The sequence below is a fragment of the Candidatus Zixiibacteriota bacterium genome (assembly GCA_040752595.1).
GTDB lineage: Bacteria > Zixibacteria > MSB-5A5 > WJJR01 > WJJR01 > JACQFV01.
Window position 1 is genome coordinate 115,343 of the sequence record JBFMGX010000005.1, and the last position, 57,238, is coordinate 172,580.

Annotated in this window: 40 protein-coding genes and 1 riboswitch (1 of these 41 only partly in view); of the genes, 7 read left to right on the forward strand and 33 right to left on the reverse strand. The window is 62.3% G+C overall.

What is annotated here, in order from left to right:
• A protein-coding gene (locus AB1792_02870; protein ID MEW5701154.1) for a S8 family serine peptidase crosses the window boundary here: on the reverse strand, nucleotides 1-2,660 show its 5' portion. Its footprint begins 292 nt before the window's first position; 2,660 of the gene's 2,952 nt are visible here — the first part of the coding sequence; it begins with the start codon at nucleotides 2,658-2,660; its stop codon lies off the left edge, out of view.
• A 688-nt stretch (nucleotides 2,661-3,348) separates the two neighbouring features.
• Here AB1792_02870 and AB1792_02875 point away from each other — a divergent pair.
• On the forward strand, nucleotides 3,349-5,634 hold the full coding sequence (locus AB1792_02875; protein ID MEW5701155.1) for a tetratricopeptide repeat protein: 2,286 nt from the start codon (nucleotides 3,349-3,351) through the stop codon (nucleotides 5,632-5,634).
• A 77-nt stretch (nucleotides 5,635-5,711) separates the two neighbouring features.
• Here AB1792_02875 and AB1792_02880 read toward each other — a convergent pair whose 3' ends face one another.
• The 7 genes from AB1792_02880 to AB1792_02910 form a co-directional block, all read right to left on the reverse strand.
• Nucleotides 5,712-7,832 carry a hypothetical protein gene (locus tag AB1792_02880; GenBank protein ID MEW5701156.1) on the reverse strand — a complete coding sequence of 707 codons (2,121 nt, stop codon included), beginning with the start codon at nucleotides 7,830-7,832 and terminating at the stop codon, nucleotides 5,712-5,714.
• Nucleotides 7,833-7,861: 29 nt separating this feature from the next.
• Nucleotides 7,862-8,815 carry a PorV/PorQ family protein gene (locus tag AB1792_02885; GenBank protein ID MEW5701157.1) on the reverse strand — a complete coding sequence of 318 codons (954 nt, stop codon included), beginning with the start codon at nucleotides 8,813-8,815 and terminating at the stop codon, nucleotides 7,862-7,864.
• Nucleotides 8,816-8,869: 54 nt separating this feature from the next.
• Entirely contained in the window at nucleotides 8,870-11,524 is a 2,655-nt protein-coding gene (locus AB1792_02890) for a hypothetical protein (GenBank protein MEW5701158.1), read from the reverse strand.
• Nucleotides 11,525-11,561: 37 nt separating this feature from the next.
• Nucleotides 11,562-14,966 (reverse strand): carboxypeptidase-like regulatory domain-containing protein, encoded by a 3,405-nt coding sequence (locus AB1792_02895; protein ID MEW5701159.1) that lies wholly within the window; start codon nucleotides 14,964-14,966, stop codon nucleotides 11,562-11,564.
• Nucleotides 14,967-15,275: 309 nt separating this feature from the next.
• Complete coding sequence (locus tag AB1792_02900) at nucleotides 15,276-16,109, reverse strand: hypothetical protein (protein ID MEW5701160.1); 834 nt, start codon at nucleotides 16,107-16,109, stop codon at nucleotides 15,276-15,278.
• 141 nt (nucleotides 16,110-16,250) lie between these two features.
• Nucleotides 16,251-19,205, reverse strand: a complete 2,955-nt coding sequence (locus AB1792_02905) for a sigma 54-interacting transcriptional regulator (protein ID MEW5701161.1) — start codon at nucleotides 19,203-19,205, stop codon at nucleotides 16,251-16,253.
• A 15-nt stretch (nucleotides 19,206-19,220) separates the two neighbouring features.
• A complete protein-coding gene (locus AB1792_02910) occupies nucleotides 19,221-19,562 on the reverse strand; it encodes a hypothetical protein (GenBank protein MEW5701162.1) in 342 nt (113 codons plus the stop codon).
• Nucleotides 19,563-20,245: 683 nt separating this feature from the next.
• Between AB1792_02910 and AB1792_02915 the strand changes: the two genes are divergently transcribed.
• The 3 genes from AB1792_02915 (at nucleotide 20,246) to AB1792_02925 (ending at nucleotide 24,152) form a co-directional block, all read left to right on the forward strand.
• Complete coding sequence (locus tag AB1792_02915) at nucleotides 20,246-21,955, forward strand: M6 family metalloprotease domain-containing protein (protein ID MEW5701163.1); 1,710 nt, start codon at nucleotides 20,246-20,248, stop codon at nucleotides 21,953-21,955.
• A 42-nt stretch (nucleotides 21,956-21,997) separates the two neighbouring features.
• On the forward strand, nucleotides 21,998-22,735 hold the full coding sequence (locus tag AB1792_02920; protein ID MEW5701164.1) for a hypothetical protein: 738 nt from the start codon (nucleotides 21,998-22,000) through the stop codon (nucleotides 22,733-22,735).
• A gap of 376 nt (nucleotides 22,736-23,111) precedes the next feature.
• Nucleotides 23,112-24,152 carry a proline dehydrogenase family protein gene (locus AB1792_02925; GenBank protein MEW5701165.1) on the forward strand — a complete coding sequence of 347 codons (1,041 nt, stop codon included), beginning with the start codon at nucleotides 23,112-23,114 and terminating at the stop codon, nucleotides 24,150-24,152.
• A gap of 175 nt (nucleotides 24,153-24,327) precedes the next feature.
• Here the strand turns inward: AB1792_02925 and AB1792_02930 are convergent, their stop codons facing one another.
• From AB1792_02930 to AB1792_02960, 7 genes are all read right to left on the reverse strand, one after another.
• Nucleotides 24,328-25,332 carry a TerC family protein gene (locus AB1792_02930; protein MEW5701166.1) on the reverse strand — a complete coding sequence of 335 codons (1,005 nt, stop codon included), beginning with the start codon at nucleotides 25,330-25,332 and terminating at the stop codon, nucleotides 24,328-24,330.
• Nucleotides 25,329-25,808, reverse strand: a complete 480-nt coding sequence (locus AB1792_02935) for a GAF domain-containing protein (GenBank protein MEW5701167.1) — start codon at nucleotides 25,806-25,808, stop codon at nucleotides 25,329-25,331. The genes AB1792_02930 and AB1792_02935 overlap by 4 nt, the downstream gene beginning before the upstream one ends.
• A gap of 227 nt (nucleotides 25,809-26,035) precedes the next feature.
• A complete protein-coding gene (locus AB1792_02940) occupies nucleotides 26,036-27,043 on the reverse strand; it encodes a uroporphyrinogen decarboxylase family protein (protein MEW5701168.1) in 1,008 nt (335 codons plus the stop codon).
• Between the two features lie 68 nt (nucleotides 27,044-27,111).
• Nucleotides 27,112-28,047, reverse strand: coding sequence for an MlaD family protein (locus AB1792_02945; GenBank protein MEW5701169.1), 936 nt, complete (start codon nucleotides 28,045-28,047; stop codon nucleotides 27,112-27,114).
• 32 nt (nucleotides 28,048-28,079) lie between these two features.
• The gene (locus AB1792_02950) at nucleotides 28,080-28,403 is read right to left on the reverse strand and encodes a hypothetical protein (GenBank protein ID MEW5701170.1); all 324 of its coding nucleotides are present in this window, start codon (nucleotides 28,401-28,403) and stop codon (nucleotides 28,080-28,082) included.
• 253 nt (nucleotides 28,404-28,656) lie between these two features.
• Complete coding sequence (locus tag AB1792_02955; GenBank protein MEW5701171.1) at nucleotides 28,657-29,424, reverse strand: ATP-binding cassette domain-containing protein; 768 nt, start codon at nucleotides 29,422-29,424, stop codon at nucleotides 28,657-28,659.
• A gap of 223 nt (nucleotides 29,425-29,647) precedes the next feature.
• Entirely contained in the window at nucleotides 29,648-30,427 is a 780-nt protein-coding gene (locus AB1792_02960; GenBank protein ID MEW5701172.1) for an ABC transporter permease, read from the reverse strand.
• A gap of 138 nt (nucleotides 30,428-30,565) precedes the next feature.
• Nucleotides 30,566-30,663, forward strand: a riboswitch (TPP riboswitch).
• A gap of 97 nt (nucleotides 30,664-30,760) precedes the next feature.
• On the opposite strand from AB1792_02960, the gene AB1792_02965 reads away from it, so the two are divergent.
• Both AB1792_02965 and AB1792_02970 read left to right on the forward strand, forming a co-directional pair.
• Nucleotides 30,761-33,256, forward strand: coding sequence for a TonB-dependent receptor (locus tag AB1792_02965; protein ID MEW5701173.1), 2,496 nt, complete (start codon nucleotides 30,761-30,763; stop codon nucleotides 33,254-33,256).
• Between the two features lie 156 nt (nucleotides 33,257-33,412).
• The gene (locus AB1792_02970; protein ID MEW5701174.1) at nucleotides 33,413-34,807 is read left to right on the forward strand and encodes a sodium:solute symporter family protein; all 1,395 of its coding nucleotides are present in this window, start codon (nucleotides 33,413-33,415) and stop codon (nucleotides 34,805-34,807) included.
• A 68-nt stretch (nucleotides 34,808-34,875) separates the two neighbouring features.
• Here the strand turns inward: AB1792_02970 and AB1792_02975 are convergent, their stop codons facing one another.
• The 18 genes from AB1792_02975 to AB1792_03060 all read right to left on the reverse strand — a co-directional run bounded on the left by AB1792_02975 (nucleotide 34,876) and on the right by AB1792_03060 (nucleotide 55,480).
• Nucleotides 34,876-35,913, reverse strand: a complete 1,038-nt coding sequence (locus AB1792_02975) for a hypothetical protein (GenBank protein MEW5701175.1) — start codon at nucleotides 35,911-35,913, stop codon at nucleotides 34,876-34,878.
• A 303-nt stretch (nucleotides 35,914-36,216) separates the two neighbouring features.
• A complete protein-coding gene (locus AB1792_02980) occupies nucleotides 36,217-37,644 on the reverse strand; it encodes an NADH-quinone oxidoreductase subunit N (GenBank protein ID MEW5701176.1) in 1,428 nt (475 codons plus the stop codon).
• Nucleotides 37,641-39,221: an NADH-quinone oxidoreductase subunit M gene (locus AB1792_02985; GenBank protein ID MEW5701177.1), complete on the reverse strand. Its 1,581-nt coding sequence runs from the start codon at nucleotides 39,219-39,221 to the stop codon at nucleotides 37,641-37,643. Before AB1792_02985 ends, AB1792_02980 begins: the two co-directional genes overlap by 4 nt.
• 385 nt (nucleotides 39,222-39,606) lie before the next feature.
• Complete coding sequence (nuoL, locus tag AB1792_02990) at nucleotides 39,607-41,541, reverse strand: NADH-quinone oxidoreductase subunit L (GenBank protein ID MEW5701178.1); 1,935 nt, start codon at nucleotides 41,539-41,541, stop codon at nucleotides 39,607-39,609.
• Between the two features lie 195 nt (nucleotides 41,542-41,736).
• Nucleotides 41,737-42,045: an NADH-quinone oxidoreductase subunit NuoK gene (nuoK, locus tag AB1792_02995; GenBank protein MEW5701179.1), complete on the reverse strand. Its 309-nt coding sequence runs from the start codon at nucleotides 42,043-42,045 to the stop codon at nucleotides 41,737-41,739.
• 2 nt (nucleotides 42,046-42,047) lie between these two features.
• Complete coding sequence (locus AB1792_03000) at nucleotides 42,048-42,563, reverse strand: NADH-quinone oxidoreductase subunit J (protein ID MEW5701180.1); 516 nt, start codon at nucleotides 42,561-42,563, stop codon at nucleotides 42,048-42,050.
• 185 nt (nucleotides 42,564-42,748) lie between these two features.
• Nucleotides 42,749-44,218 (reverse strand): T9SS type A sorting domain-containing protein, encoded by a 1,470-nt coding sequence (locus AB1792_03005; protein MEW5701181.1) that lies wholly within the window; start codon nucleotides 44,216-44,218, stop codon nucleotides 42,749-42,751.
• 510 nt (nucleotides 44,219-44,728) lie between these two features.
• Nucleotides 44,729-47,056: a DEAD/DEAH box helicase gene (locus AB1792_03010; GenBank protein MEW5701182.1), complete on the reverse strand. Its 2,328-nt coding sequence runs from the start codon at nucleotides 47,054-47,056 to the stop codon at nucleotides 44,729-44,731.
• A 306-nt stretch (nucleotides 47,057-47,362) separates the two neighbouring features.
• Nucleotides 47,363-47,905 (reverse strand): archaemetzincin family Zn-dependent metalloprotease, encoded by a 543-nt coding sequence (locus AB1792_03015; GenBank protein ID MEW5701183.1) that lies wholly within the window; start codon nucleotides 47,903-47,905, stop codon nucleotides 47,363-47,365.
• A gap of 33 nt (nucleotides 47,906-47,938) precedes the next feature.
• A complete protein-coding gene (locus tag AB1792_03020) occupies nucleotides 47,939-48,118 on the reverse strand; it encodes a hypothetical protein (GenBank protein ID MEW5701184.1) in 180 nt (59 codons plus the stop codon).
• A 234-nt stretch (nucleotides 48,119-48,352) separates the two neighbouring features.
• Nucleotides 48,353-49,348: an ROK family protein gene (locus tag AB1792_03025; protein MEW5701185.1), complete on the reverse strand. Its 996-nt coding sequence runs from the start codon at nucleotides 49,346-49,348 to the stop codon at nucleotides 48,353-48,355.
• Between the two features lie 173 nt (nucleotides 49,349-49,521).
• Nucleotides 49,522-50,754, reverse strand: a complete 1,233-nt coding sequence (locus tag AB1792_03030; protein MEW5701186.1) for a pyridoxal phosphate-dependent aminotransferase — start codon at nucleotides 50,752-50,754, stop codon at nucleotides 49,522-49,524.
• A gap of 185 nt (nucleotides 50,755-50,939) precedes the next feature.
• The gene (locus AB1792_03035; protein ID MEW5701187.1) at nucleotides 50,940-51,584 is read right to left on the reverse strand and encodes an HAD family hydrolase; all 645 of its coding nucleotides are present in this window, start codon (nucleotides 51,582-51,584) and stop codon (nucleotides 50,940-50,942) included.
• A complete protein-coding gene (locus tag AB1792_03040; GenBank protein MEW5701188.1) occupies nucleotides 51,581-52,606 on the reverse strand; it encodes a glycosyltransferase family 9 protein in 1,026 nt (341 codons plus the stop codon). Before AB1792_03040 ends, AB1792_03035 begins: the two co-directional genes overlap by 4 nt.
• 27 nt (nucleotides 52,607-52,633) lie before the next feature.
• Nucleotides 52,634-53,416 (reverse strand): undecaprenyl-diphosphate phosphatase, encoded by a 783-nt coding sequence (locus AB1792_03045; protein MEW5701189.1) that lies wholly within the window; start codon nucleotides 53,414-53,416, stop codon nucleotides 52,634-52,636.
• Between the two features lie 31 nt (nucleotides 53,417-53,447).
• Nucleotides 53,448-54,080: a hypothetical protein gene (locus AB1792_03050; GenBank protein ID MEW5701190.1), complete on the reverse strand. Its 633-nt coding sequence runs from the start codon at nucleotides 54,078-54,080 to the stop codon at nucleotides 53,448-53,450.
• A 142-nt stretch (nucleotides 54,081-54,222) separates the two neighbouring features.
• On the reverse strand, nucleotides 54,223-54,945 hold the full coding sequence (locus AB1792_03055; GenBank protein MEW5701191.1) for a ZIP family metal transporter: 723 nt from the start codon (nucleotides 54,943-54,945) through the stop codon (nucleotides 54,223-54,225).
• A gap of 145 nt (nucleotides 54,946-55,090) precedes the next feature.
• The gene (locus tag AB1792_03060; GenBank protein ID MEW5701192.1) at nucleotides 55,091-55,480 is read right to left on the reverse strand and encodes a response regulator; all 390 of its coding nucleotides are present in this window, start codon (nucleotides 55,478-55,480) and stop codon (nucleotides 55,091-55,093) included.
• A gap of 339 nt (nucleotides 55,481-55,819) precedes the next feature.
• On the opposite strand from AB1792_03060, the gene rlmN reads away from it, so the two are divergent.
• Nucleotides 55,820-56,848: a 23S rRNA (adenine(2503)-C(2))-methyltransferase RlmN gene (rlmN, locus tag AB1792_03065; protein ID MEW5701193.1), complete on the forward strand. Its 1,029-nt coding sequence runs from the start codon at nucleotides 55,820-55,822 to the stop codon at nucleotides 56,846-56,848.
• The last annotated feature ends 390 nt before the right edge of the window (nucleotides 56,849-57,238 follow it).

A 57,238-nucleotide genomic window follows, 5' to 3' on the forward strand; every position in this document is an offset into this window, starting at 1 on the left:
GGCTCGATGTCGCCACCATTGTCACCGATGCCGCTTGTCCTCAGCCAGCGATCGCGGGCGGTCCCTGATGCCTCTGTGAAGGACTCAGTGTTCGGAGCAACAATGAAGGCCACGGCCACGACCAGGGACTCGCCGGCGTTCACAGTGACCGGCGCCGTGGCCAGTGCCGCCAGGTAGTCCCCTGCCGTTGTCGGCGCTTCGGAGCTCCCCGGCGCCATGTCGCCTCGCTTCACGGCCTCCGTGAGCGCGAGCTTGCCGCCGTACGGGTTGGCGAGGAACCGACGCGCCGAGAAGGCAGCATTGATCGGGGTCAGACCGGCGACCGCCTCCGAGTTGTCGGTACCGTGATAGACGCCGCCGGACGCAGGATCGTGGTGGACGCGTTCGTCAATCGCTCCACCGACCCCCGGAATGTCGATGTCGAGAAGCCACCCGATTTGCAGCCCCTGGATCACCGCTGCCGTGCGGTTGTGAATCGTCCAAGTCACGGTCACGCACTCAGCACCACTGCTGTCGCGGCAGTACTCGGCCGACGGCGATACGAGCACACCAACCGGCCAAGCGGCCCGACTATCATCGAATTGCAGAGTCGAAGTACTGGCCGCCGCAACGCCTTGGGATCCCGTCACCGGCGAGAAATCGAAGGGTGATCCCCCGTCGCTCCGACGCGAGGCATCGGCGAATCCGCCGCTCTCTGACGCGACCATCAGGGCCGCCTCGTAGAGCAGATTGCCGCTGAAGTGTTGCGCGCGCCATCCCGAGCCGCCGGCATCGAGACTTGAGCCGGGACCGAGTCCGAGCTGCCCGATGTTCGAGAGCGACATCCCCATTGTGCCGTCGCCGACGTGCTCGATCACAGATCCCGCCGGTAATCCACACGGCACGGCAAATGTGTCGACCCAGTTCCCCAGGTGCGGATCTCCGGTCAGGGACAACTCGAAACGGATCGAGTCCCCTGCTCGCATGCCCGCCGGAACGGAAACGATGAACGGGGCATAGGCGTTGTCGACGGTCAGTCCCACGGGAAGCGTATCGAAGCGCGCCGTGTCTACCGGCAACATGACACCCGGAGTCATAGAGCAGAGCCGGGCCTGAACGTGCGCGGCTTCCGCCCCGGTGGCGACCAGTGACACGACCAGTGGACCGGTCTCGCCGCGCGCCAGGATCTGATCACCGGTCGCATCGGGCGCGACCGTGGCGACAATGATGGTCGGAGCCACCGCCGCAGGCAGGGCGGCGAGCGCCGCTCCCAAGTCCAGCATCCCGTGCCCGGAGGCGTTATCTTCACCAACCGGATCGACATCACGGGCCGTCGCCATGAGGGCTGTCTTGATCTCCTCCGGCGTCAGGTCCGGGTTGTACTGGCGCAGGAGGGCCACCGCCCCGGCCAGATGCGGGGCCGACATCGAGGTCCCACTGATCAACTTGTAGGATTGCCCTTTGTAGGCCGAGCGGATGTTCACACCGGGGGCAACCAACTCCGGCTTGACCGAGACGCCATCGCAGGCCGAGGGACCGCGGCTGGAGAACGGAGGCACAGTGAGAACGGGCGTGGTCGCGTCGACCGCTCCGATCGAGAAGCACGAGGTGGGCGACACCGCACGGTCGGCCGGATTGCGCAGTGACATCGAGTATGGCCCTTCGTTCCCGGCGGCAAACACGCAGACGATTCCCATCGCCTCGACATGATCGATGGCGTCAAAGAACAGCGAGTCGCATGCATTGATGATCTGTTGCGAGACGCCCCAGGAGTTGCAGACCACGTCGGGGACATCGGCTGTCGTGGCCGGATCACCATCGGGATCGGCGACCCACTCCAGTGCGGCCAGAATATCGGCAAAGGTCGCCGACAGAGAGCGCCCGCGGTCGATCACGGCGGCGTTGATCCACTCGGCATCCGGAGCCATGCCGATCGTATCGGCGCCATCGCGCCCCACGGCGATTCCCATGACGTGCGTGCCGTGGCCGTTGTTGTCGGCCGGCACTGGCGTGTGGAAGGGATCGAACCAGGCGGCAGCCGTGTCACCGTGCATCCCCCGCCAGCGATCCTTCAAGGCCGGATGGCTCCCCTCCACACCGGTATCGATCGAAGCCACGAGCCGACCGCGTCCGGTCAACCCCCGCGACCAAAGGGCACGCGCGCCCACGACCGCCAGGTTTTCCTGCGCACCGACAGCGGCCGCCGTGGCATCGGTGACCGAAACCGGCCGCATCAACTCGACCGCGGGATTCAGACTAATCGCCGCAACGTCATCGCGTTCGGCGAGGGTGAGTAGAGCGGGGAGGTCGGCGCGGACGTGGAGGGCATTGGTGATCCAGAAGCTGCTGATGAGCGTGGCGTGACCCGGCAGCGATGCGATTGCGGCTGTGAGTCTGGACTGTGTGTGCACGGCCTCATCGTGAAGAAGGACGCCGACGCGGGCATGCCGTTCACCGAGACTGCGCGACGCCGACGCGGCGAGCGTGAGCTTTTCACCCGACTTGCGCGATCCGCGCGGCGCCACCAGGAGATCAAAGGTCGCCGTCGATGACGCCTGGGAAAGCGCCGACACCAACGACGGCGTCAGAACGGACAACTGGCGGGGTGATAATTCCCCGGCCGCAAGGGACGCCGACCATGCCATCAGAGACGCTAAGACTGGGATCGTGACGACTTTCATTCTATCCAAGACTCGAGCGCAAGCGGAATGCCGCTGCTCAAAATCTAATCAATGTTTGGGAAGATGGGCCCCTCTTTTCCAGGACGTCGTAAGCGATTGCGGCCGCTTAGGTTGGCACAACACACACAACGGCACGAACACCCACGACTGCATCAGACCACAGCTATCGGCACGGTGTTGCATGATTTGCAGGGCGTTGCAGAATCGCGGGCCGTCGCGCGCCAGAGTCGAAAGGAACCCAGACGGGTGACACGGAAGAGGCTAGGAGTCGATAGACTCTGTTGTGTCGCATAGGGGAGGCCCCGGCCGATTGAGTCGGCCGGGGCGAAAAACCCTACAGGCCCCATGGGTTGGGAGGGGTTATTGCGCGAGGAAGAACTGAGCGTCGGACGCGAATCGGAGGTTCGTGAGCATGTTTTAGACCACCGACGTCACCATTCGCAAGTCCCCTGCCGGACTGGGGACCCGGTCCATTAGCCCGAAACGCCGCTCTGGACGTCAGGTATCCGGCAGTTGATCAGCGGCTTGCGGCCCATGTTCGAACAGCGCGCAGCGCGCCCGAGCTCTGCGAGACTCTGCCACCGTGCAGACGAATTCACATTCCCGGCACTCGGGCGACAGGTCATGGGGAGAGCGCCGACGCCATTCCCGGTGACGGAGCCGCACCGCGATTGTATACTGGACGATCATGGAGTCGCCCAAGGCAGCCGCTCGCCATCTCCGGCTGGGTCTGACTGCCGCACTGATCGTCGGCGCGGTGATTCGCGTGGTCTATCTGCTGCAGATTCGCGACAACCCGTTCTTTCTGCATCCGATCGCCGATGCCGCGCACTTCGACCGCTGGGCTGAACAGATCGCGGCGGGCGATCTGTGGGGCTCAGGTCCGTTCTTCCGTGCGCCGCTGTACGCCTACGCGCTCGCCCTCGTGTATTGGCTGTTGGGGCATGATCCGCTCGTTGTGCGCGGCATCCAGTTCATTGTCGGGTTGGTCGGAGTTGCGGGGACGGCCATTCTGGCCCGGAGACTGTGGAATGACCGCGTCGGCGTGATCGCCGGTTGGTTGGCGGCGCTGTATCCGACCGCGATCTACTATGAGGGCGAGCTCCTTTCGGACTTCCTCCTGCTCTCCATCACGCCGTTTCTCCTGTTGGCATGTCTCCATGCCGCGGCGCACAGACGGGCCGGGGCCGTTGCTCTCGCGGGAGCTCTGACCGGCATTGCCGCGATTACGCGACCGACGGTGCTGGCCACGGTGCCCGTGTTGCTGGCGTTGCTGGTTCACGAGCCGATCCGTCAACGCCACTGGCGTACAGCACTGGGGCGGACGACGTTGTTCCTAGTGACAGCGGCGCTGATGATCGCACCGGTGACGCTCCGCAACGTCATGGTCGGCCACGACCGGGTCTGGATCGCCTGGCAGGGAGGCATCAATTTCGCCGTCGGCAATCATCGCGGCGCCGATGGGGTATCGGCCGCGATGCCGCCTTGGGGGACCGCATGGACGGTCGCCGAGATCACGGCGGCGGCCGAGACGGCCGCCGGGCATCGTCTCAAGCCGTCCGAGGTCTCCCGCTACTGGACCGGGCGGGGATGGCAATTCTGGCGCGAATCCCCCGCCGCGGCCCTCCGACTCCTGGGTCGTAAGTTGCTGCTGTTTTGGCAGGATGCCGAGTACTCCAATAATCAGAGCCGGAGCTGGTTCCTCAGTCGCTGGGGACCGGTGTTGCTTGTTCTCCCCCTATCCTTCGGACTGCTGGTCGGATTCGGGGCCATCGGCTGGTTCTCCGCGAGGAGTTCACTTCCGCATCGCCTGATTCTACTATGGACGATACTATATGGAATAGCCGTCGCGGCGTTCTTCGTCAGCGACCGGTTTCGCCTGCCGGTCGTGCCGATCTGGATCGGCGCGGCCGCGGCGGGGCTGTCGTGGTTGTGGGACAGGTTCCGCCGGCGGCATTGGCGCGCCGCGGTCCCCGCGGCTGTGATCGTGCCGGCCCTGGTGCTTGTCGGCCGCTGCGACTTCTTTGACCTGCCGACGGAGTCTTTGCCGCGATCGTACCTGGCGTTGGGGAACATCCAACTCGAATCGGGACAGACGAGCGCGGCTCTGGCCTCATACGACACGGCGCTCGCCATCGACCCGGGGTACCCCGGACTCTGGATGGGACGCGGCGCCGCCCACTACCGCGCCGGACTTGTCGACTCGGCCGCTGAGGATTTCCGCCGCGAACTGCAGCGGCATCCTGCATCGCCGGAGGCGCTGACGAATCTGGCAGTTGCCCGACTGGACCTGGCCGATACGGCGACAGCACTGCTGCTGCTGGAACAGGCGCTGGCGGCAAGCCCACGTTTTCTACCCGCGGCGGTGAGCAAGGCACGCGTTCTGCGTAGCCAGAACCGCCGGGAAGACGCCTACCAGACGCTCCGTCGGACCACCGATCCGACGTCCGGTCCGGACGCCCATCTCCTATTGGGAGTGCTGTCCATGGAATTGGGACGGTTGGAGGAGGCGGATTCGTTGTTCGCCACCGTCGTCCATGCGCCGGGACGCATCGTCGGCGCGGATGTCAGCCCCGATGTCCCGCGGCTGCTTGGCGTCTCAGATCTCCACAGAGATCTGGCGCTCGCGCACTACAACCGTGGGGTCATTGCCGGCATGCGCCGAGTGTGGCGCGATGCCACAACAGAACTCAGATCCGCCGTGAATCTCGATCCTCAGTTGGCGCAAGCATGGTCGAATCTCGCACAGGCCTGCCTGCAAGTGGGTGCTGTTGATTCGGCCCTGGTGGCCGCACACCAGGCGGTTCACCTCGGGCCCGGAAACCCTGTCTACTTGACCACCCGAGCGATGGCCTACCTGTCCGCAGGCGACACTGCCGCCGCCGCCGCCGATGCCCGAGCCGCGTTGGACCACGACTCGAACTTCGCGCCTGCCATCGCTATTCTGCGCCGCATCAGCACCGACCGCCAGTGACCAGCCGGATGAAGACGAAAGCCCCCGGGTTGGCAGCCTGCCACCCGGGGGCGCGAAGTGAGTATCTGTCGATTGAACTACGACTGGCTGAAGGGCAGGAAGAACCACTCGGTCATCTTGATGAAGACCTCTTTCGCCTGCTCCTGCTTGATGAAGTACATCGGGAACGAGAAATACGCCGTCTTGTAGAGTGGTGCCGATTTGCTGGGGCCGACCATACGGACGGCCACGACCTTCTCGTGTGAGAACGACGCCCCGCCGCCAGGCGGAATCGGCCCGAGCGGACGCCAGCTTTGGAATACATAGAGCGGCGACGAGCGCGCCCCGCGCACCAAGAAATCGACATCGGGGACGCCGACTGCAGCGAGGCAATTCTTGGAGCCACACAGGTTCACCTTGAACGTTGCCGGCAAATACATGCTGTCGATCCGCTCGTGGTCGACCTCCAACATCGTCGGCAAACCCGTTCCGGCCGGCGCGACCAGACGCGCCCCAATGAACTCATCGTTGCTTGCCGGCGGCAATGGATCCTGCTGGTTGATCGGAATGGCAACCCGCTGCCAACCCGGATAGTACATCTGTTCGATGTCGAAATACTGACATGACAACGGCCCCGTGTAGAACGGAGAAGTCTCACTGCACAGGTCCATCAGCATCGACGGACAGCCCTGACAGATCTCCGTAAAGGGCATGAACGTGTGTCGGCCGATAATCCAGAGCATCCCGCCGGCGTCCAGGTAGCGACGCAGCACCGCCTGAAGGCTGGGCTTTTTCCAAGGCGGGCTGATCGGATCGATGACATCATCGCTCACCTGGATGACGAGACGATGTTGCGCCAGCATCTCGAGCGAGAGGTAGTTACCACAGCGCACCAGTTTTGGATCAGGGCAGTCCTGTTCCGGCGGCGGTCCGGCATTCCGCCACCACCAGTCTTCGAGCGTGTCGGCCTGGGCATTCGGCTCGCCGGTCTGGATGGCGGCCTGTTTGTAGGCGGCCTGAAGCATCTCCACGAGGAACGCTTGGTTCGCCATGGGTGAGGCCTCTTGCGACTTGGTCGACGGATTGGTGAGGGCATCCGTGCCGTACCACGTGTCGTCGATCATCATCACCTTGCGCTCGAACTTGGGGTAGATGGCCTTGAACGTGGCGATCGCCGGTGTCTCATCGGCGATGAAGGCGTCATCCCGCGCCCGCACAACAATGGAGAACCATCCGGAGCGCGTCCGTGTCGTGTCATTGAGTGGATCGGGCTGCCGGTCGGCGACACGCCAGAGGTTGTAGACGTATGTCGCTGTGTCGATCACCCAGACACCCTGAAGGGTATCCGGGTTCCTGGACTCCCAGACCGGTTCCATCCCCAGCGTATCATCCAGAGTCGGAGGATGGTCGGCGATGTACGGGTACGGTCCGAACACCCGCCAGTGGAATCTCAGATCCGGAGTCGTCGGCGGACGAAAGTCGAGGTTATCGGATCCGTCCCAGTTCAGTCGGATGCCGGAGTACGCTCCGGAGAGCCGCGGCAAAGAGATGTACTCCGTCACGCGGTCGAAACTGGACGGGATCTCGGTATCGGGCCAATGGTTGCGACGCGTGAACGAACGGTACTTGGTCTTGGAGGTCGCGCCCCGGTCATCGATGGCGCGGAGAAACATGTACTGCGGGATCGTATCGGAGACGCAATCGACCGGTATGACCGAGTCGCGTGTGGCCCCCGAGATCGGATCCTGGACCTGAATCGTCTGCGAATCGCAATCGGCGATCAACGGCGATGCGTACAGTTTGACACGCTCACGGGTCGGATGGGTCACCGAATCGCTGAAGATCGAGATCCACCGTGGGTACTGGTCATTGAGCACGAACGCGATGAACTTGTCGACCGCGGGGAGATTCCCCGGCAGCGTCGCCGCCACGCTGTCGACTTGGGACTCGAGCACCACCGCATAGTCGTAGCGCACGATCCGCCCGTCGTTGTCGGTCCCATACCAATAGACCATGGGACTGGAGCCAAACTCCGTCCGGTCAGGCGGGACGTTCACCAGGAAGACCTCCGGCGGGTCGTTTTCCCCCGGACCGCCTTTATTGTCCAGCGTCCCGCAACCCAAGGGCAGCAGAACCGCCAGGGAAAGCCCCAAGGCAACTCCCCAGAGGAACAGGACCGATCGTCCTCTTCCGGCCAGTGTCCGATTCACAGAGATCATTGTGTCTCATCCTCCGAGGGACGTGCCCCTCAAAAGTCCACGGTCATCGAGAATCGATGGATCTGGTCGAGCGCGCCGAAATCCTGATAGCCATAGTCCAACCGGGCCGCCAGCTTCCCACCCAGCGCAAAGTGCACGCCGCCACCGAACGTGACGCCGCCGAGATCATGCTCGAACCGGTGGCCGATTCGCAGAGCCGCCAGATTCCGAAACATGTATTCGAAGCCGGTGTTGTACTTCTCGCGGTTATCGGCCGGATGGGCCCCCTCCAAGGCGAAGACCGCGTGATGCTGCGGGTTGTCGAGAACGTCAATGGCACCACCGAACCGGAAGCTGATCGGCAGTGGATACGGCTGTGTGATGAACTTCATGTCCGGCCCGAAGTTCGTCAGCGTCATGACGATCTTGAAGTTGCGGAAGCCGGTATTGTACTGCGTGCCGACGTCCGCGGCCCATCCCGTGGAGCGCTCTTCCTCAAAGAGCTCATCGATGATCTTGACGGTGCCGCCGACGGAAAAGCGATCGGTCAAATAGCGGCCATACGAGAGCGACACCGCATAGTCTCTCGCCGTGAAGGTCCACCCGGGAGCGCCCATCTCGTACTCCGGCGTCGTGACCGGCATGTCACCGGCATCGAGGCCATAGTACGCCACCCCGAAGACGCCGCCGAACGCGACCGGCCAGGCAAGACCAACGAAAGAATAGCTGATGTCGGCCGGATAGTCGATCAATGAGACCATCACCTGTCGGTGATCCAGTTGGACCAACCCGGCGGGGTTGTAGTAGATCGCCGAGGCATCGTCCGCGATGGCGGCGAATGCCCCGCCCACGGCATCGGCGCGGGGCGAAACTCCGACTTCCAGGAACTGCGCCCCCGTGGTGCCGACCTTGTCCTGTGCACGGGCGGAACTGGGAGCTACGGCCAGCGACACGCACATGGCCACGACCCCCGCCCCGCCAATCAACCGTCGTCGCAATTCCATATCACATTCCTCACGTCTGCTTGCCGGCCCCAAATCCGTCGCGGTGCCACACTGTCACTTGATGATCACGATCTTGCCCACTTGCGAACCGAGACGCGAATCCACCTTGTAGATGTAGATCCCCGATGCCACGGCCTGCGTGTTGCGCGACACCAGGTCCCAAGAGATCTTGGACGGGTACTCCGACAGGTTCTTGTCCGGGTGATCCAGGGTGCGCACCAAGTCACCGTCGAGCGTATAGATGCTGATCGTCGCCGTGTCGGGGAGATTGATGAAGTGGATGCGCCGGTCACGCTCATCGAGCGGCTGACCCGACGATCTCTGGCTGGCCGTGCCCTCGTACCCCTGCTCGAAGTAGCTCGTGCGACGTCCGTCCGGTCCCACGTATGAGATCTTGTACGGATTGGGGTACGCCACGACCTTCACCGAATCCCGTTTGACGCCGCCGGAATCCCAATAGGCCTGTACGACGTCCGACGAGTAGATCGGAATGCCGTCGGTGCGGCACTGCCCCGGCGTCGTCTCCAACGGCGGCAGACTCTTCACCGGATCGCCGAAATCAAACGTCGTGACGGTCACGAAATAGTGTTTGGCGGGCAGAAGATTCGACAGGACGACTTCATAGTCGCCATAAGTCCCCAAGTCGGTGTTGTAGACGGCCACGCGCTGGATGAGGTTCTTCACGGTGTCGCCGCCCACGACAAACTCATTCGCCATGTTGTAGTCCTGCGGGGCGAAGTAGGCGCACTTGTCGACTCCGGGCTCGGTGGAATCTGTATAGTGATAGCAGGTCGCGAATGAGGGAGCCGCATGGGCTTCGGGATCAAACGTCGGGTCGTTGAATTCCGTGCGCCATTCCTCGAGCGTGTGCGGGGAGCCGGTGACGGACCATTCGAGTTTTGCGGGGTCCCACGTGTAGCGACGGAAATCGACCTTGTCCCAACTGGCCAGAAGGGTGTAGTCCTCAGCCGACGGGACGTCGTCCTTCGAATTGCGCTCGGCGTAGTAGACCTTGTATCCCTCGAAATCCTGCGTCAGCGTCTGGGCATCGGTGGCCAACTCCGATTGGGCCCCCGACCAACTCACCACGAGCTCCTTGGGCCGTGAGGCCAGGGTCAGCGCGGCGCACGGCGGGGCGCTCGGGCCGCTGAAGTCCGGACAGCCGTCACCCGTGTAGTACACCCGCTCATGCGAGATCGAGTCGACGAAGTACTCGCCGCGGTACCCCGCGGGATCTTCGTCGGTATCGACACCGAAGTTGTCAAAGACGAACCCCGCCCACCACGCGTTCCGCGCCAGATCGCTGAAGTACAGCTTGCTGTAGTACGCCTCGGGACGACTGGCGTCGAGCCTCTTGGTCGGGTCCCGGTGCAGACTGTCACCGGCAATCAACGCAAAAGTCAGTGGGACGGTTTCGCCGGGATTGAGCACGGGGACCGGTCCGATCGCCAACACGCTGCGTGTATCGAGCCCGTCGGCGAGATTGTTGGCGGAGGGTGACGGCGGCTTCCATCCCTCGGCGGTATAGTTGATCGCACTGAACAACTGGCCATAGTCGAGTTCGTTATTCGACATATAGTAGTATTTCGCGCGGTCGCTGGAGGGTGTTCCATTGCCGCCATGACCCAGGCCGCGCAGATCATCCAGCCGCCGGGGGCCCCAGTCGTTGACGGCCGTGCCGTCCGACGTCCACCAGTTGAATGTCCGGTGCGTCCCCGCCGGCCCGCGGAGTATGCGCAGCCCCATGACGCCGATGCAGGAACCGCGTGTGTACCGCCCGCCGCTGGGGTCGCCATCGTTGTCGGCGGCCCACGCCATGTCCAACGTATCCAGATATGTGGGGCTCGTCGGATTCGGCCAGGTCCTCAAGAAACCGGAGATGTCGTCCGTGGCGTCGCCGGCCCCCTGCGTCTGCCACACGTCATTGTCCATGAAGACGCCGAGCCACATCTTCTCGATGGGATGGTCGGTGATGTTCTTGATGGCGCAATCGACAATGACAAAACGTTGCGAGTACGTGTCGGACCCGGCGTGCGAGACTTGCGAGATTTCCAGCCCCATGGGCAGGTGAAGTCCCTGCCGCTCCGGATCGCCGGTGGCCGCCAACACCAGAGTGTCATAGAAGACGCAACCGCGAACCTGCGCCAGGGCCTTGCGCTTAAGGCCGAGGAACTCCCACAGACTGTCCTCCTTCGGCTGGCAGCCCAGCGGCGTGTGATCGGGGGGCAGACTTTCGGCCATGGGCGCAAACCCCCAGAGCTCGCCTCCGAAACCGGCCCATCCCTCATGGCCCAGACTCATGAGCGTGTCATTGCCGATGATCCCTCCGATCCATAGCGAACCGGTGAACAGGTAGTCGAGTCGCGATCCACCGGGAAACTCGAACGAGGGCGTGTAACTGAGCTTCAGCAATCCCTGGTCTCTGGGATCGAGGAAGAACCCCCCATGGTTGGAACCGAATCGCCCGTCGTTCGAGATCGTCGCCCAGATCTGCCCGATGTAGTGCGCCCGACGCGATTCCACCAACGCGGCGGGTCGTGTCAGTTCCTGACGCCCCTTCAGGTCGGGAGACAGAGTCGGCGGGTTGTCCACGGCCATGGCCGGGACTGACACAATGAGGGCCGACATGAGAATGCCGCAGGCGACCTCGAACCAAAGCCGCCGTCGTGCGCGCCACGTATTCACAGTCCACGTCTCTGACACCATCATCCGTTCTCCTTCAATGCCTTCCACGGCCACGGCCCGATCAGAAGTTCACGCCCACGCCCACACGAACCTGGCGTCCCTCGCCCCAGTTGCGCGGATCAGGATCGCGTTCGCTCAGATAAATGACTCCCGGCCCCTGATTTTCGCCGGTCTCGGGGCGACCGGTCGCGGTGTAGACCGTCTGAATGTCGCGGTTGTCGAACAGGTTGTATACCCAGATCTCAAACGTGTAGTCGAGGCGGCCGAACTTGAAGTCCTTGTTGAACCGCAGATCGACGTTGCTGTGAGACGGGAAACGCTCCGAATTCGTCAGCGGGTCCTCGCCGCCGACCAACGTGCGTCGCACACCGGGATGGTCCTTGTCCGGCGTGTAGGGGAATCCCGAACCGAACTGCCAGAAGACGTTGAACCCGAAGTTATCGGGAATCCGCAAACCGAACAACTTCGGGTGGTCGCGGGCGGGAACGCGGACGTCGAGAATCAGGGTGATTTTGTGCCGCTCGTCCCAATCCAGCGGAAATTCCTGGATGCGGAAGCGGCCCCCGGTCCGGGCATAGAAGTTCTCAAAATAGTCCAGCGCTTCCGCCGACGATTTCCCGTAGGCATACGAGAAATTGTAGGTCATCGACCCGGAGACATAGTTGCCGTATCGCTTCTCCAGCTCGAGCTCCAACCCGCGGGCGCGCGAGTAGTCGGAGTTCTCGTAGTAGTTCCGTTCCAGACGGACGCCGATCTCCTTGGACTCGCTGACGCGACCGAAGTCGTCCGTGTAATACCCTTGGATCGACAACAAGTATTCCGGTGTCAGCATGTATTGCACGCCGAACTCGTACTTGATCGTCTTCGCAAAATCGAGGTTGACGTTGCCAAAGGTTCCCGTCACCGAATACAGTTGCGTTGAGCGACGGTACATCTGGTAGAGCTCGGGCAACTGGTAGAAGTGGCCGTAGTTGAAGAACACCTTGGCCTTGTCCGAGATGGGATAGGAGAAGGCAATGCGCGGCGCAAACTTGTCGCGATAGTCCTCGACACGACCCGTGTCTGAGAACAGCACGCGCGCCGACTCCTTGGCACCTGCCGATTGCACAAAGAACTCGTAGCGGAACCCCGCTTGGGCGATCATCTGCCCGTACTCCATCTTGTCCACGACATAGAAGGCCCCGGACTTGGGGGTCTGATGGTAGAAGTCGCGCACCGAGCCCCGTCCGGGGTAGGGCCCGCCGTCGTTCAGCGCGTTCACGTCGTACACGTAAGGCTGAAGCAGCTCATCGAATTTCAGGTCATAGGCCGAGTACGTCATGCCGACTTTGACCTCGTGCTCCCGACGAACCTGGCTGACCAGATCGACCTTGAGCGTCTTCGTCACCGGTGTGCGCACGTGCCAGACCGCGTCCTCGTCCCAGCCGTAGTCGTAGAATCCCTCGGCGGCATCCCGACGCCCATTGCCGTTCCGGTCATAGTAGGGCTCCCCTTCATTATAATAGGCGTCGATGTTGGACCACTGTCCCGAAGGCGGCGTCGCGCTCGCGTCGAACGTCTCGTTCTGATTCAGGTCACGGAAGGGCACACCCGGGACCCACGTATCGCCGGGACTCTGGTACTTGCCGTCATACGAGAGATCCTCGAACGGCTCACCGAGGGGATACCCATTGATCGCCCCCGGCCCGTCCCAGACACCATTGTGGTTGACATCGGTGTATGGCTCGCCCAAGGACTGATCGCCGTCAACGAACGGTTCCGGACGGTCGTTCGGAGTGCCTTCGACGGCATACGACTGGAGCTCGCGTCCGGGATCGTACATCCCATTGCGGTTACCGTCCAGGGTCAACAGGTCACCAACGTCGTATTGTCCGTTGTTGTTGGCGTCCATGAACTGCTCGCCGCTGTTGAAGTCGTAGCGGCCGTTGCCGTTGAAGTCATAGACTAGGCTGTCCCCGAGGAGTGGATCATCCTGCGGAGGCGGATTGAACACACCGTCCTCATTCCGGTCGAAATAGATGTCGCCGAAATTGTACCGCCCGTCGGGGTAGCTATCGACCCATTTCTCGGCCGGATCCCAGCGACCATTGCCGTTGCGGTCCAGATACTGGTCGGACTGGCTGGGGAACAGGAAATCGTCGGGATTCATCGTTCCACCCTGATCGGTGGGATCGCCGGGCCGCTGCCAGTAGTAGCGCGATGAGCGGGACATCAGGACCTCGTAGTAGGTCGAGGGACCGAGGTTGTGCGTCCAGCGCAGACTGTAGGCATCGTTGCGATCTTCGATCCAAGGGTGGCTGTTGGGTGTGTACCGGTAGTTCCAACTCAGGGTGTTCGACGACTGGGCGCGCTCGTAGGAACGCTTGAAGATACCGGTCATGCGGATGTCCGGATGCAACCGGTAAGTCAGCTTCACGAGGGCATTCCCGGCGTTTTCCTGCCGGTCGGGGATGATCATGCCGAGGAACTTCGTATTGCGATAGGTGGCCCGTGTGCTCGACGTCGTGTAGCGATTGAACCAAGTGTAAGTGTCGGAGCGGTCGAAGTCGAAGCTCAGAAAATACGAGAGCTTGTCGGCCATGTTCGGCAGACCGAGCTGGGGCAGCAGACGGCGCGTGATCAGCGGTTCCGGACCGCCCAAAGTGAACTCCAAGCGCTGGTAGTTGAAGGAATACTTGTTGAGCTTGTTGCTGCCGAAGTTGTCGGTGAAATACTGCACGTGCCCCTGCGTGACCGTACGGTCGCCTTCTTTGGTGGACACGTTCACCAAACCCGACGTGCCGCCGTACTCCGGGGACCATGCCCCCTTCACGACAGACACGTTTTCGATCTCTGTCCCGGAGAGGTTCAACGAAGCGGTGGCGCCGCGGCCCCCCAGGGGGTCGGACATCGAGACGCCGTCCACCGTGTAGATCAATTCGGAGGAACGGCCCCCGCGGATATGGAAACGGTCATTGCGCACGGTGACTCCCGCGGTGGTCTTGAGGATATCGCCCACGTTCACCACGGGCATGGTCTTGATCTTTTCGGCGGTCACGTCACGCTTGGTCGAGGCCTGGTCCATCTGGATCATGTCTTGCTTGCCGATGACCTCGATCGGTTTGAGCTCGACCGCGCTCTCTTCCATCTCGAAATTGACGTTCGTCGTCTGGTCGGGCTTGACGGTGACGTTACGGACGATGACGGCCGTCCGTCCGATCAACTGCGCCTCCACCGAGTGCTCTCCCGGGGGCACGGCCAGGATCGTGTACTTCCCATCCACGTCGGTCTTGGCGCCCAGAGTCGTGCCCTCGATCACCACCACGGCACCGGGAATCGCTTCCTTGGTTTTTTTGTCCACCACGAGACCGGCGATCTTCCCAGTGACGCCCGCCTGCAGCGGTTCTGAAATGAGTAGGACCGCCAGCGCGATCAGACCCCAGCTCGCCAAAGTCCCGCCGCAACGCTTCATCCTGCGTTGGATCATACCGATATCCTCCCGGCGCGAATCACCGCCGTCCAAACCTCATTGCTTACCCAAGCATGACCTGCCGCAATGTCCGGCCCAGTCTCCATTCCCCTGCCCGACCCACCATGATGGCCGAAAGGCGGCCCGCCCGGCGGGAGGGCGAAACTCAAACTTGTTCTGCCATTCGACCTTAAGTCAAGGAGAAACGCCTCCATCCCATGCGCGGCGGGCTGGCTCACGGACATATTGCCAAGCCTGCGCCGCGGCCTGCCTCCCCACCCCGTTATTCGCGACGGCGGCCAATATTCCCGCGCCCCGCGTGTTTTCTCAGCATCGGCGGTGCCATCCGGTCCGCTGCCAAGCGGCCACCTGTCCCCCAACCTCGTGCATGACGTCTGATCCAGGCTCCGAGGTGTCGAGGTCGACGGCAAAAGCCTTCTGGAACCCCCGCTGGAGCACAGCGGCCAGTTCGACCCAAGATGTACTGCGATGATTCACCCCGAGATCGACCCAGCGTTGTTCGCGGGATTCCTCGGCCAAGCCGTTGGGTCCCAACGGCCAAAAGCGATCGTCGGGGTCAGGGGCTCGTTGATAGATCGTCCCATGTTGCAGAACTGCGGAGGGCTCAAGCAATTGTGCCGCGGCGACCAACTTGCCGCCACCGAGTCCCAACTCATGCCGGGTCAGCGAGCGACCGCAGAGCCCGTGCTGTCTTCCTGTCCGTGTGTCCGAAGCGCCGTCGTGCCGGGCCGGAAGCTCGGGATTGAGTCCCAGCTCTTCCGCGCCGGAAGCAAGAGCGCGGATGATGCGGGTGAAGATGGCACGGAATCCGACGGATGGACTTGCGGCGATGACGCGGCGGCCGCCGACCACCGCATAGTTGATTTCATCCCGGTGTAACAGCGCGCCGCCGCCGGTCGGACGACGCACCCAGTCCCAACCATGGGCGGCACACGCCTCAGGATCAATCACGTGTCGCCAACGCTGGTGTCGTCCGATGGTTACCGCTGGGGGAACCATGCGATAGAACCGCAGGTAGGCAAGGCCGGGTCTGCGCTCACACCGCGCGAGCAGCACGGCATCCAGCGCCATTTGAGTGGCGGCGTCGGCTTCCAAAGGAGGCAGGGAGTACCAGATGTGTTCGGCCGCAGAACGGGGCATGGCGCCGACCGGAATCTAATCCGCGTCCGGCCCGGCGGCAACGTCGGAACCAGCGAATCTCAGACCCATCACGGCGGGCCCATTGCAAAGGAAACGCCCTCCCGAGGAGGGCGGCAGCGACATCATCGAAACGAAAGTGGATCAGTCCGTATCGATGTCGTAGATCTTCATTTTCAGCCGCAGCGTCGATTCGGGAATGTCCAGCCGTTGCGCGGCATGCTTTTTCACGCCGCCGCACTCCCCAAGAGCGCGGACGATGAACTGGCGCTCGATCCGGGCAATGTGATCGTAGAGGGAAAACCGTTCCGGCATCGGCTGGGCGGCGGGAACCGACCCTGCGGGCGACTCCTCGGCGAACTTGCGCGAGAGACGATCCGGACCGATGACCGCTCCGGGCTCCGCCAAGAGGACCAGTTTGCGGATCTCGTTCTCCAGCTCACGCACGTTTCCCGGCCAGTGGTAGGCGCAGAGGACGCGTACGACCTCGGAAGACAACCGCACCGTCCGCCCCGTCTCCGCCGCTATGCCGTCGAGGAAGTGATCAATGAGCAGCGGGACGTCTTCACGGCGCTCGCGTAACGGCGGCAAGACAAACACCAGCGGCGTCAGGCGGTAGAAGAGATCCCGTCGGAAGGTGCCGCGTTCCATCTCCTGCGTCAGGTTCCGGTTGGTGGCCGAAATGACACGGACATTGACGGGACGCGGCTTCGTGTCGCCCAAGCGGAGCACCTCTTTGGTTTCCAAGAGGCGCAACAACTTCGCCTGAATCGACAACGGCATTTCGCCGATCTCGTCGAGGAAGAACGTGCCGCCGTCGGCTTCTTCGAACAGTCCGATCTTGTCGCGATCCGCCCCGGTATACGCCCCGCGTCGGGCACCGAACAACTCGCTCTCCAGCAGCGTTTCCGGCAGTGCCGCGCAGTTGACCTGCACGAATCGTTGATCGCGTCGATTGCCGGAGTAGTGGATGGCACGGGCCAACAGATCTTTGCCCGTTCCGGTCTCGCCCTGCAGGAGGATAGAGACATCGGCATCGACGATCAGCCGGGCCCGGGCCAAAATCTCCCGGAACGCCGCATTCTGCGTGATGATGCTGGGGAACTCGCACTCCCGCCCCAATTGGTCGCGCAGCCGTTGCACATCACGAAGCAATCCCTCGGAACGCAGCTTCATGGAACGCCAGGCGACGATCTCCGCATACGCCACCGCGAAATCGAGATCGCGGGGGCTGAAACCCGATTCTGAGTTTGCGGGTTCTTCGGCGATGCGATCGAGATAGAGAATCCCGGACGAGGCCGGCCCCAGCTCGACGGGGACCGAGATCACCGACACCGGTGATCGACCGGTTTCATCGACCAGATGCGCCGTCAATTGCGGCGAACCAAGGAGAGACCAATGATAGCGTGGTTGATCGGTGGGCAACTCACGCTGATAGGCACTGGCCGCGAACGCCGCCACGCGCTGCGCGAAACCCTCGGAGCCGCCCGATTGTGCCACGACGCGGCCCGACCGCCGCCCGTCGGCGGTCACTTCCAATAATAGGACACGCGAGGCGTTCAGCCGCGTACGACAGAATGCGATCGTCTGTTGCAGATCGTCGCCGGCGCTCTCGGCATGGGCCGCAGCGGCGAGCGACTCGGCCGTCCAAGGCATACCCACCAGGCGGAATTCATTGCGGGGTGACGTCGCGTGGCCGACACAATCCCCGTCCAGACCGGCGACCAATTCACGCATCCGGTCGGGAGCGGCGCCGTTCGTGGGCATCGCCGCGATCAACCGGCGGGCCAAGGCGACGGCTTCAGTGATCTGCCCAGCACGGCGATAGCTGTCCACGGCAAGCCACTGTACATCGGTGATGTTGTCCGTGGCCCCGAGACGTGAGTACAACTGCACCGCTTCGTCCAGAGCGGCGGTCGGCGCTATATGGTCGGCCGGGGAAACCAGTGCCAGAACTTCCGAGCGGGCGATCGCCAAACGCGCACGTTCGTAGACATCCCCCACGAAGGTGAGGCACTCGGTCGCTTTCGCCAGTGTCGCCCGACTGTCGGTGTGATCACCGAGACGCGCCTGCGCGCGCGCCAGCACGCGGTACAGACAGCCGACCTCGGCGCGATCCCCGATCGCGATCGCGACAGCCAATCCCTGCTCGGCCAGCCGTTTGGCCTCCGGCCAATCCTGAAGGGCCGCTTCGCACTCCGCCAAGCCGCGCAGCGATTGCGAGACCATGTCATTCTCGTCACTCAGACGACGGCCGATCTCCAGCGCGCGACGGAATGCTTCCTTGGCGGCGATCCAGTGTTTTTGCTCATACTGCCACCACCCGGAGTATTCGAAATAGACTGCACGCTCGCGCACCAGGCCGGCATCTTCGATCACGGTGAGCGCCGCGTCCAACTGCGATGACGCCGCGCGGAAATCGTGACGCAGGATGGCCAGGTACGCCATGGACAAGAGGTTGCGCCCAATGGACACACGATTGCCGGCCGACACCGCGCACTGATGGGCCGCCGACAACGCCTCTTGTGCCTCCGACCATCGGCCCTGCAGCAAGCAGACACGACCAGCATTGCCGAGGAGCATCGCCTCTTTTTCGGCGTCCTGCCGGCGACGCGCAATCTGGATGGCGTCACTCAGGAAATCGTCGGCCGCCTCATACTCGCCACGGACAAAATGAATGCGCGCCAGTTCATTGTAGGCGCGCATCATCCCTGACTCATCGTCCAGGCGGCGGTAGATCGCCAGTGCGTCGCGGGCATGGATACGGGCGTTCTTGGTATCACCCAGCCCGAGGTAGGCCAGACCAAGAACGCTGTGTGCATCACCGAGGAAGTCGTCGGCCGCCGACGCTTGGAAGGCGATCAGACCGCGGCGTCCCCAATCGACGCCGTCCCGATACTCACCTGTCTCCGCCGCCAGCCGGGCCCGAAGCAGGCACCACACACCGTAGTCGGGTGACGAGCCCTCGCGGAGAGACTCCTCCCGGTGCACCTCCAGCAAGGCGGCTGCGGACGGCCAGTTCTTCTCGTCCAGCAAGACTTGGACCTGACGGAGCGGCGGACGCGGCATCACCGCGTCGTGGTGAGGAAGGGGCTTCATGTTTATCCGCTCGGGTTATCGCCGTCGCGAAACGATGTTCTTTGACTTGCCGGTGAAGTTTGTGCTCTGGAGATGCCGGATGACGCGGAGCATCGCATCTCCCACCCACTTCACAGAGCCGGCCAGCATCGGCGTCGAGCCCACAACCAGCGGTGACTTGGTTATAGGCGCGCCCATGTCGGTCGGGTTCCCCGGCCCCGGGGGAGTGAATCCGTCGGTGGCCTGATCATCCCAAGGATGACCATCCGCAGGTGAACCACCCCCTGGACCGGGATCGTCCGCCACACATGGCGACCACGGCAGTGCCGCAAGCATCAGAGCCAAAGAGACGGCCAGGAACACACGCCATCGTGCCATCTTTTGCCTCCTTCCTGAGTGAATCACAAGTGTCGAGAATCTTCCGCCGTACGGGAACTCCTCTCGGGGTGGCAATCGCATCAACTCCCCCGCGTCCCCGCGTATTAATAACAACCGCGCTATCTCTTCATTTGTCAAGGAGTTTGTTGCCCAGGCGTCGTTTCTTGCGTCGCAAAGTTTGCGCCGAGCAACTGGTGGACCAATGGACCAGCACACTCTGAAAGTCTCTTGACGAGTATCTCTGTTATTCTCCCCCACCTATCTGAATGATCCCCATCCACACTGGGATTCGGGCCATACATGACTCCTTTCGAGTGTGCCATGAAGGCGCGAAATCGACATTCCGGTGCCGATGGAACTGCTCCTAACGCGTTGAAACACAACGTGGTGCGTCGTCGATCCACGAAAGAGCCGAGGCCAAACGAGCCTCAGGCACACCCTTTGCCAAAACCTGACTCGTCGATCAGAAGATCCGGGATGCAAGAGGGGGGAACCATGTTGGACCAATCCATCATCAGCCAGTCCGGTTCGAGCGCCAGAACGCGGCCCGTGGGGCACTGTCGCAGTTCACTACCCGCAAGCTCTTCTTGGGCTCAGCTGAGAATCGACCGCATGGATAAGACAAGGGCACTGCCAGATCTCATCTGGCGGCAGGTGCCATCAACGATGAAGGGACGGTCCTGATGCGGCGCAGACACGTGGCCATTACGATCTGGGGGACAATTCTCGGCATCCTGTCACTGGGTGTCACGGGGGTGTTGTTTGAGGTCTCCGGGATGCCGCCCTACCCGGGGGACGCCGACGGCGTCACCCGTTCGCCGCAATGGGCGGCGGGAGTCAATCGCTACGAGCAGATGCGGGCATCATTCGCCGCGCGCGGCATCGATCAACCGGGTGGGGGAATCGACCCGGCGTATCAACATGCCGGTCCGTTCAATCTGCTGGCCATTTGCGCGGACTTCTCCGACAAGACCTCGTCCGTCTCGGCCTACAAGTTCGACACTCTGATGTTCGGCGATCAGCCCTCGACCGTGCGCGACTTCTACAGTGAGATGTCCTATGGCACGCTCACCATGGTCACCGTCCATCTTCCTTCCACGATCGGCTGGCAGCGGCTCCCGCAGACGTACGCGTACTATGTGAACAACAACTTCGGTCTCGGGAGTTATCCGCAGAACACGCAGAAGTTGTGCGAGGACCTGGTCGATCTGGTCGATCCCGTGGTCGATTTCGCAAACTACGACAACGACGGCGACGGGTATGTCGACGGAGTCGTGATCGTCCATGCCGGCCGCGGCGCCGAGTTCACGGGGCTGCAGACCGACATCTGGTCCCACAAGTGGGGGATTGTGCCTTCGCGTCTCAAGGATGGCGTGCGCATCAGCACATATTCCATCCAACCGGAGTATTGGAACACGCCTGGGGACATGACCATCGGCGTCTACGCGCACGAGATCGGCCACCTGTTCGGGTTGCCGGATCTCTATGATGTCGACGGCAGCTCGCGGGGCATCGGCAAGTGGTCGTTGATGGCCTCGGGTTCCTGGAATGGAACCTTGGGCAATTCGCCGGCTCACATGGACGCGTGGTGCAAGGCCCAAGTGGGGTTCCTCACGCCGACGAATGTCGCGGCTAACATGGCCGGCGTTTCACTGCCGTCGGTGGAGACTTCCCCGACCGTCTATCGGCTGTGGGCGGACGGCGCACTGGGGGATGAGTACTTCCTGATCGAGAACCGCGAGCGCGTGGGATACGACCTCGGACTGCCCGCGTCGGGACTTCTCATCTGGCACATCGACGATGCCGAGGTGACGAACACGAAGGAATGGTACCCGGGACATACATTGACCGGCCACTACCTGGTTGCGCTGGAACAGGCCGACGGCCTGTGGGAAATGGAGAAGAACATCGATTACGGCGACAGCGGCGATCCCTTCCCCGGCAGCACCTCCAAGACGACGTTCTCGGCGGCGAGTACGCCGAATTCCCATGACTACGCAGGCACGCCGACGTATGTGACCATCACCAACATCTCGGCACCGGGGTCGCCGATGACCTGTGACTTCCAAGTCTCTTTGAGCGCCGGCGCGGGCGACGAGGAGGAGATCGGCCTCGACTGGGCGACGCAAGTCGACAACGCGCCGAATCCGTTCAACCCGGCCACGACCATCCGGTTTTCGAGTGCCGGAACCGATCATGCCGCGCTGCAGATCTATGACATTCTCGGACGCCATGTCGCCACACTGTTTTCCGGATCCCTGGCGCCGGGAATGCACGAGGTCACGTGGGACGGCAGCGATGCCGCCGGACATGCCGTAGCATCAGGGATCTATTTCGCCCGCTTTACCGATGATCGCAGCACCGCCGTCCGCAAAATGGTGCTGGTGCGATAGAACCACGACCGGAGACCACAGGACACGTGAAGGGGAGGAATCATGAAGAGAATGTTGGCTGTCGTGTCGACCGCACTGATCGCTGTGGGGGGATGGGGGTGCGGCGGCGATTCCGGATCCGGTCCTGCACCGGGTGCATCCACGAACTGGGCTGTCGAGATTCGCACGGTTGCTTCGGACGGTCCGGGGGTCATCGACGACGAAGCGCAACGTCTGCCGACGGCTTTGCCGGGCGAGCCCGATTCGGTTACGATCACGGGCGGCGCTCTCGTGCTCCGGTCACTGCGGCTGACCGCCACCGCGACCGCCGTCGACACGAACATCACGGCGGAGGATGAAAGTCGCGACCAAAACGATGCGGATATCAGTCATCCCGGTCCCTATCTGCTCGCCTTTGACGGCAACGAGGATGACCTCGGCACCGCCGTTGTTCCCGCCGGGACCTACGAATGTCTGAAGTTCGTCATACAGCCGGGACTCACCGGTGACATGGCGGGCCGTGCCATCGCCGTCACGGGAACGATCTGGCGCGACGGTCGGGGGGAGAACTACATCTTTGCGACGGACTATGCGTCCGAGTTCTTGGTGAACGGGAGCTTCTCGGTGCCATCCGGCGCCGCGGCAACTGGGCACTTGGTCTTTGCGGCTGATCGCTGGTTCCGCACCGGTCCGCGATGGCTCGACCCAAACCAAACCAGCAATCGCCGTACCATAATTGAGAACATACGCCGCAACATCTCGGCGCATCTTGAGGTTGTCCCAGTGGGGACTCTGCAATGACCGACTGAGGCGACATGTGGGGGCGGAAGGTCGGGGGAACGTTTTGCCCCCCCCCAAAACCAGTACTCTGGCCGACCTCCCCCTTGAAATCCACGGGGTGTCCTCGACCGGGACACCCCGTCACTTTGCTCCTGGAGCTTTGGTTCGTTTCAGATCCGTCACGATCTTATCTGTCGAAGTCACCGAAGCTGGCATGCAATAGCAGTAGTACTGACACACACGGCTGAAGTGCGGGACTGTCTGCGGAGTTGCCCGCCGGCTGCGGCCGCCCCGATCGGGATGCGCCCTGTCAATCTTTTCTCTCTCCTGTCACGAAGATCGAGAAGAGAATTGCCTGGCTCTGCATCGGCCTGTAACCTGACTCAGTGGCGGTACTATGAACTTGCGCGAACGCACCGTTGAGCTTTTGCCCAAGCAGGCGATCCGGCTGTTCGCGGGTCCATACGTCGCCGGCAACTCAATGGAGGCGGCGCTGGCGAAGGCGCGCGAGCTCGCCCACGCGGGAGTGGCCGCCACGGTTGACGTGCTGGGTGAAGATGCCGCCTCCGTGGGCGATATTGAGCACTATATCGAGATCTACACGAACCTGATCACCGCGATTGCCAATGACGCCCGGTTCAGCAAACTGGCGGAGCGGCTGCGTCCGTCGATCAGTCTGAAGCCCTCATCGTTTGCGATCGCGCCCAAAGACCAAGCGGGACTCGTCGTGAATCCGGCCGCGGTCGATTGGGACGGTTGTGCCACGGCAGTCGCCCGTGTCGTCGGCACGGCGGCGGCGCATCATATCCGTGCCACGATCGACATGGAGAATCACCAGTGGACCGACTTCACGCTGGCACTGCACCGGCGGCTGTTTGCCCAGCACGGGCGTGGCGTCGGCACCGTGCTCCAATCGCGACTGTTACGCACTGCCGCCGACGTGGAGGCGCTCCCGGACGGATGTCGCATTCGCCTCTGCATCGGCATCTACGATGAACCGACCAACTTGGCGGTGACCGACGTGGCGGAGATGAAGCGTAGAATGCTGCCTTTGGCACAGCGTCTCCTCGCAAAGGGCGCATTCCTCGAGTTTGCCACGCACGACGTGCCGCTGATCCACCGCTTTGTCCACGAAGTCGTCATTCCCGCCGGTGTCGGCCCGGGTTGCTTCGAGACACAAACGTTGCTCGGCGTCCCGCGCCAGCACCTCATCCACAAGCTCACGACCGGAGACTACTTCAGCGGCCTCAACGGCGCTCCCGGTGAGGCGGCGGCCCTGCAAAACGGCATCGTGCACCGCCTATATGTGCCGTTCGCCGAGGACTGGGACAAGGCCATCGCCTACTCGCGCCGCCGTCTGCGCCACTGCCCGAGTCTCTTCTGGACCGGGTTTATCAACGCTCCCCGCGTCCTCTACTATTCACTGTTCAGCAAGTAGCCAAGCACAGCAGAATCGGTTTCACAAGCTTGGAGGTGCGGTCGGGGGGGCCCCCCCCCCCCCCCCCCCCGCGCCGGGTGTGGGCACCCGGCGCCACAGAGCCACGAGATCGCGTCCCTGGTTGTGGAACCGATTGATTCCCGGTCGGGGGTGCTGCGCTCCTGACGCGAACCACTCAAGCCCGCGGCTCTGTCTTCGTGTTGCGGCGACGACGGAGGCGCCGCTTCTCCCGCGGCAGCCCGTCCGGCAGTGCCGGTCGCAGGAACGACAACGCGATCGATCCACCCAGGAGAAGGGCCACGATCCCCAGCGACACGGCAATGGGTATTTCGATGCGCCAGGAGATCAGCATCTTGACACCGATGAAGGCGAGCACCAGCCCCAGCCCGTACTTCAGGTAGTGGAACTTGTCGATGATGCCGGCCAGGAGGAAGAACAGCGAGCGCAGGCCAAGGATTGCAAACACGTTGGAGGTCAGAACAATGAACGGATCACGCGTCACGCCGAAGATCGCGGGTATGGAATCGAGTGCAAAGACCACATCCATCGCTTCGACCATGACCAGGACGGCGAACAACGGCGTGGCGGCCAATCCCTCGGGACGGCGCACAAAGAACCGCTGGGCCTGATAGTCCCGTGTGATCGGCATGACACGGCGCAGCCACCTGAGGACCGGGTTGTGCTCCGGGTGCACACCGCTTTCCTCCTGCACGGCGAGCTTGATTCCGGTGAACAGGAGAAAAGCGCCGAAGACATAGATGATCCAGTGGAATCGCGCCAAAAGCGCGGCCCCCGTGATGATGAACACCCCGCGCAGGACAATCGCGCCGAGGATGCCAAAGAACAGTGTGCGATGCTGATACTGGGGCGGGACCTGGAAGTAACGGAAGATGACGACGATGACGAAGACGTTGTCGAGACTCAACGCCTCTTCCACCAGGTACCCGGTGGCGAATTCCAGCGCGCTCTGTGTGCCCAGTTTGAAGTAGACAAAGAGATTGAACAGCACCGCCAGCCCGACCCAGAAGCACACCCATTTCAGTGCCTCCTTGGGAGCGATGGCGTGGGGACGGCGATGGAACCAGAACAGGTCCAGGGCCAGCAGGAGGAGAACCAAGACGATGAAGCCGATCCAAAAGACCGGGCCTTCGACACTGCCGAACACGGCGGGGGGGATCATCTGTCAGTGGCTCGGCGGTCGATCCGTCTGAGGACCGGGACCAGGAGCGTCGCGGCGGCTTCCAGCAGCCGGCGATCCGTGTCATCGAACGCATCGGGTTGATCGGAGTCGATATCGATCTCGCCGAGGCATTCGCTCCCGGACATGATCGGTACAACAATCTCCGATTTGGTCTCCAGAGAACAGGCCAAGAACCGTGGATCGGCATTCACGTCGGGGACGATAATGGTCGCCTGCTGCGATGCCGCCGCCCCGCAGATTCCCTTGTTCAGCGGGATGCGCGTGTGCGGCGAGGGCTTCCCCCGGTATGGTCCGAGGACGAGTTCCGCGCCGTCCAGAAGGTAGATGCCGACCCAGGTGTAGTGGCGCACGCGCTCGTGCAGCATCGCCACGACCCGGTCCAACACGTCATTGGGGAGGCCACCGGTCCCAAGCATCTCGATGATTTCCCTGAGCAGGGCTTGACTGTCCAACACTGACCCTCGCGACTCTAGTAAGTTGCCAATAGACCATCCCACACTGTCATTCTGAACCCGCCGCTCTTCGGCGGGGTGAAGAATCTGCTGTTTCTTCATAGGGGAAGGAAAGCAGATGCTTCGCTTCGCTCAGCATGACAAACCTATCCTCCCGGCTTCATGAGGTGCCCGTCGGCGACCTGCTGGGACTTGAGGACAAGGGGCTTCAGCCCCTTGACACGCAACCTTCAACGACCCACCGCATTGACTGCTCTGCGTATCGCGGCGACATTCTCATCCGGCGCGGTCACCGGAATGGCGCATCCCGGACCGACCGCAAAGGGAATATCGCCATTCTCACTGATCAGACGCAGGATCTTCTGTTCCAGGATGTCTGGCGTGTCGTTCACAAGCTCGCTCATGTAGGGGACACCACCCATGACCGGACGACCCAAAGCCGCATGGCCATCGCACAGCGAGGGATTGTCCGGATCGGTGGCATCCCAGTTGACCAGCGCGGCCGGGAACTCGCGATACTCGGCCAGATGGATCTTCGTGTCGCAGACGTGCAGAACATTGAAAGCATCACCGCCGGCGGCATCCCAAACCAAGCGGTCGTACGGCAGCGCGAAGCGTCGGAGTTCATCCACGGTCAGGCGCTCCGCCGAGGCCCATTGCGTCGTGGCGAAGAAAACCCCATCGGCGCCGGCGTTGCGCATTTCGACCACCAAATCGGCAAAGGTCGTGGCGATCGCGGTCAGCGCCCACTCGACGGCGTCCGGTACCGTACGCAGGTGTTCCTGCAACACCGCGTCCGTCGGTACCATATCCCCCGCGATCGAGATCGGGTTGAAGACCGTCATGACGATGCGAAACGGCGGCGGGAGCGCCCGACGAATGCGCGCGATCGCACGCAACTGGAAGTCGAACATCGGGTGCTTCACGGACACAGGCGCGACCTTGGCCCAGTCTTCGGGGTTGCTGATCGGGAAACCGACCCGCTCGGGTTTGGTCAGTTCATCGGGGCTGGGGCGCATGATGACACCCCACGGTTCATAGTGGTATGAGGCGCGCGGGTTGATCTTCAGGAGATCCCAGTCGAAGCGCTTCTGCCAGGTGACCATGGCCTCGACAAAACGATCAAGGTCATCCTCATCGCGATAGAAATGCCGCCACAACGCGACGGGTGGCCGGTCGGGTTTGACGCCATCGATCAACGCCTGGAGGCGTTCGGTGTGATTGAGGTGCTCGATCACTGTGGTCCGTCTGACGCCAACGGCATCCGTTCGCAGGAGACCCTCATCACCACGGGCGAAGGATCCGATCAGAACACGCTCACCTTGAAGTATTTCTTCGGATTGGCGGTGATATCGTCGATCAACAGCCGGGTCTCTTTCACCAAATCCCGTGCTTCAACATAAAGAGACGAATCGGCCGAGAGCCTGCCCAGAGTCCCCTGGCCCTGCTCCCAACGACTCACGAGTGCATGGGCGCGTCGGGACACATCGGTGAGCTCCACATAGAGCGCCGAGTCCCAGACCAGATGCGACAATGTGCCGCCGCCGTGCAGCACGCCATGAGAGAGCGAGTCGAAGGAACGGGCGGTTCCCTCCATCGCGGTCACCAGCCGTTCCTGGGCCTTCCCCAGATCGACCAGCAACCGCCGCGAGGCGATGACGACCGAGTCGATCGCATCCGATGAACTCCCATTGGTGGTCAGCCGACCGAGATACCCCTCGCCGCGCTCGACCCTGGTCAGGATCGCACTGAGGTGTCCGAGCGAGGCATTGAGATTGTCCATCATCTCCGGCGCATTGGCAAAGGCGGTGGTCAGGTCCCCGGCAATGGTCGATTTCAACGTCGCGCCCGGAGTGGCGGGTGGGTCTCCGGGCGCTCGCAACGTGACCGACAGGTACTTGTCTCCCATCAGCCCGACCGTTCCAATCGCCGCCGTCGATGAATCGGAGACCAGGGCCCACGCGTCGTCCGTAATGCGGAATTGCACACGGATGCTCCCCGGACGGTCGCGCTGCACGAACTCGATGCCGGTGACTCGCCCCACCTCGATCCCACCGAGCCACACGGGGGAGCCGCTCACCAAGCCGCCGACATCGTCAAAATACGTCTCCAGGGATTTCGTCTTCTCAAAGACCGTCATCCCTGTTCCCTTGAACGCGGCCCACAGGAGCACGGCAAACGCGAAGAGAATCACGATACCGACCCGGACTTCACCCCAGGGAACTCGTCCGCTACGCCGCATCACTCGTCACCGCCATTCCGTCCGCCCGCCGATCACCCGACCGCCTGACGACCGCACGAGCCGGGATCACACCCGTGCGTGCAGTTGTTGCCGCGCACATCCCAGACTTCGTCGCGCTCCGCCAGCCACGCGAGTGAATCGGCGTGCATGTCGGTCAACGCCGGTAGCTCCAGGATCATTTTGTGCATGTCGATCTCGAGCTGCCGATCATCCGGCATCGGCGCCATGTCCATGATGCCCTCCCACCGCCGGTAGAAGGACTTCACGTTTGCCAGGTCCTTTGTCCGGAGCACGACCGCCAGCTCGCGAACATACTGGATGGCCACGGCATCAATGGCACTGCAACAACGACTCACGTCAGCTCCCTTCGGGCATCTGACAGAATGAGATGCCCAATGTGCGCTGGGGCTTTGGTTCGTGTGATGCGACGGTGACTACCCCTCACCCTACCCTCTCCCCCGAGGGGAGAGGGGAAGAAACTGATCCTCCTCTCCCTTCCAGGGGGAGGGGGAACGATAACCTCTCCCTCCGGGAGAGGTCGATCCGTCCGGAGGACGGATCGGGTGAGGGAGTGTTTCTGACCGTTCATTGTTGTCAAAATCCCTTGGTTCACGCCTTTCCTATCCCCGGCAATGCCCGCACCGAATCGACAAAGGGCGACAGAAACGCCTGCACGTCGGGATGACCGGATCGCACCAGACCGATCCCATCGCCATCGAATACGACCCGGCCGTCATGCAGGACAATAAAGTGATCGGTGACCTCAAAAGCATCGGCGATCTGATGGGTCACGACGATGGAGGAAACGCCTTTGACATCGCGCAGCTTGACGATCATGTCGGTGATGGCGCGCGTCGAGATCGGGTCAAGACCGGTGGTCGGCTCGTCGTACAACATAATCCAGGGGTCGACCGCGGCCACCGCCCGGCCGATCGCCACTCGTCTCTGCATCCCCCCCGACAGCAAATCGGGCAACAGATCAATCAGGTCCTCGGACAGATTCAGAAACCGGAGCGTCTGCCGCACGGTGTCCTCGATCTCATCCAGGGGCTGGTCGGTATGTTCCAGCAACGTGTAGCCGATGTTCTCACCGACCGTCATCGAATCGAACAGCGCTCCCCCCTGAAAGACAAAGCCGATGCGCGGTCGCACGCGCTGCCAGTCACTCTCCCGGGCACGGGTCATCTCCTCGCCGTTGACAAAGACGCGCCCCTGCCTCGGCTGGATCAATCCAGAGACTAGCTTGAGGATCGTGCTTTTCCCCGATCCCGACACGCCGAGAACGACAACCGTCTCCCCCGGCGCGACGTGAAAGGTGACGTCGCGGAGGACCGGTGTGTCACCGTAGGCGAAGCTGACGTTCTCGAAGCGGATCATAAGTTCAATGCGGTCAGATATCCGCTGCCCCCCGGCAACAGGGGAGTGAGGACAAGGGGCTTAAGCCCCTTGTTGGCCAAGATCGGCTGTCGACTCGACATTGGCGGTGATCCCGCACGCGGCAACAAACGAATCAAACCATGACCATCGGTAAACAAGGGGCTTAAGCCCCTTGTCCTCGTGACGCGGCGTCCTCTCTGAAGATCGTCGCTCATCGCCATCGCTACAACAACCCCTTCAACTGCGGCACCAACAGCCGCGTGAACAGGAAATTGATGAACAGGATCGTGATCGAGCAGGCGACCACGGAATCGGTCGTCGACCGCCCCACCCCCTTGGTTCCGCCCACCGTGCGGAACCCCATGAATGTGGAGATCGTCGCGATGATCACGGCAAAGAGAAACGGCTTGGCCAGTCCGATGATGAAGTTCCCCAGGTTGAGCTTGTTGATCACGTTCGTCATATAGGCGGTCCCCGAGATGTGCGCGATGTACACCGCGATCAGGTATCCACCCGCCAGACCGACGAAATCGCAGATGATGGTTAGAACCGGCATCACGATGAAGATGGCCCAGAAGCGGGGCACTGCCAGCTTGCGGATGGGATCGACGCCGAACGCCTTGAGAGCGTCGATCTGCTCGGAGGATTTCATCGACCCCAATTCGGCGGTGATCCCGGCCGCCACCCGGGCGGCGACCATCAGGCCGGTCAGCACCGGACCCAGTTCCCGCACGATGGCGATCACCATGACGCGGCCGAGGTAGTTCTTGGAGCCGAAGTCGGCCAGCTCAATCGAGAACTGCAACGCCATCCCCTGCCCGGCGAAGACACCGGTCAAGACGACCAGGAACAGAGAGCCGACGCCGAGAAAGTACATCTGCTCCAGCACTTCAAAGGCATAGAACGGCCGTCCGAACAGACGGGCGATCAGGCGCCCGGAGTAGAAGAACAACTCCTGCACGTCCCAAGCGAACCGCCTCAAAATGCCTGTCAGGGCCAACATGAGTATCTGCCCGCCGCCGACTTCAGTCCGACAATATACGACTCACCCCTCCAAAAAGGAGCGCTTTGCGCTGGGTTCAGCAGTGTCGCCATGGATTTCGCTTGCGACCGGAGCGGCCGCTGCGTAGGTTCTATGCGCCTGTGTTCGTGGGGATGGTCCCGTAAACGGGGCCTGAGATCATACCCCTCGAACCTGATCCGGATAATGCCGGCGTAGGGAACGGACCAGGTGAGTGCCCGGAGAGACATCCGGGCACCAACAAGACACCGTTTCCGCCTGCCCGGAAACGGTTTTTCGTTTTGGCGTTTCGGGCCCCGGGAGAGGACTATTCCCATGTCACGCCGGAAGATGTCTGTAATCCAGGCGTCACGACCGATCTTGGCCACCGCCCTCATCTGGATGGCCGGCGCACGGCCTGCGCACGCGACAGATCTCAACGGCAAAGTCGTAGACGCCCAGACCGGCCGATCGGTTGCGGCGGCCACGGTCAGCATTGCCGGGACCTCCCGGGCAACCGCTGCCGCAGACGATGGTGCATTCACCTTCGAAGGTGTGCCCGAGGGCCCTGTTGAGCTGGTTGTCCGTCACGTCGCCTACCATCCCTGGCGGCAGCGTCTGACGCCGTCCGAGGTCCCGGAGATCGTACGCCTGCAGCCGCTGATCCTGGAAGGTCAGGGCATTGTCGTCACCGGTACCCGGGCGGTACGCGGCCAGTCGCCGGTCGCCTTTGAGAATGTCACCCGCCGTGAGATCGACCGCGCCCACTACGCCCAAGATCTCCCGGTCCTGCTGTCCGAAAGCCCCGGTGTCTACACGTCTTCCGACAACGGGAACGGCATCGGGTACTCATATCTGTCGATCCGCGGCTTTCCCCAGCGCCGTGTCTCCGTGCTCGTCAACGGCGTGCCTCTGAATGATCCCGAGTCGCATGAAGTGTACTGGATCGATCTCCCCGACCTGGCCGAGAACCTCGAGGATGCGCAGATTCAGCGCGGCGTGGGAACGACTCTGTATGGCTCCAACTCGATCGGCGGCACCGTCAATCTCCTCACCAGCTATCTGGCTCCAAACCGACGGACATCGGTGTCGTCGGGGGTCGGCGCCTATGGCACGCGCCGATTCTCGGTCGCGTTCAATTCCGGGCTGATCGACGCCCGCCACAGCGTGTATGGGCGGTTTTCCCGCATCGTTTCGGATGGATATCGCGACCATTCCTGGACCGATGTGTGGTCGTACTTCTTCTCCGCCGCGCGATTCGATGAGAAGTGGACGAACCGCCTCAACATCTTCGGCGGCCCCGAACAGACACACCTCGCCTACAAGGGCATTCCACGCCGGTTCATCGACGGTGACACGACCTTCACCTTCAATGGCCGTCGACCGACGGGCGAACCCGATGTCGACCGCCGCTACAATCCCTTTGAATGGTCCGGTGAGACCGACAATTTCAACCAACCACAGTACCAACTCCTGACGGAGTTTCGTCCGGATTCGATGTGGCGGCTTGAGAACACGTCATACTACATCAAGGGACGCGGGTTCTATGATCAACTACGCTCCGATGAGAAGTACGCGAAATACCATCTGATCTCTCCGGACGCCTTCCGCAGCCGCGCCGATCAACTGTGGCGACGGCGTTGGGTGGACAACGACTTCTGGGGACTCATACCCAAGATCACGCGTCGTCACACAAACGGCGAGATAGCGGTCGGCGGCGAGTTCAACCGTCTCACCGCCCGACACTGGGGCGAAGCGCAGTCCGTGATCCCGGCGCCGGCGGATTTCGTCCCCGGGCAACGGTATCATGACTACGAAGGCGCCAAGACCGTGGCGTCGGTCTTCGCCCAAGAAGTGCTGGCTCCCGCGCCGCGGATTACCGTGACCGGTGCCGTGTCCTACTCGTTCAAAAGGTATGAGTTGCGACACAATCGCTTTGCCAATGGATACGGACAGCGCGTGGAGCACACGACCGACTACAATCTGATCTCACCGCGGCTGGGATTGACCGTTTCGGCCGCGCCCGGGATTTCGGTCTTCGGGAGCGTCAGCTACAACTCCCAAGAGCCGATCAACGACGAGATCTTCGATCCCCAGGATTTCGGGGCCAATGCCGGCGACTTCTTCCGCGACACGACGCGCCGCGCCGATGGCGTCCTCGTCGGCAGTGATCCGGTCATGAAACCGGAAAAGCTCCTCGACTGGGAATGGGGTGTGACGGTCCGGCGCGATCGCTGGCGCGCGCAAGTCAACCTCTTCCACATGCGGTTCCATGATGAAATCGTCTGGGGCGGCGGTCTGAGCGACGACGGCGAGCCGATCCGCGGCAACGCGTCACGAACGGTCCATCAGGGAATCGAACTGACAGCCAACGCCGATCTGGGACTGGGGTTGTCGGTCTCCGGCAATGCCGCTGTGTACGACAACACGTTCGACAAGTTTACGGAGTACACTTGGGACCCGGACCATCCGATCGTCGACCGCTCCGGCAACATCATCGCCGGGTTTCCCACGCACCTGGCCAACGTGCGCGTGAACTACGACCAACGCTATGTCGGCCTGAGCGGGCACGTCTTCGCCGCCGGCCGGCTGTACATCGACAACTCGGAATCCCGCGCGGCCTCGATTGCTCCGTACGAGACTATCGACCTGCGCGCCGAGGTGAAGCTCGAACCATTGATCGGCTGGCCGGGCATGAGTTTCTTCTGTCAGGCAAACAACGTGCTGGACGAAGAGTACGAGACGAGCGGGTATCTGGACGATGACGGCACGCCGCTGTTCATTCCCGCGGCCAAACGCAATGTGTATGTCGGCCTGCGGGTGCGGCTATAGGAACAAAGCGGAAGACGATGTCTGTGTCATCCCGAACGAAGTGAGGGATCTGCTTTCCAGGTCCGATGGCAGGCCGTCAACAGCAAACCCCTCGCTACGCTCGGGGTGACATCTGCCTGACTATTCATCCCGACTTCCCGAACCCAGGCAACCGCCGTGACCCTCCATCCCCTCGACTGGACCATCGTGGGCGCCTTCTTCGCCTTCCAGGCATACCTCGGCTTCCGCTCCCGTCGTGTGCCAAGGCGGATGGACGCGGCCGACTACCTTCTGGGGGGACGCCGACTGACGCTCCCCGTGTTCGTCGCGTCGCTGGTATCCACCTGGTATGGCGGCATCCTCGGGGTCGGCGAGTACTCGTTCAAGTACGGCATCTCGAACTGGCTGGTCTTCGGCGTCCCGTACTATCTCTGGGCGACGATCTTCGCTCTGTTCCTGGCCCGGCCGACGCGCCGCACGCATTTCATCTCCCTTCCCGATCATCTCGGCGCCGCGTATGGACGCACCCCGGCGTTGATGGGCGCGATTATCGTCTTCGTGATGACGGTGCCGGCCGCTTATGTCCTCATTCTCGGCGACCTCGGGCGCATGCTTCTAAACTGGCCGACCTGGGTCGGCGCGACACTGAGCGTCGTCTTGTCGAGTGTCTACCTCATCACCGGCGGGTTTCGGTCCGCGGTGCGCGTCGATGTGCTGCAGTTCCTTTGCATGCTCGTCGGCTTCGCCTTGATCCTGCCGTTTGCCTTCCACCAGTACGGCGGATGGTCGTTCATCGCCGGCCATGTTCCGGCGACACACCTCACGTGGCACGGCGGCAACTCCGGCTGGTTCGTGCTCTCATGGTACTTCATCGCCGCCACCACCATGGTCGAACCCGCCTTCTACCAACGTTGCTATGCCACCGAGACCGAGCAGATTGCCCGAAAAGGGATCTTCTGGTCGATCGCCTTCTGGGTCGTCTTCGATTTCATGACGACAACTGCCGGTCTCTACGCCCGCGCCGCGATCGCCGATCTCCGCGATCCCAAGACCGCCTATGTCGCCTTGGCGACCCGGCTGCTTCCCCCCGGGGTGCTGGGTCTGTTCATGGTGGGAGTGATCGCCACGGCCGTTTCCACCGTCGACTCCTACATGTTCATCTCGGCGACGGCATTGGGTCGCGATCTTCTCTCGCGCCTGCGACCGTTGACCGATCACGGCGTCAAGACCGCCACACGGTGGGGCGTCGTCGTCTCTTCCGCGTCGGCTGTCACGCTGGCGCTTTCATCGACATCGGTGATTGCGCTCTGGCGGGACCTCGGCTCGATCGGCGTGCCGGCACTGCTGTTGCCGGTCATCGCCAGCTTCGTGCCCCGGTTGCGTCGTCCGCCGGCGCGCGCGGTGATTTTCTGGATCGCCTGCCCCGCGACGGTCGCGGCGCTGTGGATCGGAACACGCATCGTCCGCGGGAGCTACCCCTATGGCATCGAGCCGATCTTCCCGGCGCTGATGGTGTCGATCGCGTTTGCGGTGGCACTGATCCGAACAAAGTCAGGAGCTCGGGGCTCCTGACCTACGGAAATGAAAGACGCGTGTAGGGGCGCATCGCGATGCGCCCGAGAGCCGTTGGCGAACGGCCCCTACAAACGCACAGTGGACAACAGCGCTTCATCCGCGGGCGGGACGACGAGGCCTTTGGTCTCCTCGCCGCGCTGTAAGGTCACCTCGATGTGCGGATCGTGTTTGCGGTCGCAGTAGCGGGCGGTGATCGCCGCCGCGTTCTCCAAATCGTCATCCGTCGGCGTGCCGCGCACCAGCACGATCGGTGAGCCGGTCCCCATGACCTCCAATCGCCAGTCGTTCGGCCCGGCATAGGCGGCGATCTTGGCATTGTCGGTTTGGTCGCGTCCGACAATGATCTTCGTTGCCACTGACAATCGAAAGTGCCGGCCGACTTGCAGCAGATTCAGATCGGTGAAGTCGACATGCGTCTGGTGACCCAGAAGATCGCGGAGTTTCTTTGAGTACTCCGGGTCAGTCAACAGGCACCCGGAGGCGGGCGTCGGGAAGTTCTCCAGCCCGAATTGCCGGGCCAACTCGAACTGCCGTTTGCGCCCGCGACCGGAAATCGCCTCCAACTGCTCGCGATCAATCTTCCCCTCCAGCTCGGGGATGGTCGGCGGCAACAGCTTTGCCGACAGCGGCCGGAGGAGCCGTCCCTTCAAACGTGCCTCGCGTTCGGTTAGATACAACCTCGGCAGGCGCTGTGAGAACGGGCGCTGCCCGAGCACCTCCCCGGTGATGACCGCATCGGCACCGACTGTCTCCATGTATTCCCGCGCTTCGGTCAGCATGAGGATGCGGCAGTCGACACAGGGATTCATGTTCTGGCCATACCCATAAACCGGGTCCTGCACGATCTGGACGAACTTCTCCGCCAAGTGCACAAGCTTGACGTCGAACCCGAACTGCTGCGCGGCCGGATACGGGTTCGAGGAGCACGACGAGCGGTCGGAGAGATCGCAGCCGAAGTGCGTCATGAAGGTGAGCGCGGTGACCCGTACATTCTGACGCAACATGAGCAGCACGGCCAGGCATGAATCGAGCCCGCCGGAAAAGCAGGCGATGACATGGGCCTTCGGAGGAGCCGGGAAATCGGCCAGAGTGTCCATCGGCATCGCGGTTGAGGTCATCCGATGCAATACGCGTGTCCGCGCACAACTGTTGCCGGAGGAAAATGGTAGGCGAAGCCCACCCCACCATGATGTGTGGGTCAGCCCTCGGGCTGACCTCGGACCCGCAGGGTCCGTCCGAGTCCTGGTGGCGAAGGGAATGATCGCCCGCCGATGGCGGGCGAACGTCAGCCCAAGGGCTGACCGGCACGCAGGGAATCGACACTTCTTGGCCCGTACATCTACGGCAGGACTACGCACGAGCCAGCGTAGTGTGGGCCACCCACACCGCTACATCCGTGGGACGGTTCAGAGCAACCAGAACAACGATTTCCCCGCCCAATCGAGGAAGGGTTGCGGAGCAATCCCAGGAAGTAGGGCGACGACGGCGGACAATGCCAAGGCCGGACGCAGACCGCCGGGGACTCGCTGGATGGCCGATTCAGCTTCTGTGGTCGGCCACATCCACATCGCCACGACGACGCGCAGGTAGTAATAGACCGAAAGCGCCGAGAAGAGCACCGCCCAGATCACCAGTCCGACATACCCCGCCCTGACCGCCTCGGAGAAGAGGACGAATTTGCCGGCGAAGCCGACCGTCGGCGGGATTCCGGCGAGCGCAAACATGAACAGGGAGAGAACTCCCGCCAGCCAGGGATGGCGCCGTCCGAGACCCGCGACCGAATCGAGAGTGGGTGAGGCCCCGGCGTGTCCGAGGGCGCAGAGAACCGCGAACCCACCGACCGACATCCCAGCATACCCCAGCAAATAGAAACCGATCGCGCCGATCGAACCCGCCTGCCCGGCGCACAACCCCACCAGTGCATACCCCATGTGCGCGATGCCGGAGTAGGCCAAAAGACGCTTCAGATCGCGTTGCCGCAGAGCCCAGAGGTTTCCCACGAACATCGACAGCCAGGCAATCCCCCACAACAGGCCGGTGACCGGGAGACCTTGAAACGCAGTCAGCGTCAGGCGCACCAGAAGCCCGAGCGCCGCCGCCTTCGGCGCCGCGGAGAAGAAGGCCACGGTCGGCGTCGGCGCCCCGGCATAGACATCCGGAGCCCAAGCGTGGAAGGGGACCGCTGCGATCTTGAACAGGAAGCCGATGCCGATCAAGACTGCGCCGATCCAGACGAGGAGATCGTGCGCGACCCCCTCGGCGATCGCCTGACCGATCCGTTCGAGCGTGAACGACCCGGTGCCGCCATAGACCAGCGCGATCCCAAACAGCAAGAACCCGGAAGCAAATGCCCCATTCAGGAAGTACTTGGCACCGGCTTCCACCGCCTCATCGGAACGCACCTGCCCGGCCGCCATGGCATAGAGCGGCAGGGAGAGAATCTCCAGTCCCAGGAAGAACACCGCCATATGCGCGCCGATCACGAGCAAATCCATGCCGATGATCGAGACGAGCATCAGGCCATGAAACTCCGATCCAAATACGCCGGCGCTACCGCGGTTCTTCCACGAGCCCGCGGACGTCAGTGCGGCGAGAAAGGCGCCGAGGTAGATGACCAGGCGAAAGAGATTGGCATAGCGGTCGGCGAGGATCATTCCGGCGAAGCCGGCTTCGATCCGATCAAACTGAACCATCGTCACCACCGCCGCGGCCGCGATGAACAGCGCCGCCAGCCACCCGAGATTGCGGCGCGCCCCGGAGGACACATCCACGATCATGACAATGAACGCGCCCGCGCACAGGACGAGTTCCGGCGCGATGGCGGCGAAGTTCATCGCCCGCCCTCCATCGGTGGCACAGGACCATTCCGGGTGCGACCGGCCAATGAATCGGCCGCCTGCACGAGTGTGCCGCAGTTCTCGGACGGATGTTGGATCAACTCGACGCGGCGCGCCTGCCCGAGCCAGTTCTGCAGGTCCGGCGTGATCCGATCCAGAAACGGCCGCGGATACACGCCGATCCAGACGATCAATACCACCAGCGGCACGAGCGTGGCCAGCTCGCGCTTCCCGAGATCGGGGATCGACTCATTCTCCGCATGGACGACCGGCCCGTAGAAGACGCGCAGTACCAGCCACAGCATGTACGCCGCCGCCAGGATCACCGCCGTGGTCGACAGAATCGCGAGCACCGGTCGCGCCTGAAACGAACCCAGAAGGATGAGGAACTCACCGACAAATCCATTCGTCCCCGGCAAGCCGATGGACGAAAGCGCCACGATCAAAAATCCGATCGTGAACACCGGAACCGTGGCGAAGAGGCCGCCATAGTCGGCGATCTGCCGCGTGTGCCGCCGCTCATAGATCATTCCGACCAAAAGGAACAGCGCCCCGGTCGAGATGCCGTGGTTCACCTGTTGCAGGAGCGATCCGGAGAGACCGACCAGATTGAGTGCCATCATCCCCAATATCACGAAGCCGAGATGCGAAACGGAGGAATAGGCGATCAGACTCTTCATGTCGGTCTGGATCAACGTCATTGCGGCCCCATAGACGATGCCGATCACCGCCAGCACCCAGAGGAGATCACTGAGCGCGGCGAATCCCGATGGGAACAACGGCACCGCAAAGCGGAGGAACCCATAGGTTCCCAGCTTCAGGAGCACGCCCGCCAGCATCACCGATCCGGCCGCCGGCGCCTGCACATGGGCATCCGGCAGCCAGGTGTGGAAGGGGAACATCGGCACCTTGATGGCGAACGCCAGCGCAAAGGCGGCAAACAACCAGACCTGCGTCGAGGCGGGTACCTCGAACTTGTACCAGTCAAACAGATTGAAGGTGGCGTGTCCGGAAACAGAGCCGAAGTTGTACATCCACAGGATCGCCACCAACATCAGAAGCGAACCCGCCATCGTGTACAGCACGAATTTGATGGTGGCATAGATCCGGCGCTCGCCGCCCCAGACGCCGATGAGGAAGTACATCGGCACCAGCATCGCCTCCCAGAAGATGTAGAAGAGGAAGACGTCGGTGGCGCAGAAGGCGCCGATGATGCCGGTCTCCAGGAATAGTAGAGAGGCATAGTATCCGCGCCGACCGTTCTGAATGGCGGAGAGGGAGGACACCACGCCGATCAGCGTGAGCAGACAGGTCAACAGAACGAGCAAGAGTGAGATCCCATCGATGCCGACCTGATAGGCGATGCCGAAGCGCGGGATCCAGGGAACGCTTTCGACGAACTGGAACCCGGCGCCGGGCACAAATCCGAACCAGAGCCACAGCGACGCGATCAACTCAACAGCGGCACCGCATGCGGCCGCCCATCCGATGCGCGTCGGACGATCATCCCGCCACACCAAAAGCAGAACGCCCACCAGCGCCGGCCAGAATATGAGGAAACTCAGAAGACCCATAGTGTCTCGCACTCTCAGACGGTTCTAACAGGTTGCTGAAAAACGCAGAGGACGTGGATCGGTCCCACCATTGTCATCCTGAGCCCGCCTTTGGCGGACGAAGGATCTGCTTTTCGCCCCGTGAAACCAACAGCAGATTCTTCGCCCCGCCAAAGAGCGGCGGGGCTCAGAATGACACGGATGGTCCTTTTTCAGCATCCTGCCAACAAGACGAATCGGCGGAAGGGCTCCCTCACCCGATCCGTCCTACGGACGGATCGACCTCTCCCGAAGGGAGAGGTCAAGTGAAAACCTCTCCCTCCGGGAGAGGTCGCCTGGACCGGAGGTCCAGGCAGGTGAGGGAACAACAACCGACAACTCACGATCCATGCCTCCCGTGCATCGGTCAATACCCGCCGCGCACGAACGTCAGCAGCGCCCACCCCAGCGCCACGACGCATCCGAATGCGAAGGTCACCACGCCCCAGCGGAAACGCCCGGTCGACAGACGGACGCCGCGCGCCGCCAGATGTTGCGCCAACGCCGCCAGCCCGTTGGCCGCGCCGTCGATGATCAACAGATCGAAATACCGATATATGACGCGCGAGACGCCGACCAATGGCCGGACGATGACGGCGTCATAGATCTCATCCACCCAGTACTTGTTGTAGACGAGACGGTGCAATCCCGTGAATCGTGTCCGGACCGCCTCGGCTCGCGCCGGTGACTGCACATACCACCGATACGCCCAGCCAATGCCCGCAAGACCCAAAAGAACCGAGACGGCCATCAGGCCATATTCAATCGCATGCGACGCCTCGTGCACTTCCAAGTGCAACGCCTCATCCGCCGACACGAAAACCGGTGCGAGGAAACGCTCGAACCACGCGCCCCCGCCCAGAATCGCCGGCCAGCCGATCCATCCACCGACGATCGAGAGGACTCCAAGCACGGTGAGCGGAAGTGCCATCGATCGGGGCGACTCATGCGGATGGACCTCGTGGCCAAAACGCGGCTCCCCATGGAAGGCCAGGAAGACCAAACGGAACATGTAGAACGCGGTGAGCAGCGCGGTGATCGACGCTGCGACCCAGAGAATCCAGTGGCCCAGAGGCGATGAGAACGATTTCCAGAGGATCTCGTCCTTGGAGACAAACCCCGCCAGTGGAGGAATCCCGGCAATCGCCAGCGCCGCCACAACGAAGGTCCAGTAAGTGGTCGGCATGAACCGTCGCAGGCCGCCCATCCTGCGCAGGTCCTGCTCATTGGTCAGCGCGTGGATGACGCTCCCCGCCCCGAGAAACAGCAGCGCCTTGAAGAAGGCATGGGTCATCAGATGGAAGATGCCGGCGGCAAATGCGCCGACTCCCAAGGCGAGGAACATGTACCCCAACTGGCTGATCGTCGAATAGGCCAGCACCTTCTTGATGTCGTTCTGCACCAGCGCCATCGACGCGGCAAAAAGCGCGGTGGCGGCGCCGATGATGGCGACAACCAACAACGTGACCGGCGCCGAGGCAAAGATCACCGAACACCGCGCCACCATGTACACACCGGCGGTGACCATTGTCGCAGCATGGATCAATGCCGACACCGGTGTCGGACCCTCCATTGCATCGGGAAGCCAGACATAGAGCGGAATCTGCGCCGATTTACCGGTCGCTCCCATGAAGAGCAACAGACCGATGGCGGTCATGGTGCCGCCGAGCGTCGCCGCCATCACCGGCGCGCGCTCAAAGACCTCCAGGAAGCGAACGGTCCCGAAGCTGCGGAAGATGAGGAAGATGGCGATCGCGAAGCCGAAGTCGCCGATGCGATTGACGATGAAAGCCTTCATCCCCGCCTTCGCGGCAGAGGGACGGCGGAACCAGAATCCGATCAGCAAATACGAGCAGAGCCCGACGCCCTCCCAGCCGACGTACAGAACCAGGAAGTTGTCGGCGAGGACCAAGAGAAGCATGAAGAAGACGAAGAGATTGAGAAACGAGAAATAACGCGGCTGATCGGGATCGTGCCCCATGTATCCGATCGAGTAGACATGAATGAGAAAACTCACGCCGGAGACGACGAGGATCATCACCGCGGACAACGGATCCAGCAACAACCCGAAGGGAACATGGAAATCGCCGACCACGATCCAGTCGAAGGGCGCGGCGATGAAGCGCCGTCCCTCCAATCCCAAGAGTGCGGCGAACGCGCCGACCGAAATGACGAACGAGATCAGGACACTCAGGCACCCGACAACGCCGGATGTCTGTTTGCCCCAGCGCCGCCCGAAGAAGCCGTTGAGGAGGAATCCCAACAGCGGCCAGAGCGGTATGGTCCAGACGAGTGAGAGCATGTCAGGCTGTCATCAATCGCCCATTGGGCTGAAGTACGGAGAATCCTGTCATTCTGAACCCCGACGCTCTTTGGCGGGGTGAAGAATCTGCTGTTTCTTCTATAGGGGAGGAAAGCAGATGCTTCGCTTCGCTCAGCATGACAACTCTATCCTCTCACGGCACTTGAGATGCATCGACCAGACAACGAGGGCGATTCATCCCTTCAATAGATTCAATCCATCGATATTGATCGAACCCTTGCGTCGATAGACCGCCACGAGGATCGCCAACCCGACCGACGCTTCCGCTGCCGCCACGGTCAAGACGAAGAAGACCATCAACTGCCCGCCCATGTCGCCATACACGCGCGAAAACACGACCAGGAGCAGATTAGCGGCATTCAGCATCAGTTCGACGCTCATCAGCGTGACGATCGCATTGCGGTTGATCAGCACGCCGATGACACCGATGACAAAGAGGATACCCGCCAAGACGAGGTAGTGTTCGAGGGGGACCGGCAGCATGTCTATGCCTCCTCCGGGTCATTCGGCGCCTTGGCGCGTGTGACGACCACCGCCGCCAGCGCCGCCGCCAGAAGCAGAAGCGAGGTCAACTCGAAGGCAAAGAGATAGTCGCCGAACAGGGCGCGTCCCACCGATTGCACGCTGCCGAGCTCCGGCGTGGCCGCCTCCACCCGGGCGGTCGAGCCGCCAAAGACGATGATCAACTCCGCCAAGAGCACCGCCCCCGCCAGCGATCCCAAAAACAGCACGCCGGGTAACGGGTCGGGTCCGAACTCATCGCGTCGCAGATTGAGCATCATGACGACGAAGAGAAACAGCACCATGATCGCGCCGGCGTAGATGATGATCTGCAGCGCCGCGATGAACTCCGCCGACAATTGCAGGAAGAGAACCGCCAGCGCCACCAGCGTGATAATCAGGTGCAAGACCGCGGCCACCGGGCTGCGCAGCGTGATGACCCGCAACGCCGCCACCACCGCGACGATCGCTGCCACCCAGAAGACGATCAGATTTCCCACAAGAGACTCTCGTCACAATCCCGGAGACAACGTCACGCCATTCCCCGGCGCCAAGACCGTGAAAGTATGGACCCGCCTCCCGGACCAGTCAACAGCGAAATGCCCCACCCCCAAGGCACGAAAGCACCCGTGCGGACAAGGCGCTTCAGCCCCTTGCGACAACGTCGAGTTGTGCCGGAGTTCGGCTATTTCAGCAGGACGATTTTGACAGTCGCAGACCGACGGGCCGCCATCAGCCGCGCGAAATACACACCCGATGGGACCGAGTGACCGTTGGCATCGGTGCCGTCCCAGACAATGCCTGAAGCCGCATTGAGAGCAGATGGATCGAACTCCCGCACCCGTTGGCCGAGGATGTTGAAGATCTCCAGCCGTGACGGTTCGATGGCATCGCTCCAGGAGAGACGGACGGCGGAGTTGAAGGGATTGGGGACGGCATTGAGGGCGAGGTCCACATCAGGCACGGGACTCTGTTCATTCTCCCTGACCGCAGTGTATGCGTCCGGCATCCACACATAGAGCGTCGAATCGGCGACATAGAACATGTCACGCTTGCCGGGGATGAGAAGAGGCCCGGTGTGGAGTTCAGCCCTCGGCATGTCCTTAAGCGTGTCGGTCACCGATCCTGTCAGTGGATCGCGGATTTCCCATGCGGCGGAACCTGCCAATGGGAGGATCAAGTCATCCTGAGCGTCACCTGTGATGTCGTACGCGGTCACACCCAGATACCTCCCCACTCCTCCCCCGCACATTGAACAGTTTACGAGAGTCTGAAGCCATGCCGACCGGCCATCCGAGTAGCAGGCGCGGACGTACTCCTCTGCGCCGGCACCGTCTCCGCTCATGGAATATACATAGAACACGAGGATTGGCTCCCCATTCCCTCCTGAGGAGAGAAACACATCAGCCGAGCGCAGGCCCCATAGCATAAAGGGGAGTTGAAGATGTATCTGGCGAGCAGGCAGATCAATCGCGACTTCCTCACTCCAGTGATTATCGACGACGCGCAGTGATTGCTCGTACCACCCCCACTCTCCGGCCCCAGTTGTGTGGCTGAAATACCCGTTGCTTTCGTAGACTGCAAGATGAGAGCCCCCTGAATCAGGGAAACCCTCCACTCGGAGAACGCGCCCAAGCCCACCGGGTATGCGCCCATGCTCCAAGCCGTTCCACATTCCGTACACACTCCACTGACGCGAGTTACCGGATTGACAGGAGATCAGCGGAAGCCCACCCGAGCCGAACGTGTCGCAACTATACGATCCGGTATACCTCAACCAGCCGACCAACGGCTCTCCCGTACTGTCACTGCCCCAAACAATGACGGCCACTGGGGCGTATTCCTGCGTCCATAGGAGCGAATCGAGGCCACGCCGAGGGTCATAGTAACGCATGGATTGCGCGGCCCTGTATGCGTATTCCAAGGTGCCATCCCCGTTCCAGTCGCCGACGCCCCACTGGTCGCCGACAACAGGCAATTCCCGTGGTCCATCCACCCACCGCATGAAGCTGGGATCGAAGACGCCCACGCGTGTCGGTGTCCCCGACACCGTGATCGCCAACTCCCACGTGCCATCATCATCGACATCGACAGGGAACCATGCTGCAACGGGATAGCCCAGCTCGACACGCGCAAAACCGCGATCGTTCGGCAAGAATCTCAACCCGCAGGAGATACAATTGCGCGTCCACGGTGGCGCCGTCCGTGCTGGGTCGAAGCGGATGATTCGATCTTCTATGGGTGGCGTCCAAACTGGTTGGGTACGTATGGTCGGTCCCACCGGCTCGGGGACCCATGCGACGGACACAGCAATACCGGCTGCCGTCAACGCGAGTACCGCAATTGCCGTCCGAACAGAACCTCGCATAGCCACATCCTCCAGTCCAGAGGTGCGCGGCGAAGGGGCACGTCCAACAGTAATCTGCGGGATTATGTCGTTTTGTCAACTGTGTATTCGAGCCTGGGAGCACCGCGTCAATTGTCGGATCGAATCGCTTCTGTCACCCCGAACGGAGTGAGGGGTCTGCTGTTCAAACGGAAGAGCCAGAAGCAGATGCCTCACTTCGTTCGGCATGACGGGGGCAGGCCGGTCCTAGTAGCACGAGTGATTCCCTCACTCGATCCGCCTACGGCGGATCGACCTCTCCCGGAGGGAGAGGTTAGATCAATCAATCCCGCCTTCGTGGCGGTCCAACTGCGCCACCGGTTCGAGAGTGCGGCGCGTCATCGACAGGTCGGCGGTGGCGGCGGCGAAACGGAGGAGCGCTGATGCGCCCTGTTTGCCATGCTCGCCGACTTCCATCTCGGGACCGACACAGGAGGGGCAACCGGTCTGACAGGGACACTCGGTGATCAGACGCGCTGTCTCGGTGAACAGCTCGCCGGCCATCTCGAAGATCTTCTGCGAGAAGCCGACGCCGCCGGGGATGTTGTCATAGAGGTAGATTGTCGGTAAACCAGAGTGCGGCGCCCGCACCTGCGAGAACGCGCCCAAATCGCGCGGGTCGGACATCACCCACAAGGGCGCCATCTGCCCCAAGGCATTGGCGGCGGCACGGAGAATTTCGCCAGTGTGTCCCGGAAGGAAGCCGAGCTTGACGGCGACATCGGCATCGAAATCGATCCAAAACGCCGTCGTGTGCATCTCCTGCTCGGGGAGATTGATCTTCCCGGAGCCGACATTCTCATGCGTGTGGAAACGAATCTTCTTGTAGAGTACCGCCATGGTGGTCAAGGCGACATCACCGTGGCCCAAACGAGCATCGGGCGTCTGGCGCGACTTCTCGACGGTCAGAATCTTCAGATCGGTCTTGGTCTCGGCGTCAGTAAAGTAGTCGACGTCGACTTCCTTGACATAAGCGCGACGTCCCTCCCAGTCGAGTTCCTCAACCTGATACTGCTCGGCGCCGTGCAGGTAGATCGCCTCGAGATGCAAAAAGACCGGCGCGGCGAAGAAGTCGACCTCGCCGATGACGCGATTGTTGTCGGTGCGATTGTGAATCACGAAGTTTTCCGGCGACGCCGAGCGCAACGACACTTCGCCGGCGGGGTATATCTCCGAGGTCCAGAAGTACCGCCCCGAGGATTGTGTGAGGACGCGGTTCTTCTCCAGATACTCCAGAAGCGGCGCGGTCAGATCGACGCCGAACGGTTCATCGGCGCCGAAGGGAAGCTCAAAGGCCGCGCACTTGAGATGCGACATCAGCACAACAAGATTCGTCGGATCGACGATTCCTGATTCGACACTGCGTCCCAACAGATACTCGGGATGACGCATCAGGAATTGGTCGACCGGCGACGAATTGGCCACCAGGATCGCCGCCGACATCCCGGAGCGCCGTCCGGCGCGTCCGATCTGCTGCCGCATCGAGGCGATCTTCCCCGGATATCCGGTGAGAATCGCCACATCGAGCGCGCCGACATCAATCCCCAATTCGAGCGCATTGGTCGAGACCACGCCCTTGACGGAGCCGCGTCGCAGCCCTTCCTCGATGCCGCGGCGTTCATTCGGGAGATACCCGCCACGATACCCTTCGACGAGGTTGGGGTTATGTCCGCGTTGCTTCAGATATTCGCGCAGGTAGGTCAGAATCACCTCCACCGAACGGCGCATGCGGGCAAAGACAATCGTGGAGATGCCGTGGCTGAGAAACTCGGTCGCCAGCTTGTTGGCCACCGAGAGCGACGAACGGCGGATGCCCAGCGCGGGATTGACGATCGGTGGGTTGTAGAGGATGACGTGTTTCTCAGCGGTCGGGGCGCCGTTCTTGTCGATCACAACGAACGTGCGTCCGGTGATTTTCTCCGCCAGTTCACCGGGATTGTGGATGGTCGCCGAGCATGATATGAACTGCGGATCGGAATTGTAGAATGATGCCACACGCAACAGCCGTCGGATCACATTCCCCAGATGCGAACCGAAGACGCCCCGATAGTGATGCAGCTCATCAATGACGACAAACCGGAGATTCTCGAAGAGCTTCACCCACTTGGTGTGATGCGGCAGAATCCCCGCATGCAGCATGTCGGGATTGGTGATGACGATCTGCCCGGCGATGCGCACCGCCCGGCGCGCGGTCGAGGGCGTGTCGCCATCGAAGGTGTGCGTCTTGATGTCGACGCCGAGACGCGCGGTCAAATCGAGCAACTCTGCCTTCTGATCCTGCGCCAGTGCCTTGGTGGGGAACAGATACAACGCCCGGGCCGTTGGGTCCTTCAGAATTGCATCCAGCACTGGTAGATTATAGCACAGTGTCTTGCCCGATGCGGTCGGGGTGACGACGACGAGATTCTGCTTCTGCGCAGCAACTTCCGCCGCTTCGGCCTGATGACGATAGAGCCGCGCGATCCCGCCTTGCCGATATGCGGCGACGAGACGCGCATCAATCGTGTCCGGAAAACCACGGTATTCCCCGTCCGAAGCGGGGATTGTGTGCCAGTGCTCGACCAAAGGGTCGTCGCGCAGGCGATCGAGGATCTGTTCGAGGGTCATGGAGACGGCCTATGGTCGCGGATTGCGGTGCGCGTGAATCGACGGCGACCACCTGTGTGGTAACCAGTGGGCCGCCTGTCGTCCATCATTTTCTTGGCCGTCCGCACAGGTCGGCCCGGATTGCGTGTCGCCGGACCAGAGTGGTGGACAAGGGGCTTATGCCCTTGTTTGCCGCTGGGGTTATTCGAGCACGGCAGGCCGTGCCCCTACGGACAAAATCCAACATGCGTGGCCGCGATCTGTGATCGCGGCTCCGCGGAGCGGGACGATCAGACACAGACCGCGATCGGAGATCGCGGCCACACGTCACACACCCTGCCGCACCAGTCGTCGCTGGCAATTGTCGCAGAACTTTTCCGCCTTGGCGTCGGTGTCGCGCATCGAGACAGACTGGTACATCACGCAGCGCGGGTTGTGACAGACCACCAGATGGTGCAACTGCCCGATCACGTGGATCGCCTCCTTCAGGGCCCGGGAGTAGATCTGCTTGTCGTCCTCCCCCATGCCATAGAATTCCTGCCTCAGGCGATAGAACGACACCACCGCGCATCCCGACTGCGGGTCGGCCTCGCCATACACGAAGGGGTGTGTCGGCATGTAGAGGTCTTCCTCGGTGATGCCGAGGATCTTCTCGGTGTCGTTCTGGCGCAGCAATTCGAGCTTGGCCAGGATCACAGTGGAGTAATACTGGCCGCGCTCCTCGCTTTCGGCCTCATCGGGGAGTTCCATCCCCTGCAGGATGTCGACCCCCGACGAGAAGACGACCGACAAATTGGCGGCCAGCTTGTTGATCTGGTAGAAATCCAGATCGCCAAGCGGGACCACGATGATCTTGCCGCGTGATTTCATCTTCACCCGTGTGGCTGGGCCGGGAGACGACGGTCAGGAGGCCTGAAAGAACCGACTCTCCGAGCCGTCGGGGCGAATCTCGATCGTCATCCTACCGGCGCATTTCGGGCAGTACGCCACGTACGCGGTCTTCAGCGCGTTCAGATACGCCCGCACATAGACACGACAGCACTTGAAGTACACACCGACAAATTCGCGCCGGACCCGCCCCACTTCGGAATCCTAAATGACGCTTCCCATTGAATCAACCTCTTTAACAGGGCCGCAGAGCGCTGGAAAAGCCAGGGTATTGTCATTTTGAGCCGCGCCGCCCTATGGCGGGGCGAAGAACCTGCTGTTGTCCTTACGAAGACAAACAGCAGATCCTTCACTTCATCTTGCCCGCTGACGCGGGCAAGATTCGTTCAGGATGACAGTGTTGGGCGTTCCATGCCTATCCTACGTTCCTCACTGCCTTACCCACAACGCCCCCAGCGCCGCCGCGCCGATGAACCCGGCATCGTTGCCCAACGCCGCTTTGCCGACTCGGAGGGTTTTCCCTTCGGCGGAAAAGGCATGGACATGTATCCGCCCGGCGACCTGACTCAACCAGAATCCGGACGTGTCCGCGTCGGCCAGACCGCCGCCGATGATCAGCGCTTCGGGATCGAAGAGATTGACCGCGCTGAGAATCCCCATCGCCAGTTCATGGGCTGAAGCCGTGAGCAGGGCGCGCGCATCCTGATCGCCCGACGTGAAGGCCTCAAACACCGCCGCCACGGTCATGATGCCGCCATCGCGACGCCGCAGGCGTGCGAGAGTACCCGCCGGCGCATCGTCGGCAGCGCCATTCGCCTTGCGCACGACGGCATTGGCGGAGGCGTACAGCTCGAGGCAGCCGTGATTGCCACAGGGACACCGCGGGCCATGCCAGTCGATGGTGACATGCCCCAGCTCGGCCCCGTTGCCGTTCGGGCCAGAGAAGATGTGGCCATCGACGATGAACCCGCTGCCGATCCCGGAACCGACGGTAATACAGATCAGGTTGTCGATCCCGCGCCCGGCACCATAGCAGTGCTCCGCCCATGCGGCGCAGTTGGCATCGTTGTCGATCGCGGTCGGCAACTCGGTCGCGCGTTGGACGACATCAACCAGATTCACACCGATGATCGTGGTCAGATTCGGCGTCGGCGGCTGGACGACGTGCGTGCGGGGATTGATCGTCCCCGGCGAGCCGATCCCGATCGACACCGGCCTGTGCCCGGCCTGTGCCGCCCAGTCGATCATCGCCCGCGCACAATCGACGATCCCATCCAGCGTCGCGGCCTGACCTTCGTTGCCTCGTGTGGGTGCACGGTCGGAAAAGAGGATGTGCCCCTCCGGGTCAATCGCGCCGTACTTGACCCAAGTCCCGCCGATGTCGATGCCGAGATGGATGTTCATTTCGGGTGGGGCGGGCGTCACCCGCCATCAGGGGGCCAAAGGCCCCTGCCTACTAATGTGAGTTCAGGAGGCCAGACATTCCTGTCTGGCCGGACAGGCAGGAATGCCTGTCCTCCTAACGGTCGCGCGAGTTCTGAGCCGCAAGCAGGCATTCGCAGCCCTCAACGAACGATGGAACTCAGTCGAAGAGAATATCAACACCGCCCCGGATACGCCTGCAACGCCGCCGCCAGCACTGTCATCGCTTTGTCCAGTTCCGGTTTCTCCAGAACATAGGCAATCCGCGCTTCGTTCAGACCTTTCCCCGGTGAGGCGTAGAACCCCGCCCCTGGCGCCAGCATCACGGTTTGCCCGTCATGAACGAAATCGGTGAGCATCCACTGGCAGAAACGATCGGCGTCATCGATCGGCAGCGTGGCCATGAGATAGAAGGCCCCCGACGGTTTCTCGCAGTGGACGCCGGGGATCTTGACCAGACGATCGTAGAGCAGATCGCGGCGCCCCTGATACTCGGCGGCCAGATGGGCATAGTAGTCGGGGCCCAAGTCCATCAACTTCGCAGCGGCGATCTGCTCGATCGTGGCGGTGCACAGCCGCGCCTGCCCCAGCCGCAAGACCCCGGCGATGATCGCCTCATTGCGCGAGATCAATGCCCCGATGCGCGCTCCGCAGGCAGAAAAACGCTTCGAGATCGAGTCGAGCATGATCACCCGCTGCCCGACCTGCGGGAACTGCCAGATTGAGGTGTGCGGCGCGCCATAACAGAACTCGCGGTAGACCTCATCCGATAGGATGTACAGGTTGTGCGCCTCGGCGATCTGCACGACGGTGGCGATCTCGTCGCGTGTGAGCACGGTCCCGGTCGGGTTGTTGGGGGAACAGATCAGGATGGCGCGCGTCCGGGAATCGATGGCAGCTTCGATCTGACTCCGCGCCGGCAGACAGTATCCCCGCCTGGGGTCGGCCGCAATCGGCCGCAGCTCGACATTGACCATCAGACCCAGCGAGTAGTAGTTGGTGTAGAACGGCTCGGAGACGATGACATTGTCCCCCGGGTCGCAGGTCAACACGAAGGCGAAGACGATCGCCTCAGAGCCGCCGGTCGTGATTTGGATCTGCTCGGTCGTGATGTCCAGCCCCTTGGCGACATAGTAGCGCGACCACGCCTTGAGGAGATCGGCGTGCCCCTGGGAATTCCCATAGGCCAACACCGGCGCCTGGAAATCCCGGATGGCCGCGAAGAACTCCGGCGGCGTGGGAACATCCGGCTGACCGATGTTGAGATGATAGACCTTAATCCCGCGTTTCTTCGCCTCGTCCGCGTAGACGGTCAACTTGCGAATGGGCGACGGCGGCACGCGCTTGCCCCGGCTCGACACTGGCGCCTGTGGACCGACATCGGTCTTGATCGGAGTGGAAACACTCATGGACGCCCTCCTGATGGTCGGCGATGCCCCTCCAACACAGTGTACGTGCCGTCAGGGGTCAGCGTCAACAAGGGGCGGACAAGGCGTCCCTTCGCCATGACAAAATCCAGCTCTACTGGGCACACTTTTTGGGATTGCGGGCCGCTCACGAGCGGCCCCTACGAAGAACACGCCCCGGCGGCGGGTCAGTTGTCGGGGGGGGGGGGGGGGGGCCCGCCCGGGGGGCTCGCGAGCGACCCGTCTGTGGACCGCCCAGCATGTCGACCCCACCATTCGACAGCAGCGCGCAGATCGGCCGCGACATACGCCGGGACCAGCGACAATGGCAGGAGCTTCTGCTCTTCGACACCGTATCCGGTCAGGACCAGCATGCCGGGGATGCCGACCGCCTGCGCCAGGGCCACATCGCAGACACGGTCACCGACAACGAACGAAGCGGCCAGATCGATGGGGAATTCGCGACAGGCCTGCTCGATCATCCCCGGCGCGGGCTTGCGACATGTGCACGCGGACGCGGGGTCGGGTGCCGTGTCGTCGGCATAGTGCGGGCAGTAATAGATGTGGTCGATGCGGGCGCCACGCCGGGCAAACTCATCGACGACCCGTCGATTGACCGCCTCGACGGCCTCGGGTTCATAGTACCCGCGCGCCACGCCCGACTGATTCGACACGCCGATCACCCAGTAGCCCCAAGCGTTCAATTGTCGTACGGCCTCGGCGGCACCGGGCAACAACGCCACGCGATCCGGCGCACCCAGAAAGCCATACTCCACGATGAGCGTGCCATCGCGGTCCAGAAACGCCGCGGGACGTGACCCGTCGGAGATCATCGCGATGCCACCTCGGGGCCGGAGGCCAGATGGGGAGCGATTGTCCGGCCAATCTTGCCCATGTCGAGTTCCTCGAAGCAGAAGCGACGCTCACGATAGCATGGCGCCTTCCCATGGCGATGGCAGGGGGAACACCATGTGCCCGCATGAAACGCGGCCGACCCCGGCCCCAGCGGTGCGAAGCCGAGGGAGGGATGTGTGGGACCGAAGAGCCCAAACGTCGGCACGCCGAGGGCGGCGGCCACATGCATCAATCCGGAATCGGAGCTTGCGAAGGCCGACAATGCCGCGATCTCCACCATCGCGTCACGAAGCGAAAGACCGCAGCGGGACGCAAAGTCGATCGCGGGAATCCTCTCCCCCAGCGCCGCCATGAATGGCTCGATGTCCCTGCGATCCGATTCCATGCCGAAGATGCGCACGGCATCCAGGCTGCCCGGCTCCAGCCCAAGCACGAGCCGTGCCCATTGCTCCGGGGGGACGGCCTTGGTCGGATGTCGCGCCCCCCAGCCGATCCCGAGCGCCCGCGGCCATTTCTGGCGCAGCGCATGGGCACATTCCTGTTCGCCGGCCGACAGGCAGAGTCGCGGTTTGCCGGCCAAGGGTGGGCCGCCGGGAAACCGCACCGCCTCGAGGTAACCCGCCAACGTCGACAGCGGTCGCTCCAGCCCGCGCTTGCGCCAGACCATGCCCAAACGACGGGAGAACTGCTTATCCACCTTCGTGACCAGGCGGCTCTTGACGCGGCGGTTCAGGGACCCTGAGCGCCATGAACGGTGCAGGTCGATCACGCGGTCGAAGACGACCCCGCTCCACTGCGCCGTGAACGAACGCCATCCCTGACGATGGTCATAGCCGGCCACGGTCAAGGGGAGATCGTAGTGATCGTAGAGAACGGCGTACTCGGCCTTTGTGGCCAGAACGACTTGCGCCTCGGGGTGCGCCCTCACCAGGGCACGCACGGCCGCACCGGCGAGCACGACATCGCCCAGCGATGAGAAGCGGATGACGAGAATGAGCATGCTGCGGCTGTGCCCACTCCATGGCCGCTATATCAGCAAAACGGACAGGAAGCCGACCAGCAGACAATAGACCCCGAACCACGCGAAGCGACCGCGCTGCAGCGTAGCGAAGACCGTTCGCAACGCCACCAGACCGGTCAACGCCGCGACAATGGCACCGATCAGATGCGCCGAACCCAGACTCCCCGTTCCCCACGCATCCTTCAATCCCAGGATCGCGGCGCCGCCGACGGCGGGAATCGAGAGCAGAAACGAGAATTCGGCCGCTTTGGCCGGCGCGACGCCGAGCATGCACCCAGTGGCGATGGTCGACCCCGAGCGCGACACGCCGGGGAGAATGGCCACGGCTTGGGCGCAGCCGATCCACCAGGCGCGGCCACCACCGACATCAAGGTGACCGACAGGAAAGAGCTTCATCACCAACAGCAATACGCCCGTCACCATCAGGAGCGCGGCGCCCATGCGCGGCGCCGCGAAGACCGCTTCGATCTGGGTCTTGAACAAGAGACCGATGATTCCGGCCGGGATCGAGCCGATCACGAGCAGGAGCAGCAGACGCCTCGCTGCGCGCGGCGACGCGGCCGGGCGCGGGCGACCAAGCAAACCCAAGAACAGATCGGCAAGCTGCCGATGGAAGTAGATCAAGACGGCCAGCAACGTGCCGACGTGCACGGCGATGTCGAAGGTGAGCATGTCGGACGGTAACCCGATCCAGTGCTCGACCAGCACCAGGTGGCCGGAACTGGAGACGGGTAGGAATTCGGTCAGTCCCTGCACCGCGCCGAGAAGGATCGCATCCCAAGTCGTCATGAGGTGCAAAGATAGCAGGTGCGACGGGCGCTCAGAGCTTGAAATTCAAACCGATAATGATCCCCAACTCATCGTCGAGCACGACCTCTCCCAGCACGTCGATCAGATCAGTGATCTCCCATTTCAACCCTGCCTGCGCGCCGATCTGAAACTCGGTCTCGCTGGCACCGTTCGACACCGACTCCATGCGCATGTTGACGGCGCCATAGGGACTCAGGTACCCGCCGTTGGACACCGTGTAGTCCCGGGAAATCACCACCGACCCACCCAACTGAAGAAGCGTGGCACCACCGTACGAGAAGAACCCGACACGCGGTCCCAGTCCCAGATCGAACGGGTCGCGACTGGCGGCCGACATTACTGTGAATTTCAGGTCTCCCCCGAATCCAACACCCACGTCGCCGCCGCCGTCGGGATCGACGACGCCGAACTGCAACCCGCCGTCGCCCTGGGAGAAGAGACCGCGTCGGTACTGACCGAAGAAGCCCGTGGAGTTCTCAAAGACCCCGAGAAAGCCGCCGATGTCCTGTGTGCCGCGGTCCAAGGGCCGGGCGGTCGAGACCTGCCCAAAGAGCGATTGCGCTTCCGCCCGCTGTGAATGTCCGGCACCGAGACCTATTCCAACAGCCATGCCGATGACCGTCCAATGTCTCCATTTGGCCACGTGACCCCTCCTTAGCATCAGCGATTGTGCTCCCGTTTCCATACCAGCGTTGTACGGCGCTGGGACGCCGCAGTTTCCTGCGCGGCAGATCATCACGGACGGATACCGCTTGGTCCACCATGGCCCGTCTGGCCCTCAAACGTCAATGTCCAAGCATCCAATGGGCCAAGTAGAACGCCGCCACCCCGGCCACGACGCCCAACGGGGCCAACGGCGTCCGACGCCTGTTCACCTCCGGCAGCAGATCGGTGGCCGCCACATAGATCAACGAACCGGCGGAAATCCCCAAGGCGGGACCGATCCATCCCCGCGACGGCAACACGCTGTACAGGAGGCCTCCCACCACGCACGCCACCCCCAGGATCAGACCGGCCCGGAGTGCGGCCCTCCGTGTCCCGCCGGTGGCGCTCACGATCGATGCGGCCGTGAATCCACTGGGGATCTTGTGCCAGACCATGGCCAGGAATACAAGCCAGCCCAGACGCAGATCGGTTTGCATGGCGACGACAATGGCAATCCCATCGACCACGGAATGCACGCCCAACCCCAGGGTGGCCGCAATCCCGACTTGGGCCCTCAACCCGGCGTGCGTCTCCTGTCCATAGTGAAAGTGCGTCGTGAACACGTGTTCAAACATATGGACGATCAGAAATCCGGCCAGCACCCAAGCCGCGGCCCATGGGGTATGCTCTTGGGCTCTGGGGAACATATCCACCAGCGCCACCGCCAGCATGAATCCCGCGCCCGTTCCCAACAGCAGACGCAATGCCTGATCTTCCCAGCGACTGCGTAGGAGGAAGAACCCGGCACCGGCCAGATTGGAGAGTGCGGCTGCGATCAGAAAGATGAGAGTGTGAGCATCCATATGGCTGGTTGCCTCGCGGCACGATAACGCCGTCATGCATCCGCGGCAACTGGTAACGCACGACCCTGTCGAGGGAAAGGCACAAAACGAAGCGGCGCGCGGCACCGGGAAGGGCCACGCGCCAGACAGTACGCGATGAAGCGCTCTAACGACTCACGGAGAGGAGCACGATCTTCACGATGTCCAAGAGCCGCTCGCAGGAGAACGGCTTCTTCACGAACAGGTTTCCCCCGGCCCGGAAGCTCCGTCCCTGATCATCGCTGGCGTCCTTCCCGGTCAGAAACACGACCGGAATATCCGCCGTCGCCGGTTGCTTCTTCAGCGCCGCGCACACGTCGTACCCATCCATCTCCGGCATCATGATGTCGAGTAGTATGATGTCGGGCTTCCACTCCCGGGCTCGCTTGATCGCTCCCGCCGACGTGTTCTCGACGGCCACATCGTAGCCGGCGGTCGTCAGAAAAGCATCGACGATCTCGGTGATCCCCGGCTCGTCGTCTACAACCAGAACCTTGGCATTCATGTCTCGGAACATGATGGCTGCCCCCGTACAGTCTCTCTTTGTGTTGTCGACCCCAGAGCCCTGCGACTTGATTTCAGTCCGAATATGCGCGCGGAGGCCGCCGCTCACCGAGAGCCAAGCAGCGCCAGCAACGCATTGCGAGACAATTGGTTGCCGAATCGTGCGCGCGACCACAACCGGCACCATGTTCTGCTACAATTGTTGTCCGATTTCCAACCTGCCCTTGGCCACGTTCGTACTCCCTCCTCGCAGAAGGCGCTTCGCTCGGGGGACCGATTGCCGTAGAATGGGCTGCCCGCAGAGCAACCGGGCGACGGTGTTGACAGATGATCGAGGAGTAATCTGACGCGCATGAATCTGCTCGGCCAGCCCCTCCCGACATTGATCGAAGCGATGGCTTCGCTCGGTGAACCTCCCCATCGCGCCCGGCAATTGGTGCGCTGGATCTACCGTAGACGGATCTTCGACTTTGCCGCCATGACCGATCTGTCCGCGGCATTGCGACGTCGCCTCTCCGACCGATTCGAAATCGCCATGCCGTCGCCCGCCGCGCACCAGATCGCGACTGATGGAACTGAGAAACTCCTCTTCCGCGACGATGACAGCGTGTGGGAGGCCGTGTTGATGCGCGATGGCCCCAGACGGACGGTTTGTGTGTCGACCCAATCGGGGTGCGGGCTGGGTTGCCGGTTTTGCGCGACCGCGACTTTGGGATTCGGACGGAACCTCTCACCCGGCGAGATCATTGGTCAGATCATCACCTCCGGTCAACTCCTCCCCGCTGGTGAACGGGTGACCAACGTCGTCTTCATGGGTATGGGTGAGCCGTTGCAGAACTTCGACGCGGTCAAGACGGTGTTGGACCTGATCGCCGCCGACTGGGGATTGGACATCTCGCATCGGCGCACTACGGTATCGACCGTCGGACTGGTTCCAGAGATTCACCGTTGGGCCGAAGAGAAGATCAAAGCCAACCTGGCCATCTCGCTGTCCGCCGCCGATGATGAACTGCGCTCGCGCCTGATGCCGATCAACCGCAAGTGGCCGCTGGCCGCGCTCAAGGAGGCGGCCATCGCCGTGACACGCGCCACCGGTCGAAGAATCACATTCGAGTACATCCTCATTGATGGTGTGAATGACTCCATCGCCGACGCGAAGAAACTGGTCCGCTTCGTGCATGGGATCCCCTGCAAGATCAACCTGATTCGCTTCCACCCGCATCCCGGCTCGGAGTTCCGCCGCCCGTCCGAGGAGCGAGTGATCGCCTTCCGCGACTATCTCTATCCCCGTTGCCCCGCAGTCAATGTCCGCAAGTCATTCGGCCTCGACATCGCCGCCGCCTGCGGACAATTGGCGGGACAGATGACTCCTGTGGCGTAGGGTGCGTGCTCTGCACGCACCGGCAGCGGGCTGAAGCCCGCTGTCCTCGAAGCGAAGGTATTCGTGGACAGGGGGCTTTCAGCCCCCTGCGATGCCCTTGGGCGACGGGTGCCATGCACAAGCCCGCCGGCCGACGGCCGGAGAGCTTGTGCGTGCCATGGCATCCGACGGCGGGACACGCACAAACGAGTTTGTGCGTGGCACCCGCGTGTAGGGTGCGTTCTTTGCAAGCACCATGGTTGTGCAAGGAGGACAGACATTCCTGGGCCTGTTGAAGAACCCCCTACTTCATCCCCACAAAGGAGAACCGCGGAGCCGGTTCTGTCATGGGACGTCGCCGCCACGTTTTTCTTGTGCGGGTCACGCGTATGGACGCGCTGAGGCGCTGTG

Coding starts and splice junctions, on each gene's coding strand:
- AB1792_02910 (MEW5701162.1), bottom strand. CDS start 19,562: ATGGCACGATGGCGTGTGTTCCTGGCCGTCTCTTTGGCTCTGATGCTT.
- AB1792_03030 (MEW5701186.1), bottom strand. CDS start 50,754: ATGAGTGTTTCCACTCCGATCAAGACCGATGTCGGTCCACAGGCGCCA.
- AB1792_03060 (MEW5701192.1), bottom strand. CDS start 55,480: ATGTTCCGAGACATGAATGCCAAGGTTCTGGTTGTAGACGACGAGCCG.
- AB1792_02960 (MEW5701172.1), bottom strand. CDS start 30,427: ATGTTGGCCCTGACAGGCATTTTGAGGCGGTTCGCTTGGGACGTGCAG.
- rlmN (MEW5701193.1), top strand. CDS start 55,820: ATGAATCTGCTCGGCCAGCCCCTCCCGACATTGATCGAAGCGATGGCT.
- AB1792_02915 (MEW5701163.1), top strand. CDS start 20,246: ATGCGGCGCAGACACGTGGCCATTACGATCTGGGGGACAATTCTCGGC.
- AB1792_02985 (MEW5701177.1), bottom strand. CDS start 39,221: ATGGGTCTTCTGAGTTTCCTCATATTCTGGCCGGCGCTGGTGGGCGTT.
- AB1792_02905 (MEW5701161.1), bottom strand. CDS start 19,205: ATGAAGCCCCTTCCTCACCACGACGCGGTGATGCCGCGTCCGCCGCTC.
- AB1792_03010 (MEW5701182.1), bottom strand. CDS start 47,056: ATGACCCTCGAACAGATCCTCGATCGCCTGCGCGACGACCCTTTGGTC.
- AB1792_02945 (MEW5701169.1), bottom strand. CDS start 28,047: ATGCGGCGTAGCGGACGAGTTCCCTGGGGTGAAGTCCGGGTCGGTATC.
- AB1792_02900 (MEW5701160.1), bottom strand. CDS start 16,109: ATGCCCCGTTCTGCGGCCGAACACATCTGGTACTCCCTGCCTCCTTTG.
- AB1792_02885 (MEW5701157.1), bottom strand. CDS start 8,815: ATGGAATTGCGACGACGGTTGATTGGCGGGGCGGGGGTCGTGGCCATG.
- AB1792_02920 (MEW5701164.1), top strand. CDS start 21,998: ATGAAGAGAATGTTGGCTGTCGTGTCGACCGCACTGATCGCTGTGGGG.
- AB1792_02965 (MEW5701173.1), top strand. CDS start 30,761: ATGTCACGCCGGAAGATGTCTGTAATCCAGGCGTCACGACCGATCTTG.
- AB1792_02925 (MEW5701165.1), top strand. CDS start 23,112: ATGAACTTGCGCGAACGCACCGTTGAGCTTTTGCCCAAGCAGGCGATC.
- AB1792_03055 (MEW5701191.1), bottom strand. CDS start 54,945: ATGGATGCTCACACTCTCATCTTTCTGATCGCAGCCGCACTCTCCAAT.
- AB1792_02890 (MEW5701158.1), bottom strand. CDS start 11,524: ATGATGGTGTCAGAGACGTGGACTGTGAATACGTGGCGCGCACGACGG.
- AB1792_02980 (MEW5701176.1), bottom strand. CDS start 37,644: ATGAACTTCGCCGCCATCGCGCCGGAACTCGTCCTGTGCGCGGGCGCG.
- nuoK (MEW5701179.1), bottom strand. CDS start 42,045: ATGCTGCCGGTCCCCCTCGAACACTACCTCGTCTTGGCGGGTATCCTC.
- AB1792_02930 (MEW5701166.1), bottom strand. CDS start 25,332: ATGATCCCCCCCGCCGTGTTCGGCAGTGTCGAAGGCCCGGTCTTTTGG.
- AB1792_03015 (MEW5701183.1), bottom strand. CDS start 47,905: ATGAAATCACGCGGCAAGATCATCGTGGTCCCGCTTGGCGATCTGGAT.
- AB1792_02880 (MEW5701156.1), bottom strand. CDS start 7,832: ATGATCTCTGTGAATCGGACACTGGCCGGAAGAGGACGATCGGTCCTG.
- AB1792_02875 (MEW5701155.1), top strand. CDS start 3,349: ATGGAGTCGCCCAAGGCAGCCGCTCGCCATCTCCGGCTGGGTCTGACT.
- AB1792_02955 (MEW5701171.1), bottom strand. CDS start 29,424: ATGATCCGCTTCGAGAACGTCAGCTTCGCCTACGGTGACACACCGGTC.
- AB1792_02895 (MEW5701159.1), bottom strand. CDS start 14,966: ATGATCCAACGCAGGATGAAGCGTTGCGGCGGGACTTTGGCGAGCTGG.
- AB1792_03040 (MEW5701188.1), bottom strand. CDS start 52,606: ATGCTCATTCTCGTCATCCGCTTCTCATCGCTGGGCGATGTCGTGCTC.
- AB1792_03035 (MEW5701187.1), bottom strand. CDS start 51,584: ATGATCTCCGACGGGTCACGTCCCGCGGCGTTTCTGGACCGCGATGGC.
- nuoL (MEW5701178.1), bottom strand. CDS start 41,541: ATGCTCTCACTCGTCTGGACCATACCGCTCTGGCCGCTGTTGGGATTC.
- AB1792_03045 (MEW5701189.1), bottom strand. CDS start 53,416: ATGACGACTTGGGATGCGATCCTTCTCGGCGCGGTGCAGGGACTGACC.
- AB1792_02975 (MEW5701175.1), bottom strand. CDS start 35,913: ATGCCGATGGACACTCTGGCCGATTTCCCGGCTCCTCCGAAGGCCCAT.